This window comes from Streptomyces sp. NPDC002870 (assembly GCF_042888505.1).
GTDB lineage: Bacteria > Actinomycetota > Actinomycetes > Streptomycetales > Streptomycetaceae > Streptomyces.
In genome coordinates, this window is the sequence record NZ_JBIAPW010000004.1 from 222,700 (window position 1) to 279,236 (window position 56,537).

Genomic DNA, 56,537 nt, shown 5'->3' on the forward strand with positions numbered 1-56,537 from the left:
GGCGGCCATCACGGCGAGGACGGTGAGCGCTGCGGCGGAGGCGGCGAAGACGGGGAGGAGCCGGGCCACGAAGTAGATGCCGGCCGCGACCATCGTCGCGGCGTGGATCAGCGCGGAGACGGGGGTGGGGCCCGCCATCGCGTCGGGCAGCCAGGTGTGCAGCGGGAACTGCGCCGACTTGCCCGCCACGCCCGCGAGGAGGAGCAGTGCGATCAGTGTGGGGTGCTCGATCCCGCCGGCCGCGACGGAGCCGAGGATCCCGGTGATCCGGAACGTGCCGGCGTCGGCGGCGAGCGCGAACAGACCGAACAGAAAGGGGACATCGCCGAGCTTGGTGACCAGGAAGGCCTTGAGGGAGGCGGCGCGCGCCTCGGGCGTTTCCCAGTAGTGGCCGACGAGGAAGTACGAGCAGATGCCCATGATCTCCCAGCCGACCAGCAGCACCATCAGGTCGCCGGAGTAGACGACGAGCAGCATCGCGGAGGTGAAGAGGGAGACGAGAGCCGCGTACGAGGGGTAGCGCGGGTCGTCGCGCAGATAGCCCGTCGAGTAGGTCTGCACGCAGGTCGCGACGAAGCCGACCAGGACGGCGACGAGTACCGCGAAGCCGTCGAGGTGCAGGGCGAGTTCGATGGGGACCGACCCGGTGGGGGTCAGCTGGGTCGAGGAGTCGATCGCCTTCCCGCCGCCCTGGCGTACGGCGACGAGCACGGCGATGACGGCCGCGGCGAGAGTCGGCAGGACGGCAAGGGGCCGTACGAAACCGGGGGCGGTGCGGCCGAGCAGCAGTCCGGCCGCGGCGCCCAGAAACGGAAGGAGGGGAACGAGGACGGCGAGGGTCGTGGTGGTCACGCGGTGGCCTCGGCCTTCTGCGCCGGGGCGGTCGCGTCAGTGGCGTCGGGGATGCCGTCGGGACCCTCGGCGGTGTCACGGAGTCTGTCGACGTCCGAGGTTCCGCGGTTGCGGTAGACCATCAGGACGATCGCCAGGCCGATGCCGATCTCCGCGGCGGCGATGGCGATGGTGAAGAGAGTGAGCGCCTGGCCGGCGTGCAGGGTGTCGCGCAGCCAGATGTCGAAGGCTACGAGGTTGAGGTTGACCGCGTTGAGCATCAGCTCGACGGACATCAGGACCAGGATCGCGTTGCGGCGTGCGAGCACTCCGTACAGCCCGACGCAGAAAAGGAGGACGGCGAGCACGGCGGGATAGACGAGGTGCATCAGCTCTTCCCCTCGGGATCCTTGGCAGCGTTGGCGTCCTTGGCGTCCTTGGCAGCGTTGGTCGCCTTGACGTTCCTGGCGTCCTTGGCGTCCTCGGCGTCCTTGCGGGACAGGACGATCGCCCCGACCAGGGCGGCGAGCAGCAGTACGGACAGCGCCTCGAAAGGCAGCACCCAGTGCCGGAAGAGGATCTCGCCGGACACCTGTGTGGAGCCCTGGGCAGGTCCGTCCAGGTCGATCCAGGTCGTACGGAACGCGTCGACGACCACCCAGACCAGGGCTCCAGCGGCGGCGACGGCCACGGCGAGGGCGACCCAGCGGTTGCCGGAGTCGGCGTCCGGGGAGCGGCCGATGGGGGCCTTGGTGAGCATCAGCCCGAAGAGAAGGAGGACGACCACGGAACCGACGTAGATCAGGACCTGCACCCAGGCGATGAACTCGGCCGTCAGCAGGAGGTATTCGACGGCGAGGCCGCCGAGCGCCACGACCAGCCAGAGGGCGGCGTGCACCAGTTGCTTGGTCCTGACGGTTATGGCGGCCGCGCCGAGAGTGGCGATGCCGACGAGGAGGAAGGCGATCTCGACACCGGTCGGGGAGAGGAAGCCGTGCGCCTCGGCTGCGGCGAGCATCATGCCGGTCCTCCCTCGCCGGAGCGGGGCGTGGCGTCGTCTGCCGGACCCGCGGGCGGCGCGGCGGCGTCACCCGGGCCGGCCTGGCCCGCAGGGGGCTCCGTAGTGGCGTCCGCCTGCGCGGCCGCGAGCTTCTCGGCCGCCTTGCGGGCCGCGGCGAGTTCCTTCGGCTCCTCGGCGCCCGGGTCGAGCGCGGGCGGCGCGGGCACCGTCCACATCCATTCGCGGAGCTTGTCGCGCTCATGGGTGAGCTCGCGGATGTCCGTCTCCGCGTACTCGAACTCCGGCGACCAGAACAGCGCGTCGAAAGGACAGACCTCGATGCAGATACCGCAGTACATGCAGAGCGCGAAGTCGATGGCGAACCGGTCGAGAACGTTGCGGCTGCGCTCGCGGCCGCCGGGGGCGGGAGCCGGGACGGTCTCCTTGTGGGAGTCGATGTAGATGCACCAGTCGGGGCACTCACGGGCGCAGAGCATGCAGACCGTGCAGTTCTCCTCGAACAGGCCGATCACGCCGCGAGTGCGGGGCGGGAGTTCGGGCTGGGCGTCCGGGTACTGCTGAGTGACCGTCTTCTTCGTCATCGTCCGCAAGGTGACGGCGAGGCCCTTCGCGAGCCCGGAGCCGGGGATCGGAGGCATTACTGGATCACCACCTTCACGATGCCGGTGAGCGCGATCTGGGCGAGGGCGAGCGGGACGAGGGTCGTCCAGGCGAGCTTCTGCAGCTGGTCCTCGCGCATCCGCGGATACGTCACGCGCAGCCAGATGACGATGAAGGCGAGCACGGCCGTCTTGAGCAGGGTCCAGACCCAGCCGAGACCCTCGGCCCCGAACGGGCCGTGCCAGCCCCCCAGGAAGAGGACGGTGGTCAGACCGCACAGGACGACGATGCCCGCGTACTCGGCGAGCAGGAACAGCGCGAAACGCAGGCCGGTGTACTCGGTGTACGCGCCGAAGATGATCTCGGAGTCGGCGACCGGCATGTCGAAGGGCGGGCGCTGGAGTTCGGCGAGGCCCGCCACGAAGAAGACCAGGGCGCCGACGATCTGCCAGGGCAGCCACCACCACTCGAAGGCGTTCAGGATGCCGGGCAGCGAGACCGTCCCGGCCGCCATGGCGACGGAGGCGGCGGCGAGCAGCATCGGCAGCTCGTACGCGAGCAGCTGCGCGGCGGTGCGCAGACCGCCGAGGAGGGAGAACTTGTTGGCCGAAGCCCAGCCCGCCATGAGCGAGCCGAGCACCCCGACGGCCATCACGGCGAGTACGAAGAAGATGCCGGCGTCGACGACCTGGCCGACCGCGCTCTCGCTCGGGCCGATCGGGATCGCGACCAGCACGAGGAGGTACGGGAGGAGGGCCACGGCCGGGGCGAGCTGGAAGATACGGCGGTCGGCGCCCGCCGGAACCACGTCCTCCTTCTGCGCGAACTTCACGCCGTCCGCGACGAGCTGGGCCCAGCCGTGGAAGCCGCCCGCGTACATCGGGCCGAGGCGGCCCTGCATATGGGCCATCACCTTGTGCTCGGTCTGCCCGATGACGAGAGGGAGTACAAGGAATACGGCGAAGACGACGACCAGCCGGAAGGCGACGTCGAGAGCATCGTTCACGCGTCTCCTCCGGAGGATTCGGTCGGCTCGCCGTCGGGTCCTTCGGCGGGCCCGGTCTTCGGCCGAGGGGTGGTTGGTATGTCCGTGGGTGCGCCGTCGGGTGTATCGGCGTCGGCGTTCTTCTTGGTGTTCTTCTCAGTGTTCTTCTCGGTGTCCGTGTCCGTGTCGGTGTCGGCGTCGTCGAACGCCGGGCGCGCGTGGTGCCACGGAGCGTCGGCGCTACGGGTTCGCGCCGGCGAAGCCGGGGTTTCCGGGGCTTCCGGGGCTTCTTCGGTCTCCGTGGGCTCCTGCGCGGGAGGCTCAGCCGGGGCGTGGGCCTCCGGTCGTTGGCTCGCCGAGCCCGCGCCTGCGCTGCGGGAGCGCCGCGGCCCGGCCGGCCCGGACCCCTCCAGGGCCGATCCCTCCCGGGCCGATGCGTCCTGCGCCGGGGCTGATGCGTCCGGCACCGGGGCCGCCGGTGCCTCCGGCGCAGCGGCAGCCTCCTCGCGCTGCGTCGCGGAGCCCTCGGTCGCGCTACGCCCCCGCCCCGGCCGGGCCTCGCGAACCTCCGGTGCCTCGCGAACCTCCGGTGCCTCGGAAGCCTTCGGTGCCTCGGAAGCCTTCGGTGTCTCGGGCGTCGCCGCCCCCGCCACCGCACCCGGTGCCTCCGTCGCCTCAGTGGCCTGCGACGCCGAGCCTTCCGACACACTCCGAGCACGGCGCGGCGGGCGGTCGCCCGTCGCTCCGGCCGCGCCCCGGGCCGCCCTTGCCGGGCGGGCGGGGGCCGGGGGGAGCTGGCCCTTGAGGGGGCCCCATTCGTTCGGGTCGGGGACGCCGGGCGGGAGCATCTGGCGGCGCTTCGGGCCGCCGTGCTCCGACTCCCCCGGCTCCTTCGCGCCCGGCCAGGCCTTGACGACCCGGGCGGCAAGCACGAAGTCCTTGCGCAGCGGGTGGCCTTCGAAGCCGTCCGGCAGGAGCAGCGGGACGAGGTGCGGGTGATCGGTGAAGGTGACGCCGAACATCTCGTAGGTCTCGCGCTCGTGCCAGCCCGCGCCCGCGTAGATCTCGACGGCGGAGGGAAGTACGGGAGCCTCGTGGGGAACTGTCGTACGCACCAACAGCCGGCGGACCCGCCCCTGTCCCAGGGCGACCACGTGCGCGCAGACCCGGAAGCCTGTGCCCGGTTCGTCGACCGCGCTCAGCCAGTCGAAATAGGTGCAGCCCAGCTTGTCGCGGGCGGTCTCGAGCGCGGCGATCCAGGAGCCGACGGGGACGTCGACCGTGAGCAGGTCGTACGTCCGCTCGGCCGTGGCCTCCTCGCCGAAGATCTCGGCCGCGGCGTCCGGAAGACGGTCGTACGCGTTCATACGCCGCCCTCCCCCTGGGTCGGCGGCAGCACCAGGCCGCTCTGCAGTGCGGCTGCGGAGGGCGATGCGGAGTGCGGTGCCGAGTTCGAGTATCGCTCGCCGAGCGACTCCCGCGCGATCTTCTCCTGGAGCTTCAGAATGCCCTGGAGCAGCGCCTCGGGCCGCGGCGGGCAGCCCGGCACATACACATCGACGGGGATGATCTGGTCGACGCCCTTGGTCACGGAGTACGAGTCCCAGTACGGGCCGCCGCAGTTGGAGCAGGCGCCGAAGGAGATGACGTACTTGGGCTCGGGCATCTGCTCGTACAGGCGCTTCACCGCCGGGGCCATCTTGTCCGTCACCGTGCCGGAGACGACCATCAGGTCCGCCTGGCGCGGGCCGGGCGCGAAGGGGATCACGCCGAGGCGGATGAAGTCATGGCGTGCCATGGAGGCCGCGATGAACTCGATCGCGCAGCAGGCGAGCCCGAAATTGAAGACCCAGAGGCTGTAGCGGCGGCCCCAGTTGAGGACCACCTTCATCGGCTCCGGGGCCAGGCGCGACAGAACGCCCAGGCGCTTCGGCTCCGGCAGCAGCTGAGGCTGGGCCCCGGGCTGCGCCCCCGACTGCGCCCCGAGCTGTGCTCCGGACTGGGCCTCGGGCTGGGTCACGTCCATGTCAGGACGCCCTTCTTGTATGCGTAAAGCAGTCCCACGGCCAGGAAGCCGAGGAAGATGAACATCTCCACGAGCGTCGTCGCGCCGTACCCCGCGGCGGCGAAGACCGTCGCCCATGGGAAGAGGAAGATCGAGTCGACGGCGAAGATCACGTACAGGAACGCGTAGACGTAATAGCGGACCTGGGTGTGCGCCCAGCCCTCGCCGACGGGGTCCACTCCGCATTCGTACGTCAGCAGCTTCTCCGGCGTGGGCACCACGGGCCGCAGCAGCCGGCCTGCCCCGAAGGCGACGGCGACGAACAGCACGCCGATCACCGCAAGCAGTCCGACGACCGAATAACTCTCGAAATAGTCCGCCGCGAGCACGGCCACGGTCGGTTCCGGCACGTCCGCCCCTCGCTCCCTGACCTCGTTGTCGATAGGTCCGACCAGATGCGTCGCTTTGATCGCCGTGGTCGCCCGATCGCAGCGATCGAGGTGTTCGACCTGTTCGACGATCTATCTCTACGCACCGGAGTCTAGGCCCTGCTAAAGGGACGGTAAGCAGTCGCGTTGGATCAGGTGGGGTTATCCCTACTTCGCCCCACCCATGAACCCCATGGCGTACGGCGACCGGGCCCGGCAGGCTGTGCCCATGACCGCGAGCATCACCGCCCCCGACGCCGACCGCGACGACCGGCCACCGCGCCCACGCTTCGCCTTCGACCGCCACACGTGGAAGGAGATCGCGTACCTCCTCGGCAATCTGCCGGTCGCCCTCATCGGCTTTGTCTACGTGGCGTCCGCGATCTTCACCGGCGTGGGGCTGTCCTTTACGGTGATCGGTCTGCCGCTTCTCGCCTTGGGGCTGGCGGGCGCGCGTCTTCTCGGCCGGGCGGAGCGGGCCCGGGCACGGGCACTGCTCGGCGCACGGATCGACGAGCCGAGCCCACTGCACGGGGCGCACCGCGGCGAGGGGCTTGCCCCCAGGCTGTGGACGAGCCTGAAGGACCCGGTGGCCTGGCGGTCGGTGCTGTACTCCTTCATCCGACTGCCGTGGGGCGTGCTGACGTTCAGCGTGATGATGGTGAGCCTGTTCGTGCTCTGGCCCGTGCTTCCCTTCATTGCGCGCGGGCTGGCCAATGCCGACCGGGCGATGGCCCGGGGTCTGCTTTCGCCCTCCGACGAACTGGAGCGGCGCATCGCAGAGCTGGAGTCCGACCGGGGCGTGGTCGTCGACACGGCGGCCGCCGACCTGCGCCGCATCGAGCGCAATCTGCACGACGGAGCGCAGGCCCGGCTCGTGGCCCTCGCCATGGGGCTCGGTCTCGCCAAAGAGAAGCTGCTCGAAGATCCCGACACGGCGGCGGCGATGGTCGACGAGGCGCACGGCGAGGTGAAGCTCGCGCTTCAGGAGCTGCGCGATCTGGCCCGCGGCATCCACCCCGCCGTACTGACCGACCGCGGCCTGGACGCGGCCCTCTCCTCCGTCGCCTCCCGCTGCACGGCGCCGGTGAAGGTGACCGTCGACCTGGCCGAGCGACCGGCCGAAGCCATCGAGGGCATCGCCTACTTCACCGTCTCCGAGCTGCTGCAGAACGTCAGCAAACACGCACAGGCGAAGAGCGTGACCGTGGATGTGTGGCGGGCGAATGAACGGCTGCTGATCCAGGTCAGGGACGACGGGCGCGGCGGCGCGCGCTTGGACGGGGGCACGGGCATGGCCGGCCTCGCGGAGCGGCTGGACGCGGTGGACGGGCTGTTCGTCCTGGACTCGCCGGAGGGCGGGCCGACGACGGTCACGGCGGAGCTGCCCTGGCGTGAGCGCGCCAACCACTGAGCACTGCGGCGACGCTCCTCTCCCGTTCGGGGAAGGCGCGCCTCTCCCGTTCGGGGGACGGCCGTCCCGTTCCGGGTCCGCCCTTCCCTCGGGCCCACCTGTCCCGCATCCTCAAGCCCCGGACCCCACCCCGGCTCCGGTCGTGGTGGGGAAAACCCCCGGCCCAAGACGGTAACCGCCCCCATGGTGCGGGCCCCCGCCCCGCCGCAGTCTTGAGGCATGACAGCCCGCATCGCAGAACGGACTACTTCGATGGCCACGGATTACCGACCGGAGCGACCGGAGCGAGCGGAGCGACCGGAGCGAGCGCCGCGACCGCAGTGGCAGGAGCACCAAGCACACCAGGAGCACCAGGAGCACCAGCAGGGGCAGGACCTCCGGCGCCATCTCCTCCCCCCGGCTCTGCGCGCGCCGCTCGAGGGCCGGACCTGGCGCGAGTTCGGTTATCTGCTGCTGAGCCTGCCGATCAGCATCGTGTTCTTCACCTTCGCCGTCGCGACCATCTCCCTCGGCTCGGGTCTGCTCATCACCTTCCTCGGCATCCCGGTACTCGCCGCCGGGCTGGCCGGCTGCCGTGGCCTCGGCGCGCTGGAGCGGGCACGCGCCCGGGGGCTGCTGCGGCTGTCCGTCGGCGACCCCACTCCCGTACGCGCCCGGAAAAGCGGGCTGATGCCCTGGGTCGGCGCGGTCCTCAAGAGCGGCGCCTCCTGGCGGCATCTGCTCTACGCGATTCTGCATTTCCCCTGGGCGGTCTTCGCGTTCACCGTCTCGGTCACGTTCTGGGTCACCAGCTGGAGTCTGCTGCTCTACCCGCTGTGGCGGTGGACCTTCCCCCGTTATCTCGGCGAGCCCGGCATCGCGCTCTACGGCGGCACCGGCAGGAGCGAGTTCTACCTCGACACCCCCTTCGAGATCGGCTCGACCGCAGCCGTCGGCCTGGTGCTGGTACTCGCGACCCCCTGGCTGATCCGTGGCCTGGCCTCCGTCGACCGGCTCATGGTCACCGGGCTCCTCGGGCCCTCCACTCTCGCCACCCGCGTCGTCGAGCTGGAGTCGGACCGGGGCGTGGTCGTCGACACGGCGGCCGCCGACCTGCGCCGCATCGAGCGCAATCTGCACGACGGAGCGCAGGCACGCCTGGTCGCCCTCGCCATGGACCTGGGTCTCGCCAAGGAGAAGTTGCTCGAGGACCCGGAGGCGGCCGCCCGGATGGTGGACGAGGCGCACGGCGAGGTGAAGGTGGCTCTGCAGGAGCTGCGCGATCTGGCCCGCGGCATCCACCCCGCCGTACTCACCGACCGCGGCCTGGACGCGGCCCTCTCCTCCGTCGCGTCCCGCTGCGCGGTCCCGGTTTCGGTCGCGGTGGACCTGCCTTCCAGGCCCGCGCCCGCCATCGAGGGCATCGCGTACTTCACCGTCTCCGAGCTGCTGCAGAACGTGAGCAAGCACGCCCGGGCCGGCCGCGCATCGGTGGACGTATGGCGCTCCCAGGACCGGCTGATGCTGCAGGTCACGGACGACGGCCAAGGCGGCGCGGCGCTGCCTGTCAGCGGTTCCGCCGCGGACCCGGCGGGCAGTGGTCTCGCGGGTCTGGCCGAGCGGCTCGACGCCGTGGACGGGATCCTGGCCGTGGACTCGCCGCCCGGCGGCCCGACGACGGTGACGGCCGAGCTCCCCTGGCGCGGCTGACCCATCCCTGATCACCACGTCCCTGATCACCACGTCCCTGATCACCACACCGGTCACCCTTCACCGGTCACCCGGTCAACCGGTCATCGATCACCACACCGGTCATCACTCTCCGAACACCTGAACCCACCGGACGCCTAAACCCCCCGGCCCCCCAATCCCGTCGTTTCCCTAAGCCTGGGCGCGGTCCGGTCCGAATACTGGGATGCTGGAAGACGTAGGGGTGGGAAAACAAGATCGACATGGGGGCTTCAGGCTTGTGAACGACAGGGTGCGGGTGGTCATCGCCGAGGATTCAGTGCTGCTTCGGGAGGGCCTGACCCGGCTGCTGACCGACCGCGGGCACGACGTCGTGGCCGGTGTGGGAGACGCGGAAGCGCTGGTCAAGACGGTCGAGGACCTGGCCGCCCAGGAGGCGCTGCCGGATGTCGTGGTCGCCGACGTGCGGATGCCGCCCACTCATACGGACGAGGGCGTACGGGCGGCGGTGCGGCTGCGCCGGGACCACCCCGGGATCGGTGTGCTGGTCCTTTCGCAGTACGTAGAGGAGCAGTACGCCACCGAGCTGCTCGCGGGCAGCAGCCGCGGCGTGGGGTATCTGCTCAAGGACCGGGTAGCCGAAGTGCGTGAGTTCGTGGACGCCGTGGTCCGCGTGGCCCAGGGCGGCACCGCGCTGGACCCGGAGGTCGTCGCGCAGCTGCTCGGTCGCAGCCGTAAGCAGGATGTGCTGGCCGGTCTCACCCCGCGCGAACGGGAGGTCCTCGGTCTGATGGCCGAAGGGCGGACGAACTCAGCGATCGCCAGACAGCTGGTGGTGAGCGACGGCGCCGTGGAAAAGCATGTCAGCAACATCTTTCTCAAGCTTGGACTGTCCCCCAGCGACGGGGATCACCGGCGTGTCCTGGCAGTGTTGACCTACCTCAACTCGTAATTGACTGACACTCTGTCAGAAGTTGAGTCGGTCGGTAGTCCTAGAACCAAAGAATGAGCGGGGAGCGTCTTACCGGAAGGACCCAGGGGGCGAGCAAAGCATGGCAAACGAGGGCATGAGGGTGTCCCAAAAGGATGTCCGGAATATGAGCGGTCCAGGGAAGGCCACCCTTACCGACGTAGGGTGGCTAATGGGACGGCCGGTGGGCCGGCCGGGCCCGAGCAGCCGCCTCGAGGGAGGTCCAGTCCAGTGACCAGCCAGGTCAGTAGCCCAGCCGAGCAGGCCGACGAGGCCAATAACGAGGCCGTCGTCGGTGGACAGCGCAGACCCGCCGGAGACAAAGAGATCCGCCGACTGGACCGGGTGATCATCCGTTTCGCGGGTGACTCCGGTGACGGAATGCAGCTCACTGGTGACAGGTTCACCTCTGAGACCGCGTCGTTCGGAAACGACCTCTCCACCCTGCCGAACTTCCCCGCCGAGATCCGGGCGCCTGCCGGAACACTCCCGGGCGTCTCCAGCTTCCAGCTGCACTTCGCCGACCACGACATTCTCACCCCGGGCGACGCGCCGAACGTGCTTGTGGCGATGAACCCGGCCGCCCTCAAGGCGAACCTCGCCGATGTGCCACGCGGCGGCGAGATCATCGTCAACACCGACGAATTCGCCAAGCGCGCGATGGCCAAGGTCGGCTACGACGCCTCCCCGCTCGAGGACGGCTCGCTCGACGCCTACCACGTCCACCCCGTGCCGCTGACGACGCTGACCATCGAGGCGCTCAAGGAGTCCGGGCTCTCCCGCAAGGAGGCCGAGCGCTCCAAGAACATGTTCGCGCTCGGGCTGCTCAGCTGGATGTACCACCGGCCGACCGAGGGCACAGAGACCTTCCTGCGGACGAAGTTCGCCAAGAAGCCGGAGATCGCCGAGGCGAACATCACGGCGTTCCGGGCCGGCTGGAACTTCGGCGAGACGACCGAGGACTTCGCCGTCTCCTACGAGGTCGCGCCCGCCAGCCACGCGTTCCCCACCGGTACGTACCGGAACATCTCCGGGAACCTGGCCCTGTCCTACGGCCTGGTCGCCGCGAGCAAGCAGGCCGACCTGCCGCTCTACCTGGGCTCGTACCCCATCACCCCGGCCTCCGACATCCTGCACGAGCTCTCCAAGCACAAGAACTTCGGTGTACGGACCTTCCAGGCCGAGGACGAGATCGCCGCCATCGGCGCGGCTCTCGGAGCGGCCTTCGGCGGGGCGCTCTCCGTCACCACGACCTCGGGTCCCGGTGTGTCGCTGAAGTCGGAGACGATTGGACTCGCGGTCTCCCTCGAGCTGCCGCTGCTGGTGGTCGCCATCCAGCGCGGCGGCCCCTCCACCGGGCTGCCGACCAAGACCGAACAGGCCGACCTGCTCCAGGCCATGTACGGCAGGAACGGCGAGGCCCCCGTCCCGATCGTCGCCCCGCGCACGCCCGCCGACTGCTTCGAAGCCGCCATCGACGCGGCCCGCATCGCGCTCGCCTACCGCACCCCCGTCTTCCTCCTGAGCGACGGCTATCTGGCCAACGGCTCCGAGCCGTGGCGCATCCCGGACATCGACGAACTCCCGGATCTGCGCGTGCAGTTCGCAACCGGACCCAACCACGAGCTGGCCGACGGCACCGAGGTGTTCTGGCCCTACAAGCGCGACCCGCAGACCCTGGCCCGCCCCTGGGCCGTACCGGGCACGCCGGGTCTCGAACACCGCATCGGCGGCATCGAGAAGCAGGACGGCACCGGCAATATCTCCTACGACCCGGCCAACCACGACTTCATGGTCCGTGTCCGCCAGGCCAAGATCGACGGCATCGAGGTCCCGGACATCGAGGTCGACGATCCGAACGGCGCGACGACCCTGGTCCTGGGCTGGGGATCGACGTACGGGCCGATCACCGCCGCCGTACGCCGTCTGCGCAAGGCCGGTCTCCCCATCGCGCAGGCCCATCTGCGCAACCTCAACCCGTTCCCGAGGAATCTCGGGGAGGTTCTTGGGCGTTACGAGAAGGTAGTGGTACCCGAGATGAACCTCGGCCAGCTCGCCACCCTGATCAGGGCGAAGTATCTGATCGACGCGCAGAGCTACAACCAGGTCAACGGCATGCCGTTCAAGGCCGAGCAGCTGGCCACGGCCCTCAAGGAGGCCATCAATGACTGAGACGCTCTCGCTGGTGCCCAAGGCCGAAGCCAAGCAGTCCATGAAGGACTTCAAGTCCGATCAGGAAGTGCGCTGGTGCCCAGGCTGCGGTGACTACGCGATCCTCGCCGCCGTGCAGGGCTTCATGCCCGAGCTCGGTCTGGCGAAGGAGAACATCGTCTTCGTCTCCGGAATCGGCTGCTCCTCCCGCTTCCCGTACTACATGAACACGTACGGGATGCACTCCATCCACGGCCGCGCGCCCGCCATCGCAACCGGCCTCGCCTCCTCCCGCCGCGACCTGTCCGTCTGGGTCGTCACGGGTGACGGCGACGCGCTGTCCATCGGCGGAAACCACCTGATCCACGCGCTGCGCCGCAATGTGAACCTGAAGATCCTGCTCTTCAACAACCGGATCTACGGACTCACCAAGGGCCAGTACAGCCCGACCTCCGAGGTCGGCAAGATCACCAAGTCGACGCCGATGGGCTCGCTGGACGCGCCCTTCAACCCGGTGTCGCTGGCGATCGGCGCGGAGGCGTCCTTCGTGGCCCGCACCATCGACTCCGACCGCAAGCACCTCACAGGGGTGCTGCGCCAGGCCGCCGACCACCAGGGCACGGCGCTGGTGGAGATCTACCAGAACTGCAACATCTTCAACGACGGCGCTTTCGACGCGCTCAAGGACAAGCAGCAGGCTCAGGAGGCGGTCATCCGCCTCGAGCATGGGCAGCCGATCCGTTTCGGCACCGACAGCGACAAGGGTGTCGTACGCGACCCGGCGACCGGCGACCTGAAGGTCGTGCAGGTCACGGCCGAGAACGAGAGCCGGATCCTGGTCCACGACGCGCACAGCGCCAGCCCGACCACCGCCTTCGCGCTCTCCCGCCTCGCCGACCCCGACACTCTGCACAACACCCCCATCGGGGTACTGCGCAGTGTGGAGCGGCCGGTCTACGACACGATGATGTCCGACCAGCTCGACACCGCCATCGAGCAGAACGGCAAGGGCGACCTGGCCGCGCTGCTCGCGGGCAACGACACCTGGACCGTCGTCGGCTGAGCACCACGCACCGGCTCGGCTGAGCAACACCCACCGGCTGAGCACCACGCACCCGTCCGAGGCCCGGATCTCCCGTCAGGGGGTCCGGGCTTCGTCGTGGGCGGCGGCCCGCGCCTTCGCCTCGTCGTACCCGGCGCGCGCGGCGAACACCTCGTCCACCCGCTTCTCCGTCCAGCGGGCCAGCCCCCACACCTGCTCGGCGGCCTCCTGGCCGAGCGCAGTCAGGGAGTAGTCGACACGCGGCGGGATCACCGGCTTGGCGTCGCGGTGCACAAAGCCGTCGCGCTCCAGCGTCTGGAGGGTCTGGGCGAGCATCTTCTCGCTGACGCCGCCGATCTCCCGGCGCAGCTCGCTGAAGCGGTACGAGCGATCCAGCAGAGCGGCGAGAACGAGCACACCCCAGCGGCTGGTGACGTGCTCAAGGATCAGACGCGAGGGGCACATCGCCTGATTGACGTCGGGGTCTCTGCTTACGGCCATGCCAGTACCTTACTTCAAAGTGGGTACTTTCCCATGGTTAGTGCACGCCATAGGGTGAGCTCTGGAAACACAGCGAAGGCTTTCAAAAAGGAGAAATACCCCATGAGCATCGTCGTCACCGGAGCCACCGGAGCCCTCGGCCGTCTCGTCGTCGACGAGTTGCTCGCCACGGTCCCGGCAGAGCAGCTCACCGCCGTCGTCCGCGACAAGGAGAAGGCCGCGGACCTCGCGGCGCGCGGCGTCGAGCTGCGTATCGCCGACTACAACGTGCCCGAGACGCTGGCCGGGGCCTTCCGCGCCGGTGACCGCGTGCTGCTGATATCCGGCAGCGAGGTCGGGCAGCGGGTGTCGCAGCACAGCGCCGTGGTCGAGGCCGCGAAGGCGGCGGGCGTCGCGCAGCTGGCGTACACGGGCGTACTGGGCGGCCCCGACGCCGACTTCCAGCTGGCCGCCGAGCACAAGGCCACCGAGCGGGTGATCCTCGACTCGGACCTGCCGTACACCTTCCTGCGCAACGGCTGGTACACGGAGAACTTCACCGAGCACCTCGCCCCGGTCCTCGCGCACAACGCCGTCGTCGCGAGCGCCGGCGACGGCCGGATCGCCTCGGCCGCCCGCGCCGACTACGCCGCCGCGGCGGCTGCCGTGCTCACCGGCGAAGGACACCTGGGCCAGGCGTACGAACTGAGCGGCGACGCCGCCTGGTCCTTCGCGGAGTACGCCGCCGAGCTGTCCCGGCAGACCGGCCGGTCCATCGCGTACAGCAACGTCCCGGCCGAGGCGCACTTGGAAATCCTGACGGGCGCGGGCATGCCCGAGCCACTCGCCGAGATCTTCGTCGACGTCGACGCGGCGGTCGGACGCGGTCTCCTGGCCGGCACGACGGGTGACCTGGCGCGGCTGGCCGGCCGTCCCACGACGCCGCTGGCCGACTCGGTGGCGTCGGCGCTCGCCGCCGCCTGACCGCCTGACCGCCTGCCCCGGCCGACCGACCGACCCATCGACAAGATCCGTCATGACCGTATAGCGATACGGGCATGACAGCCCGGCTCCGTGCCGCGTACCTTCTTCGTGGCGATGCGCGCAGGGCGGGAGGGGCCAGTGAAGTCGGACGGTGAACAGCGGGCAGGACTGCTGTACGGGATCGGGGCCTACGGACTGTGGGGCCTGGTCCCCCTCTTCTGGCCGCTGCTGAAGCCGTCGGGAGCGACGGAGATCCTGGCCCACCGGATGGTCTGGTCGCTGGCCGTCGTCGGCATCGCGCTGCTGGCGCTGAGGCGGTGGAGCTGGGTACGGGAGTTGATACGGCAGCCCCGCAAGCTGGGGCTGATCTCGGTCGCCGCGGCGGTGATCACCGTCAACTGGGGCGTCTACATCTGGGCCGTGAACTCCGGCCATGTCGTCGAGGCCTCGCTCGGCTACTTCATCAACCCGCTGGTCACGATCGCGATGGGCGTGCTGCTACTGAAGGAGCGGCTGCGCCCGGCACAGTGGGCGGCGGTCGGTACCGGCTTCGCCGCGGTGCTGGTGCTGGCGATCGGGTACGGGCAGCCGCCGTGGATCTCGCTCGTGCTGGCCTTCTCGTTCGCGACGTACGGCCTGGTCAAGAAGAAGGTCAACATCGGCGGGCTCGAGTCGCTGGCCGCCGAGACCGCGATCCAGTTCCTCCCGGCGCTCGGCTTTCTGCTCTGGCTCGGCGCGGACGGGTCCGCCACCTTCGGGGCGCACGGCACGGGGCATGCGGCGCTGCTCGCCGCGACGGGAGTGGTGACCGCTGTGCCGCTGGTCTGCTTCGGCGCGGCGGCAATCCGGGTGCCGCTCTCGACGCTGGGGCTGCTGCAGTACCTGGCGCCGGTCTTCCAGTTCCTGCTGGGGATCCTGTACTTCCACGAGGAGATGCCGGCCGAGCGGTGGGCCGGCTTCGCGCTGGTGTGGCTGGCGCTTACCTGTCTGACCTGGGACGCGCTGCGCACGGCACGGCGAACGAAGGCGGAGGCGCTGCGGCTGGCCGCGGTCGCGGCGGCTGCACCGGCTCCCACTCCCGCCCCGGCTCCGGCTCTGGCTCCCGCTCTGGCTCTCGCTCCGACTCCGACTTCCGCTCCGACGCAGGCGCAGACGCAGACGCAGACGCAGGCGACGGGGGCGACGCCCGCACCCGCGGAGCCCACCGCCTGAGGCATCGGCCGCCGGGGAATTAACACTCGATCGGCTCACCTGCGGGGCTCGGCGCAGGCCCCCACCGCTCGACCGGTGCTACCCCGGTAGTAGAGGCCCCGATGTGCGCGGCCCCGGAGCGGAGTGAGTGCGTCATGTCGCAGCCCCTCGCCCAGCCCCTCGTCCCGCCCCTCGCGCTTGCAGTCGACTTCGGACAGGGGATCACCGACGCGTGGTCGGCAGTGGCCAGGTTCGTGCCGAAGTTCATCGGCTTCCTGGTCATCCTGCTCATCGGCTGGTTCGTGGCGAAGCTGGTGGCCCGGGTCGCCGACCGGCTCCTGCGCAGGGTCGGCTTCGAGAGGCTCGCGGAACGCAGCGGGGTCGCCAATACCCTGCGGGAGTCGGAGTACGACGCGACCGGGATCCTCGTCAAGATCCTCTACTACGGGATCCTGCTGATCGCGCTGCAGCTGGGCTTCGGGATCTTCGGACCGAACCCGGTCAGCGGCATGATCAACAGTGTGGTCGGGTGGCTGCCGAAGGCGATCGTCGCGTGTGTGATCGTCGTCGTGGCCCTGGCCATCGCGCGCGCGGTCCGCGACATCGTCCAGGGGGCGTTGGGCGAGACCCAGTACGGCAAGATCCTGTCCACGGCGGCCTGGGCGTCCATCGTGGCGCTCGGCGTGATCGCGGCGCTGGGCCAGGCGGAGATCGCGACCTCGGTGACCGGCCCGGTGCTCACGGCGGCGCTCGCCACGATCGCGGGCATCCTGATCGTGGGCGTCGGCGGCGGCCTGATCATCCCGATGAGCCACCGCTGGGAGCGGTGGCTGTCGGGAGCCGAACAGGAAACGGCCCGGACCCGCGGCACCAGCAGCGCGTACGAACGGGGCGAGCGGGAGAGCAAGGCGGGCCACCCGCCCACCGAGCGGCGCACCCGCCCGCCAGGACGGGTGAGTCCGGCGGACGAACCGGAGAACGTCGACCCGATGTGACTCACAGACCGCCGCCCACCCGCGAAAGCTCCTCCCCCGACTCCGCCGTACTCCCTGTCTCCCCCGTCTTCCCCGACTCCCCGGTCTTCCCTGTCTCCCCAGCCCCGGTCTCCCTGTGCTCCCCCGCCTTGCCCTCCCCTTCCGCCCGCCGGGCCCCGCCCCGCAGTCCGCCCAGCGTGATCGCCGCGCCCAGCACCACCATCACCAGCGGCACCACCAGCGCCGCCCGGAAGGCCTCCAAGGTCGACTCCGCGCCGGACCCGGCCCGGGCCAGGCCGTACACCGCCGTCACCGCCGAGATGCCGACCGCCGACCCGAACTGCGTCGACGTGTGCAGCAAACCGCCCGCCAGCCCCTGTTCGGCCTCCGCCACCCCGTCCGTCGCCGCGATAGCCAGCGGCCCGTACGCCAGCGCGAACGCCGTGCCGGTCAGCGCCAGGGTCGGCAGCATCGCCGCGTACGTCCAGTCCAGGCCCACCGGCAGGAACAGCGCATACGAAGCGATCGCGAGCAGGAACCCGCCGAGGATCACCCGGGCGTTGCCGAAGCGGTTCACCAGGCGCGGGGTGAGAGTCGGGGCGAGTACCGCGTCGGAGCCCATGATCAGCAGCGCGAGCGCCGTCTCCAGCGAGGACCAGCCGCGCAGCTCCTGGAGATAGAGGGTCACGACGAACTGGAACCCCATGAACGACCCCACGAACAGCAGCGCGCCCAGGTCCGCGCGGACCATCGACGCGCGGCGCAGGATCCCGAGCCGCACCAGCGGCGCTGCGGAGCGGCGCTCGATCACCGTGAACAGCCCCACCAGGAGCAGCCCGCCGCCCGCCGCCGCGACCGTCGTGCCCCAGCCCGCCAGGCCGTGTTCGAGGCGCACGATCCCGTACGTCATCAGCAGCATCGCGCCCGCCGCCGTCGCCGCACCCGCCAGATCGAAGCCCCCCTCGCGTACGGGCCGGGCTCCGGCCGGGACGAGACAGATCGCGGCGACCAGAATCGCCCCCGCCAGCAGCACCGGCGCGAAGAAGACCCAGCGCCAGCCGAGTTGGGTGAGCAGTCCGCCGATGACCAGGCCCAGCGAGAAGCCGCCGGCCGCGGTGCCTGCGAAGACCAGCAGCACCTTGTTGCGCTGCTGCCCCTCCTCGTACGAGGTCGTGATGATCGACATCGCGGCCGGCGTCATGAAGGCGGCAGCCACCCCGGTCACGAACGGTGCGACGATCAGCATCCAGCCCTCGCTCGCGAAGCCGCCCAGACCGGAGAAGACCAGGAACACGCTGAGCCAGGTCAGGAACATCCGGCGGCGGCCGAGCAGGTCGGCCGCCCGGCCGCCGAGCAGGGTGAAGCCCGCGTAACCGAGCACGTAGGCGCTCATCACCCAGGCCGCGGTGCCGGTCGACAACCCGAGATCGGATCTGATCGAGGGCACGGCGACGGCGAGCATGGCGACGTCGATGCCCTCCAGGAAGATCGTTCCGCAGAGTACGAGCAACAGGGCCCAGGCGCGTGCGGACATGGCTGTCTCCAGAAGTCAGGGGAGCGGGAAGGGAGTTACTCGACCGAGGGTCGGTTCCCTCTTGTAACCACTGGAATCCTGCGACAGCATTGCGTGCCATGGAAGAAGGCACTTCAAAGTCACCGAGTAACTGCGGAGGCACCGTCGCGGCCGGCACCGCACCGGCCGGCACCGTCCTGTCCGACAGCGGCGACCCGGACCCCTTCCAGTGGGACACCCGCGAGGACTGCGAGGTCCGCCAGATCCTCGACCGGGTCGCCGACAAGTGGTCGCTGCTGGTCATCGCGCTGCTCGACAGTCGCGTACTGCGCTTCACCGAGCTGCGCCGCGAGATCGACGGCATCAGCCAGCGGATGCTCACCGTGACCCTGCGTCAGCTGGAGCGGGACGGGCTCGTGAAGCGCACCGTTCATCCGGTCGTCCCGCCCCGCGTCGAGTACGAACTCACCCCGCTCGGCGGCACCTTGCACAACACCATCCGTTCCCTGGTCACCTGGACCGAGGAGCACCAGAACGAGATCGCGGCGGCCCGCGCCGCCTACGACGCCTCCTGACGAGGCACCCCGACCCCGAGGGCCCGTACGACATCGGCCATCACGGCCTTCCAGTGCGCCCGCTGCCGCTCACGCTCCTCCGCGTTCGCCAGATGCTCCTGATGGAAGCGGAGTACGGTCTTCTCCCCCGACGACGAGGGCGACCCCGTCACGGAGACCGCGACCTGGAGAGTGGTCGTGCCGTATTTCAGCCGGACCCGGTCCCCGGGCCGGTAGCTGCGCAGCTCGCCCGTGATGCCGTGCCCGGTTTCGTACGACTCCCCCTTTTCAGTGGGCAGTTGGGCGCCCCTGCCGAGCCAGAGGGCGACACCCTCGGGGCTCGCGATGAAGTCCCACACGGCGGAGACGGGGAGCGGCAGCGTCTTCGACACGCCGATCTCCCAACCAGCGTCCTGGGTCAGCCCCGTGGGCTGTTCTGCGGACTGTTCTGCGCGCCGTTCTGCGGGCCGTTCTGCGGGCCGTCCTGCGGGCCGTTCTGCGGTCATCGTCCGTCCCTTTCTGCGTGTTCCGCGTGGCGGACGCGGTGCGCCCGCACCTTGTTGCGATTGCCGCACCGTTCCATCGCGCACCAACGGCGGCGGCCCGGTCGTGAGGTGTCGACGAAGAGCAGGTAGCAGTCGTGCGAGCCGCATTCGCGGATGCGGTGTGCGTACGGCCCGGTGAACAGGTCCACCGCGTCACGCGCCACTGCCGAGAGCAGCTGCGTGCCGGTGGCCCCGGACACCCAGCCGCGCTCGCCGTCGGCGGTGATCCGGGGAGCGGGCGCGGCCTGCGCCGCGGCCTCGTTGACCACGGCCAGGTCGGCGGGGCGCAGCTCACGCCCGTGCGCCCGGTCGGCGGTCAGCCCCCACAGCGCGTCCCGCAGCGTGCGGGCCGCCGCCAGCTCCTCGACGCTGACGACCGGTTCCAGACCGGCGGGCAGCCGGCTCTCCGCCGCCCAGCGCACCAGGTCGGCGGGCTGGTGCAGCACCTCGTACCGCGCGAAGCCGCCCGGTCCACCGGTGGGCAGCAGCTCAAGGCTCAACGCCCCGGGATCGAAACGGTATGGACGGCCTTCCGGGGTGTGCAGGGTCAGTCCTATTGCGGGCTCGCTCATGTAACCAATATAACTGGTTACCATGACACTGCACTGGAAGCTCGTCATCGATACGTCCGACCCGCACGCGCAGGCCGACTTCTGGGCCGCGGCCCTGGGCTACGAACTCGAGGACCACAGCACGCTCATCGAGCGCCTGCGCGGATACGGGCAACTACCGGACGGATCGACGACCCAGTCGCACGGCCGGGACGCCTGGCTCGATTACGCCGCCGTCCGGCATCCGGACGACCCTTTCGACAAGGACAGCGGCATGGGGCTCGGGCGCAGGCTCCTCTTCCAGCGTGTACCGGAAGGGAAGACGACCAAGAACCGGCTCCATCTCGACCTGGACGTCGGCGACGAGCACCGGGAGGCGGAGGTCGCGCGGCTGGAGGGTCTGGGGGCGTCCGTTCTGTACCACGTGAACGAGCCGATCGGCGTCTGGACCACCATGTCGGACCCCGAAGGAAACGAGTTCTGCGTGGGGTAGTGACGTAGCCACGGAGGACGGGGAAGAGGCGGAAGAGCGCGAAGAGGGGAACAGGCGTCCGCTATGTGAACGCGACTGTCCGGTTCGCGCCCTTGACGGTAAGTCAAACTCTCGCTGAACTCACAGCACGCACTGCTTGCGCACCACCAGCTCCAACGCCCTGGGACCCGCCGTCCCAGGGCGTCTCGCACGTTCCGTCCTGTCCCCGTACGGAATCCGGAGCCCCCCACATGACCCCGCATATGACGCTCTCCGCCGCAAGACGGACCGCCGCTGCCGCCGCGCTCGCCCTCGCCGGGCTGCTCGCCTCTGCCGCCCCCGCCGCCCCCGCCGCGACCGCGGCCCCCGCCGCCCCGGCGCCCGCGCTCGCCGCCCCCGACATACCGCTCGCCAACGTCAAGGCGCATCTCACCGAACTCCAGTCGATCGCAACGGCCAACGGCGGCAACCGCGCGCACGGCCGGGCAGGCTACAAGGCATCCATCGACTATGTGAAGGCCAAGCTGGACGCGGCCGGATTCACCACATCCGTTCAGCAGTTCACCACCAGCGGCGCCACCGGCTACAACCTGATCGCCGACTGGCCCGGCGGCGACGTCAACTCCGTCGTCATGGCCGGCGCGCACCTGGACTCGGTCACCTCGGGGGCCGGCATCAACGACAACGGCTCGGGCTCCGCCGGCATACTCGAGACCGCCCTCGCCGTCTCCCGCGCCCAGCTCAAGCCGACGAAACACCTGCGGTTCGGCTGGTGGGGCGCCGAGGAGCTGGGCCTGATCGGGTCGAGGTACTACGTCAACAACCTGCCCACGGCCGAGCGTTCGAAGATCTCCGGCTATCTCAACTTCGACATGATCGGCTCCCCGAACCCCGGCTACTTCGTCTACGACGACGACCCGGCGATCGAGAAGACGTTCAAGGACTACTTCGCGGGCATCGGCGTCGCCACCGAGATCGAGACCGAGGGCGACGGCCGCTCCGACCACGCCTCGTTCAAGAACGTGGGCATACCGGTAGGCGGCCTGTTCACCGGCGCGAGCCGCACGAAGTCCAGCGCCCAGGCCCAGAAGTGGGGCGGCACGGCCGGCCAGGCCTTCGACCGCTGCTACCACTCGTCCTGCGACTCCAGCACGAACATCAACGACACCGCGCTGGACCGCAACAGCGACGCGATCGCCCATGCCGTCTGGGCCCTGTCCACCGAGCCGACCGTCCCGCCCGGCGACTTCTACGAGAACACCGCCGACGTCGCGGTCCCGGACAACGGCGCGGCCGTCACCTCCACCGTGACCGTCTCCGGCCGCACCGGCAACGCCCCGGCCGCCCTCAAGGTCGGCGTGGACATCAAGCACAGCTGGCGCGGCGACCTGGTCGTCGACCTCCTGGCGCCCGACGGGACGACGTACCGGCTGAAGAACTCCAGCGGCAGCGACTCGGCCGACAACGTCATCGCCACGTACACCGTCGACGCGTCGAGCGAGACGGCGAACGGGGCCTGGAAGCTTCGCGTCCAGGACGTCGCGGCACAGGACACCGGCTACATCGACAGCTGGAAGCTCACCTTCTGACCGCCCCTTCAGACCGGCCGTTCAGACCGCGCGTTCAGACCGGACCTTCTGACCGCCCCTTCAGACCGGCCGTTCCGCGCCATCACCTCCGACCGCCACCCCCCACAGGCTGCATGCGTGTGCACCCACTGCGCACGCATGCAGTCGGCTTCGGAGGGCTCGGTGGCTGAGTGCTCGAGTACGTGCGTACGCCGGCCGCTCCGGCTACGCCGTGATGTCCTTCGCCGTGAAGCGGGCCCAGGCCGCCGACCCGAACACCGCCACGTACGCCCCCTGCAGGCCGAGGTTCTTGACCACCTCGTCCCAGTAGACGGGCTCCCGCATGAGGTCCGAGAAAGACAGCCAGTAGTGCGGGAAGAGGTAGGGGTGGATCCCGTGCAGCTGCGGAATCGTGTCCAGGATCTGCACCGTGATCAGCAGTCCGACCGTCGTCGCCATCGCCGCGATGCCGCTGGCGGTGAGGGTCGATACGAACAGGCCGAGCGCCGCGATCCCGGTCAGCGAGGCCGCGACGACGACCGCGACCAGTGCGGCCCGCAGCAGCCCGTCCCCGAACGAGATCCGGGTGCCGGAGATCGTGACGACATCGCCCAGCGGGAACAGCAGCGCCCCGACCGCGAGCGCCGACGCCGCCACGACCAGCGTCGCGACCAGGCAGAACGCGCAGGCCGCGGCGTACTTGGCGAACAGCAGCCGGGTGCGTCCAGCCGGGGCGACCAGGAGATAGCGCAGGGTGCCGGAGTTCGCCTCGCCCGCGATCGCATCGCCCGCGACGACGCCGATGGCCATCGGGAGGAAGACGGGCAGAGTCGCGGCGAGCGCGGCGAAGACGAGGAACAGCCCGTTGTTGGTGATCTGGGTGATGAAGGCCGGGCCCTGCCCGCTGCCGTCACCGACCGCACCGCCGTCGCTCGTCTCGATCTTCACGGCGATGCCGATCAGTACCGGGACGGCGGCCAGCACCCCCAGCAACGCGAGCGTGCGCCAGCGCCGGAAGGTGGTGGTCAGCTCGGAGCGGAACAGCCCCAGGGTCCACAGCGGGCTGGGCCTGCGAAGCGTCCCGGCTGTGCCGGCCGTCGTGCCGGCCCTCAGGCCGGCCGTCGCCTCACCCGTCCTGCCTGCGGTCCTGCCAGCAGTCCTCTCAGCAGTCCTCTCAGCAGCCCTGTCAGCAGCCCTGTCAGCAGCCCCGTCGGCAGCCCCGTCGGCCCTCGCGTCAGCTGTCGCGTCAGCCGTCCCGACCGCCCCGGCCCCCTCTGTCTCCTCAGCCCGCGACATCGAATCCCTCCCCGGTCAGCGCGACGAATGCGTCCTCCAGCGAGACGCGCTCGATCCCGAACCCTCGTACCCGTACACCACCGTGCACCAGCGCGGCATTGAGCTCCGCCAGATCCACGTCCGCGGCCGGCAGCTCACCGGTCACCCGGTCCTCCTCGACGGTCAGCTCGGTGGCGCCCAGCTCCTTGAGCAGCCGGGCCGCGTCCCCCGGGTCGGGCGTGACGACGGCCAGCCTGCCCCGGGCGCCCGCCGCGAGATCGGCGACCGGCCCCTGGGTGAGCAGCCGTCCCTGAGCCATCACCGCGGCATGCGTGCAGACCTGCTCGATCTCGTCGAGGAGGTGGGACGAGAGAAAGACGGTGGTGCCGTCGGCCGCCAACTCCCGTACCAGGGAACGGATTTCCCGCATCCCCTGCGGATCGAGGCCGTTTGTCGGCTCATCGAGCACCAGAAGTCTGCGGGGTTGCAGCAACGCGGCGGCGAGCCCGAGCCGCTGCTTCATCCCGAGGGAGTACGCCTTGGCCTTCTTGCCCGCGGCCGACGTGAGCCCGACCCGGTCCAGCGCGGCGGCGACGCGGGATCTGCGGGTGCGCGGATCGGCGCTCGGGTCGGCGGAGTCGTACCGCAGCAGATTGTCCCGGCCGGTCAGGAACCCGTACAGCGCGGGCCCTTCGATCAGCGCGCCCACGTGCGGCAGCACCGTGCGCACGGCGCGTGGCATGGGCCTGCCGAGGACCGTCGCGCTGCCCGCGGTGGGCTCGATGAGTCCCATCAGCATCCGGATGGTGGTGGTCTTGCCCGACCCGTTGGGGCCGAGGAACCCGAAGACGCTGCCGGCGGGCACGGTGAGATCGAGCCCGTCGACGGCCAACTGCCCGCCCCGGTAACGCTTGGTGAGCCCCCGCGTCTCGATGACAGTCTCGATGCCGCTCGCGATGCGGCCCTCGTCGCCGCTCCTGTCGCCGCTCTTGTCACCGCTGTCGTCGACAGTCTCCGTGACGGCAGTCATTCCGGTCCCCCGTTCACTCGGGTCAGCGCTCCGCCCCACCGTACGGAGCGTACGGCGGGGCGGAGGTAAGGGCGCGTTATGTTCCTTGTGTTACTTGGCCTCGTTCGCGGCCTTCACGAGTGCGTCCTTGGTCACGGCGCCGACGTAGACAGTGCCGTCGTCCGTCATCAGGGCGTTGACCAGACGGGTCTTGAAGACCGTGCCCGAGCCGAACTTCCCGTCGACCTGGTCGCCCAGCGCGTTCAGGAACTTCTCGGCCTCCGGCGGGACCTCGCCGTCCTTCGGCGCGCTGGAGCCCGCGCCGCCCGGCCCCTCGATCTTGGCGATTGAGGTCCAGCCCTTGCCGATGATGTTCAGTCCCTGGAAGTCCTCCAGGCCCTTGAACTCCTCGTGGTTCTTCGCGCCGTGCTCCTGGCCCTTCTCCTTCTCCAGCTCGTCGGCCTCGGTCACCTTCGCACCCTTGGGCGGGGTGAAGTCGAAGGTGGACGCGGCCGGCTTGGAGAAGTCGACCTTGGTGAAGCCCGCGTCGATCGCGGCCTTGCCGCCACTGCTCGGAGTGAGCGTGAACTTCAGCGGCACGCCGTTCTTCGCGTCCACCGCGATCTTGATCGAGCCGATCGTCGAACCGCTCTGCTTCGGCTTGATGACCAGCTGGTACGCATCGCGGCCCGCCACCTGCGCGGTGCCGCCCACGGTCACCGACGTGGTCTCGTCCGCCGCCTTCAGCGCCTCGTCGGCCAGCTCCCTGGGCGTGGTGGGCAGGTCCTTCGGCGCGGCCTCGCGCTCCTTGCCTGCGTCCTTGCCGGAGCCGTCGTCCTTGGCGTGGAAGACCTCGTTCGACGCGCTGTCGTACGCCCAGACCTCGCCGTCGTTGTGGATCATGCTGTACTCGGCGGTGTCCTGAAGGATCGACACCTTCTGCCGGTCGGGGCCGTCGGCCGCGACCCGCAGGGTGTGCGAGCCGGAGGCCAGCTCCATCAGCTTGGTTTCCGGCGAGGCGGACGAGCCCGTCTCCCCGTCCTCGCCCTTGGGTGCGAAGGAACCGCCGCCCAGGTCGCCGAGGCCGGCCAGGGACGGAATGCCGAGGTCAGTGTTGATCTTCACCGTGCCGGAGAGCTGCTCGGTGTCCGACGCGGCCATCTTCTCGATGAGCTCCTGCGCGGTGATCTTCGGCAGATCGGGGTCACCGGAGGCAGCGAGCGCCGGGACGAGCCCGATGGTCGCCGCCGCCACCCCGGCCACCGCGACCGGGACGATGTAGCGCGCTGCCTTGCGGCGGCCCGCTGCGAGGTCCTTGGCCTCTTCGGTGGTCTGTGCGCTGTCGTTCGGTGCCATGATGTGCCCTACCTCCGTGGTTGGTCAGGCGTGGTGTATTCATCTGACCAAATGGGACCTGCAGAAGCGTCAGACCGCGGGAGCAACTTGGCGTACTGCTCTGGGATGACAGTAGGCCGCGGCGCCTCCCCCAACCAGTAGGGGAAGCGCCGCGAGCCCTGTTGCCGGAAGGGCTACTTCTGGATGAAGACGTAGTCCGCCCCGTAGGGGACGCCGACGATGGCCCCCTTCTCGCAGCTGCCGGCCGGGGCGATGCCGCCCACGGTGTTCAGCCGGAAGATCTCCTGGGTGTCGGCGAACAGCCCCCGCTTCTCGCCGGACTGGGTGGCCTGCAGGTCCAGCTCGGGGATGTTCTCGTCGCCGTTCGGGACCTTGCTGATCAGCTTGCCGGTGACGGCGCTGTGGTCCTGCGCGACCCACTGCGGCGTACCGGAGTTGGGGGCGATGAAGGAGTGGGCGATGTTCCCGCCGAGAACGGCGCGCACATCGCGCTGCTGGAAGGAGAGCTTGCCGTCGTCGCTCTTCTTGCACTCGTAGATCTGCTTGCCCTTGACCACGGAGGCCTGGAAGTTGTCGAGGGCGTCGGCGAAGTTGAAGGAGCCGGTCACCTTGTGGAACTGGCCGCGGACGGCGCCGCCCGGGAACTGCGCGGTGTGCAGGTTGGCGTAGAAGCCGTTCGGGTCGGTCTTGAAGGCGTCGAGCACCGCCTTGTCCTTGACCTGCACCGTGCCGGCGACCGCGCCGGTCCAGCCCTTGGACTTGGTCTTGCCCTTGCTGAGCAGCTCCGTGAAGTCGATCTTGATGCCGCCGTTGGTCCCCTTCGCGCCCTGGTGGATGTGGAGGGCGGTCGGCTTGTCGGTGCCGCGGAACTTCACGGCGACGGAGACCTTGTCCCCCTTGACCTTCACAAACTCCAGCGCGGCGCCGTCGCGGTCACCGACGGCGGGTCCGCCCTGCACCGGCACCTCGTTCACGCCGTTCAGGCTCGCCACGAAGAGGGAGGCGCCGCGATCCGAGCCGCTGCTGCCCGTGCCGCTCTGCACCGAGATGCTCGTGGCGCTGCCCCCGTGGCCCGAGCGACCGGCGGTGGAGCTCTTGCTGTCGGCGAAGGCCGGCAGAACAGCGAGGGTCACGCCCGCCGCGGCGGCGACGGCGGTGGTACCGATAAGGAGGGCCTTGTTCCGCTTCATTGTGAAATCTCCCCGTACTGATGCCTACGCCCGGTGCGTCGGCTTCCGGGCATGAGTACGGAGTGGATCCGAGGTTAGACTCAATCCAAGAATGTGACCTGCGTCACAAGCTCCGAGGTAATCCCGGAGCCGCCCGCAGCCGTGGTATTAGGCCTGGCAGCCGGGCGGCCTTCAGCTGGTCAGCCGGCCCGGTGGACCACCGCGTCGCAGAGCTCTTCCAGAGCGGCCTTCGCATAGCACTCGGGCAGCGGAGCGAGCATCGCCCGCGCCTCCTCCGCGTACCGCACGGTGTCCCGCCTGGCCCGCTCCAGCGCCGGGTGGACGCGCAGCAGCCGCAGCGCCTCTGCGTGCCGGTCGTCGTCCGTCAGATCCCCGTCGAGCAGGGCGACGAGCTCCACGTCCTCGGCCCGCCCGTGCGCCGCAGCCTGCGCACGCAGATGCAGCACCGGCAGCGTCGGGATGCCCTCGCGCAGATCCGTGCCGGGCGTCTTGCCCGACTCGTGCGCGTCGCTGGCGATGTCGAGCACGTCGTCGGCGAGCTGGAAAGCCACGCCGAGCCGCTCGCCGTACTGGGTGAGGATGTCCACGACACCCTCGTCCGCGCCCGACATCATCGCGCCGAACCGGCCCGAGACCGCGATCAGCGAGCCCGTCTTGCCCCCGATGACATCGAGGTAGTGCTCGACCGGGTCGCGGCCGTCGCGCGGCCCCGCCGTCTCCAGAATCTGGCCGGTGACCAGCCGCTCGAATGCCTCCGCCTGGATGCGGACGGCCTCCGGGCCGAGGTCGGCCAGTATGTGCGAGGCTCGCGCGAACAGAAAGTCGCCGGTCAGCACCGCCACCGAGTTGCCCCAGCGGGCGTTGGCGCTGTCCACGCCGCGCCGCACATCGGCCTCGTCCATCACGTCGTCGTGGTACAGCGTCGCCAGATGGGTGAGCTCGACGACCACGGCAGAAGGCACCACACCCGGCGCGTACGGGTCGCCGAACTGGGACGCGAGCATCACCAGGAGCGGCCGGAAGCGCTTGCCCCCGGCTCGTACAAGGTGCCGTGCGGCCTCCGTGATGAAGGGCACCTCGCTCTTGGTGGCATCGAGCAGCCCCGCCTCGACAGCCGCCAATCCGGTCTGGACATCGGCCTCAAGAGCCTGGTCCCGCACGCTCAGCCCGAACGGCCCGACGACGGTCACGAGGAGATCTCCTGTCTGCTGACGATCACACGGATTGTCGATGTGTCGCTGGATTCACTCAAGTCAGCGTATCCGGTCGCCTTTCGATCACCGTGGGCGGCTTCCCGCCTCCCCCGGTATGTTCGTGATCAGTCCGTACGACCATGAGTGGCCCCTTTGCCCGGAACATTCGCTGAGGTCATGCCATGCACATCCGCACCGATTTCCCGTACGAGACCGCCCACGAGGACATCCGTATCGCGATGCCGGACGGTACGAGGCTGTACGCGCGGATCTGGCGGCCGCTGACCGACGAGCCCGTCCCGGCCCTGCTCGAGTATCTGCCCTGCCGACTGACCGACTCGACCGCGCCGCGCGACTGGCAGCGCCACCCGTGGTACGCGGGCCACGGCTACGCCTCCGTACGCGTCGACGTGCGCGGACACGGCAACAGTGAGGGCCTGCCCGGCGACGAGTACGACGTGACCGAGCTGGCCGACGGTGTCGAGGTCGTCAACTGGCTGGCCCGTCAGCCCTGGTGCACCGGCCGGGTCGGCATGCTGGGGATCTCCTGGGGCGGCGTCAACTCGCTCCAGATCGCCGCTGTCGCACCCGAACCGCTCAAGGCCGTCGTCACCGTCTGCTCGACGGACGACCGCTACGACAATGACGCGCACTACATGGGCGGTTCGGTGCTCGCCTCCGCCATGCACGCCCGGGCCGCCACCATGCTCGCCTTCGTCTCCCGCCCGCCGGACCCGCTCTTCGTCGGCGACGAGTGGCGCGAGATGTGGCTGAAGCGGCTGGAGGCCGTCGGCCCCTTCATCCACAGCTGGCTCGGCCACCAGCTCCGCGACGACTACTGGAAGCGCGGCAGCGTCTGCGAGGACTACGGCGCCATCGACGCGGCGGTCCTGGCGGTGGGCGGCTGGCACGACCCGTCCCGGGACACCGTGCTGCGGCTCGTCGAGCGTCTGCCACCCGATCGGGTACGCGGCCTGATCGGCCCGTGGTCGCACCAGTACCCCGACCGGGGGCAGCCGCCGGGTCCGGCGATCGGTTTCCTCCAGGAGACGCTCCGATGGTGGGACCACTGGCTCAAAGACGCTGACACGGGCGTCATGGCCGAGCCCCTGCTGCGCTCCTGGATCAGCGAGTCGCATCCGCCCGCGACGAGCTACCCCGAGCTGCCGGGCCGCTGGGTCGGGGAGCCCGCCTGGCCGTCGCCGCACATCGCCACCGTCCCTTACCCGCTCCAGGGCGAACCGGTGATCGTCGACTCGCCCCAGCACACCGGAGTCGACGCCGGCCGTTTCGTCCCCCGCGGCAACGATGCCGACCTGCCGCCCGACCAGCGCGACGAGGACGCCCGCTCGGCCTGCTTCGAATTCCCGGTCACCGGCGACCCGGTCGAGATCCTGGGCCGCCCCCGCCTCACCCTGCGGCTGCGCCTGGACGTGCCCTACGGCCAGGCCATCGCCCGGATCTGCGACGTCGCTCCGGACGGCGCGTCCACCCTGGTCACCCGCGGGGTCCTCAACCTATCCGCGCGCCATGGCCGCGAACGCGCCAACGCCTGGCCGCCCGGCACGAGCGAGGACGTCTCCTTCGAGCTGAACGGCATCGGCCACACCTTCCCATCGGGCCACCGCATCCGGCTCGCCGTCTCCTCCGCGTACTGGCCGTGGATCTGGCCGCACACCGGCTCGGCCGGCTTCACCCTGGACCCGGCGGGCTCCCGCCTCGAACTCCCCGTACGCGAGACCGGTGGGAGCACAGCCGGTGAGAGCACAGCCGGTGACGGCACAGCGGACACGATCACCTTCGAGGAGCCCGAGCAGTCCGCGCTGCTGGGCGCCAGCTCCCCCGCCACGCTCGACGAGCAGCGCCCGGAGCGGCTGGTGGTCCGGGACGTCGCCAAGGGCGAATGGCGGCTGGAGGTCGACCCGCGCCACGACGGCACCCGCATCTACCCGGACGGCCTGGAATCCACCGAGGAGGCGCTGGAGACGTACACGATCCGCGAGGACGATCCGCACTCCGCGCGCGCCCGCTCGGACTGGACGATCCGGCTGCACCGGCCGGAGCTGGCCTGGGACGTACGGGTCGAGACGCGCTCCGAAATCAGCTGCGACGCGGCCGACTTCATCACGTCGAACGAGGTGGTGTGCAGGGACCACGACGAGGTCCTCTTCCACCACACCTGGGAGAAACGCATCCCGCGGATGGCCGGCTGACAGCTGGTCCGGACCGGCCCTCCAGGCCGCGCAGGCCGGACGCCCAGGCCAGTGCAGGCCCGTCGCCCAGGCCAGTGCAGGCCCGTCGCCCAGGCCACTGCAGTCGCCAAGGCCAGTGCAGGCCGGACCCCCAGACCGGCGCAGGCCAGTCGCCCAGGCCGCTCCAGCCCGGACGCCAGGCCGGCGCAGCCCGGACGCCAGGCCGCTCCCGTCCGGTCCAGGCAGATCCTCTAGGTCCAGGCCGGTCCAGGCAGATCCTCAAGGCCGCTCCAGCCCGGGCCTCCAAGCCCGTTCGGCCCCGTCCTCCCGGCCGGTCCAGGCGCAGTGCCGCGGCGGGGCGACGTCCACGTAACGTGTGTCCCACACCCGTGGAAAGCGAGGCAAGCACCGATGCCCGAGCAGAGCCCGCTCGATCTGGCCGAGGGCGATCCCTTCGGCCCGCACAACCTCCCGTACGGCGTCTTCACCACCGCCGACGAGCCCGACCGCCGACGGCTCGGCGTCCGCATCGGCAACCACGTGCTCGACGCCGGAGCGGCGGCCCACGCCCTCGGCTCCCCCTACGCCGCCCTGCTGGCCCGGCCGAGCCTCAACCCGCTGCTTGCGGCGGGCCGCACCGCCTGGCGCGACGTGCGCCGAGCGCTCACCGCTTGGCTCACCGTGCCCGCCCACCGGCCGGACGTGGAGCCGCTGCTGCACCCGCTCGACACGGTCACGCTGCACCTGCCGTACGAAGTCGCCGACTACGTCGACTTCTACGCGAGCGAGCACCACGCCACCAACGTCGGCAGGATCTTCCGACCCGACGGGGACGCGCTGACCCCCAACTGGAAGCACCTGCCCATCGGTTACCACGGCCGCTCCGGCACCGTCGTCGTCTCCGGCACGGACGTGGTGCGCCCCAGTGGGCAGCGCAAGACGCCCGCCGACGGTGCCCCCGTCTTCGGCCCGTCGACCAAACTCGACATCGAGGCGGAGGTCGCCTTTCTCGTCGGCGCCCCCTCCGAGCTGGGCAGGCCGGTCGCCCTCGCGGACTTCCGCGAGCATGTCTTCGGCGTCTCGCTGCTCAACGACTGGTCGGCACGCGACATCCAGGCCTGGGAGTACGTCCCGCTCGGCCCGTTCCTCGGCAAGTCGTTCGCCACCTCCGTCTCCGCCTGGGTGACCCCGCTGGAGGCCCTGGACGCGGCGCGGTCCGCCCCGCCCGCCCGCGACTTCGATCTGCTCCCCTACCTCGACGACTCCGCCGAGGAAGAGCCGGGCGGCTTCGACCTGCGCATCACGGTGGCGGTCAACGGCCATGTGATCGCCGAGCCGCCGTTTTCCACCATGTACTGGACGGCCGCCCAGCAGCTGGCTCATATGACGGTCAACGGCGCCTCGCTCCGTACGGGCGACCTCTACGGCTCCGGAACGGTCAGCGGCCCCGAGGTCCACCAGCGCGGCTCGCTGCTGGAGCTCACCTGGAACGGCCGGGACCCCTTCGAACTCCCGGAGGGCAAGCGGACGTTCCTGGAGGACGGCGACGTGGTGACGATGACCGCATGGGCGCCCGGTCCGGACGGCACCAGGGTGGGCCTGGGCGAAGTGACCGGCAGGATCGTACCGAGCGTCGTGCGATGACCGAACTCTCCCTGCCCGAGGAGCTGTTGCTGCTCGCCCTCGACCCGGTGACGGGCCGCCGGCACTGCAGCAGGCGCTATCTCCGGTACGGGCTGGCCGGTGCCGCCCTCGCCGAGCTGGAGCTCCAGGGCAGGATCACAGAGGCACGCGGCCGGGTGACGGTGATAAATCCCCTGCCGCCGCAGGACCCGCTGTCGGCGCAGATCCTGGCGAGCCTCCCGGCCCCGCGCCAGAGCCGGTTCAGCGACGGCGTACGTGCCCGGCCCTGGGTCAGGAGCACCGGGCGGAGCGTCGAAGAGCTGTGCCTGCACCAACTGGTGGGCCGCGGTGCGCTGCGGGTGGAGACCCGCCGCTTCCTGGGTCTCTTCCCGTACCGCCGGTACCCCGCGGCGGCCGACGACTGGTCGGCGCCGGTGCGTGGGCGCTACGCCACGTCGATGGCGGCCGGTTTCCCGGACCGCCGCAGCCGGCTGCTGGCCGCCTTCAGCACGGCGATCGGTCTTGCCCGGGTCCTGCATCCGGGCCGGACCTGGCGGGAGAGCGGCGCGCTGCGCATTCTCGTACGGGAGGAGTGGGCGCCGTACGCGGTGCACCGTGCCGTACAGCAGGACAAGCAGTCGGGGAGCGGTGACGGCGGTGGAGGCGACGGCGGAGGCGACGGTGGAGGCGGCGGCGACTGACGCCCCCGGGGTGGCAGATCTTCCGGCGGCTACCCCTGCCTGAGCTGCGGGAGCCCCATCGCATTGGGAATCGGCACCCCGCCCCGACGTTCCGCCGCGCGATCGGACGCAGACACGCGGCGAGCCGACACAGGTGGCGCGTCAACGGCACGTGATTCGTTCACACGTACGTGGAGGCCTTGTCCCGTTCCCTCCGGATACGCTGCTCAGACCCGCGAGACTCCGTCCCATGGGAGCACTGATGAGCGTCGAACCCCAGGCCTCGAAGCCCAGCTGGCCCGTCCCGCCCGTGGGTGGCTGGACGGCCGACGACCTGGACCGGCTTCCGAACCTGCCTCCGCACACGGAGCTGATCGACGGGAGCCTCGTCTTCGTGAGTCCGCAAACCGTCTTCCACATGCGCGCGGTCAGCTTCTTCGAATGGCAGCTGCAGTCGGTCGTTCCCGAGGACCTTGAGGTCTGCCGGGAGTTCACCATCGACATCGACCGGCAGAACAGGCCGGAGCCCGATGTGTTCGTGGTGCGCGGAGAGGCCATCGAGGAATCGGATCAGACCCGGTTCCCGGCCGAGTCCGTCATGCTGGCCATCGAGGTCGTCTCCACCGACTCCGTGACCCGGGATCGCGAGACCAAGCCGGTGAAGTACGCACGGGCCAAAATCCCGCACTACTGGCGGGTGGAGGACAACGAGGGTCAGGCCGTCGTCTATGTCTTCGAGCTGGAGCCGACCACGGGCGCGTACACCAGCACCGGAATCTTCCACGACCGGATGAAGGTCTCCGTCCCTTTCCCCGTCGACCTCGACCTCACCCAGATCAAGCCCCGCAGAAACAGCGCCGCAGAAGAGTAGCCGGTCTGTCGCGCGCGAAGACCCTGCAGTCTCACCGAGATGCCGGGTCCGACGTCATCCGCTTGCAGCCGGACCAGCTCGTGCCGACTGGGTCAGTGCTGGGACGTGTACGCACGAAGGTCGCCCACTGGGCTTCGGTGAACCGAGCCGAATGTGAGCGCGGGGGCCGGCGGCCGGTCGAAGATCGGCCGCCGGGCCGAAAAAGCGCTCGCCGCGGCGTCGGCGAAGACACCACGGCGAGCGCTCAGAAGCCGCCCACAGGCCGGGCTACCGCACAAACACTCCTGCCTGGCTCGCCAGGTCCAGGAAGTACTGCGGGGCCACACCCAGCACCAGCGTCACCGCCACACCCACGGCGATCGTCGTCATCGTCAGCGGCGAAGGCACCGCCACCGTGGGGCCCTCCGCCTTCGGCTCGCTGAAGAACATCAGCACGATGACCCGGATGTAGAAGAACGCGGCGATCGCCGACGAGATCACACCGACCACGACCAGCGCGCCCGCGCCGCCCTCCGCCGCCGCCTTGAAGACCGCGAACTTCCCGGAGAAGCCCGACGTCAGCGGAATGCCGGCGAAGGCCAGCAGGAACACCGCGAAGACCGCCGCCACCAGTGGCGAACGCCGCCCGAGCCCCGCCCACTTGGACAGATGCGTCGCCTCGCCGCCCGCGTCCCGCACCAGCGTGACCACCGCGAACGCGCCGATCGTCACGAAGGAGTACGCGGCGAGGTAGAAGAGGACGGACGAGATGCCGTCGGGCGTCGTCGCGATGACACCGGCCAGGATGAATCCGGCGTGCGCGATCGAGGAGTACGCAAGGAGCCGCTTGATGTCGGTCTGCGTGATCGCGACGATCGCACCGCCCAGCATGGTGACGATCGCGATCGCCCACATGACCGGCCGCCAGTCCCAGCGCAGCCCCGGCAGCACCACGTACAGCAGGCGCAGCAGCGCGCCGAACGCGGCCACCTTCGTCGCCGCGGCCATGAAGCCGGTGACCGGAGTCGGCGCGCCCTGGTAGACGTCCGGCGTCCACATGTGGAACGGCACCGCGCCGACCTTGAACAGCAGCCCCATAAGGATCATCGCGCCACCGATCAGCAGCAGCGCGTCGTTCCCCATGGTTTCGGCGAGCGCCGGGTCGATGATGCGCACGCTGCCGTCGACGACCTCCGCGATCCTCGCGTACGAAACCGAGCCCGCGTACCCGTACAGCAGGGCGATCCCGAACAGCAGGAACGCCGACGAGAAGGCTCCCAGCAGGAAGTACTTCACGGCCGCCTCCTGCGACATCAACCGCTTGCGGCGGGCGACGGCGCACAGGAGGTAGAGCGGGAGCGAGAAGACTTCCAGCGCGATGAAAAGCGTCAGCAGATCGTTGGCGGCCGGGAAGACCAGCATGCCGGTGATCGCGAAGAGCACCAGCGGGAAGACCTCGGTGGTGGTGAACCCGGCCTTGACCGCGGCCTTTTCGCTGTCGCTGCCGGGTACGGACGCGGCCTGCGCGGCGAACGAGTCGACGCGGTTGCCGTGCACCTCCGGGTCGAGGCGCCGCTCGGCGAAGGTGAAGACGGCGACCAGCGAGGCCAGCAGGATGGTGCCCTGCAGGAAGAGCGCCGGGCCGTCGACCGCGATCGCGCCCATCGCCGCGATCTTCGCCTTGGTGGTGCCGTATCCGCCGGCCGCGAGAGCGACGACCGCCGCGAAAGCGGCCAGGAGGGCGACGACGGTCAGGAACACCTGGACGTGGTAACGGGCCTTGCGTGGAACGAATGCCTCCACGAGCACACCCACGACGGCGGCGCCGACGACGATCAGCGCCGGTGCCAGTTGGGCGTACTCGACAGTCGGAGCCGGGATCTTGCCGATCGGCTCGGCTGCCGTTGTCCACAGGCTGTGGACAGCTGTAGCGCTCACTTGGCCGCCTCCACCTCGGGCTTGGGGTCCTTCTTCTGTACGTCGGACATCGTGTGCTCCACCGCCGGGTTGACGATGTCCGTCAGCGGCTTCGGGAAGACGCCGAGGAAGAGCAGCAGCGCGATCAGCGGAGCGACCACGGCCAGCTCACGGACCCTGAGGTCGGGCATCTCCCGCACCTCGGCCTTCACCGGGCCCGTCATCGTCCGCTGGTAGAGGACGAGGGTGTAGAGCGCGGCGAGCACAATGCCGAAGGTGGCGATGATTCCGGCCACCGGATAGCGCGCGTATGTGCCGACCAGGACCAGGAATTCACTCACGAAGGGCGCGAGACCCGGCAGCGAGAGCGTGGCCAGACCGCCGATCAGGAAGGTGCCCGCGAGTACCGGGGCGACCTTCTGCACCCCGCCGTAGTCCGCGATGAGCCGCGAGCCGCGCCGGGAGATCAGGAACCCGGCCACCAGCATCAGCGCGGCCGTCGAGATCCCGTGGTTGACCATGTAGAGCGTCGCGCCCGACTGCCCCTGGGACGTCATCGCGAAGATGCCCAGGATGATGAAGCCGAAGTGCGAGATCGAGGCGTACGCGACAAGGCGCTTGATGTCGCGCTGGCCGACCGCGAGCAGCGCGCCGTAGACGATGCTGATCAGCGCGAGCACCAGGATCACGGGCGTGGCCCACTTGGATGCCTCCGGGAAGAGCTGGAGGCAGAAGCGCAGCATCGCGAACGTGCCGACCTTGTCGACGACCGCGGTGATCAGCACGGCGACCGGCGCGGTCGCCTCACCCATGGCGTTGGGCAGCCAGGTGTGCAGCGGCCACAGCGGCGCCTTCACCGCGAAGGCGAAGAAGAAGCCGAGGAACAGCAGCCGCTCGGTGTTGGTCGCCATGTCGAGCGTCCCGGCCGCGCGTGCCTCGGCGATCTCGTCGAGCGAGAACGTGCCCGCGACGACGTAGAGCCCGATGACCGCGGCCAGCATGATCAGGCCGCCGGCCAGGTTGTAGAGCAGGAACTTCACGGCCGCGTACGAGCGTTGGGCCGCGGCGTTCTCGTCGCTGCCCGCATGGGCACGGTCCCCGAAGCCGCCGATGAGGAAGTACATCGGGATGAGCATGGCTTCGAACAGGATGTAGAAGAGGAAGACGTCGGTGGCCTCGAAGGAGAGGATCACCATCGCCTCGACGGCCAGGATCAGGGCGAAGAAGCCCTGCGTCGGCCGCCACCGCGACGACTTCGTCTCCAGCGGATCGGCGTCGTGCCAGCCGGCCAGGATCACGAACGGGATCAGCAGCGCGGTCAGCGCCAGCAGCGCCACCCCGATGCCGTCCACGCCCAGTTCGTACCGGACGCCGAAGTCCTTGATCCAGGCGTGCGACTCGGTCAGCTGATAGCGGTCGCCGCCGGGCTCGAACCGTACGAGCACGATCGCGGCCAGCACCAGCGTGCCGAGCGAGAACAGCAGCGCCAGCCACTTGGCCGCGGTGCGCCGCGCGGCCGGGACGGCGGCGGTGACGATCGCGCCGAGGGCCGGGAGCGCCGCCGTCACTGTAAGGAGAGGGAACGACATAACAGTTACACCGCCCTCATCAACAGGGTCGCGGCGATCAGCACCGCCGTACCTCCGAACATCGAGACCGCGTAGGTGCGGGCGTAGCCGTTCTGCAGCTTGCGCAGCCGGCCGGAGAGCCCGCCGACCGAGGCGGCCGTGCCGTTGACCACGCCGTCGACCAGGGTGTGGTCGACGTAGACCAGGGAGCGGGTGAGGTGCTCGCCGCCGCGGACCAGGACCACATGGTTGAAGTCGTCCTGGAGGAGATCGCGGCGGGCGGCCCGGGTGAGCAGACTCCCTCGCGGGGCGACCACGGGAACCGGGCGCCGTCCGTACTGGGCGTAGGCGATGCCCAGGCCGATGACGAGAGCGACGACCGTTGCCGAAGTGACCGCCGTCGCGCTGATGGGCGGATGCCCGTGCTCGAAGTCCGTGACGGGCTTGAGCCAGTTCACGAACGCGTCGTTGAGACTGAACAGGCCTCCGGCGAAGACGGACCCGAAGGCGAGCACCACCATGGGGATGGTCATCGACTTCGGCGACTCGTGCGGATGCGGCATCTCGCCGGGGTGCACCTCGATGCCGGGCTCGACACTCGGCGCCGTGTCCGGGTCGGGGGCGGGCTGCCAGCGCTTCTCGCCGAAGAACGTCAGCAGCATCACGCGGGTCATGTAGTACGCGGTGATCGCGGCGCCCAGCAGCGCCGTACAGCCGAGGATCCAGCCCTCCGTCCCGCCCTTGGCGAAGGCCGCCTCGATGATCTTGTCCTTGGAGAAGAAGCCGGACAGACCGGGGAAGCCGATGATCGCCAGATAGCCGAGCCCGAAGGTGACGAAGGTGATCGGCATGTACTTTCGCAGGCCGCCGTACTTGCGCATGTCGACTTCGTCGTTCATGCCGTGCATCACGGAGCCCGCACCGAGGAACAGCCCGGCCTTGAAGAAGCCGTGCGTCACCAGGTGCATGATCGCGAAGGCGTATCCGATCGGGCCGAGGCCGGCCGCGAGGATCATGTAGCCGATCTGCGACATCGTCGAACCGGCCAGCGCCTTCTTGATGTCGTCCTTCGCGCAACCGACGATGGCACCGAAGATCAGCGTCACCGCGCCGACGACCGTGACCGCCAACTGCGCGTCCGGGGCCGCGTTGAAGATCTCCCCGGACCGGGTGATGAGGTAGACGCCCGCGGTCACCATGGTCGCCGCGTGGATCAGGGCCGAGACCGGAGTCGGGCCCTCCATCGCGTCCCCGAGCCAGGACTGCAGCGGCACCTGTGCGGACTTGCCGCACGCCGCGAGGAGCAGCAGCAGCCCGATGGCCGTCAGCGTGCCCTCGCTCGTCTCACCGGTCGCCTCCAGCACAGGCCCGAAGGCGAATGTCCCGAAGGTGGTGAACATCAGCATGATCGCGATCGACAGACCCATGTCGCCGACGCGGTTGACCAGGAAGGCCTTCTTCGCCGCCGTCGCCGCGCTGGGCTTGTGCTGCCAGAAGCCGATCAGCAGGTACGAGGCGAGGCCCACGCCCTCCCAGCCGACGTACAGCAGGAGGTAGTTGTCCGCGAGGACCAGCAGCAGCATCGCCGCGAGGAAGAGGTTCAGATAGCCGAAGAAGCGGCGGCGGCGCTCGTCATGCTCCATGTACCCGATCGAGTACACATGGATCAGCGAGCCCACGCCCGTGATCAGCAGGACGAACGTCATCGACAGCTGGTCGAGCTGGAAGGCCACGTCGGCCTGGAAGCCCTCGACGGGAATCCAGCTGAACAGCCTCTGGTACAGGGCGCGTTCATCCGCGCCCTTGCCCAGCATGTCCACGAACAGAACCGCGCCGATCACAAAGGACACGGCCGCGAACAGCGTGCCGATCCAGTGGCCGCTGCGGTCGAGCCGCCGCCCCCCGCACAGCAGGACCGCCGCTCCGAGCAAAGGCGCCGCGACAAGCAGCGCAATCAAGTTCTCCACGATTCAGCGACCCCTTACAGCTTCATCAGGCTGGCGTCGTCGACCGAGGCCGAGTGGCGGGAACGGAACAGCGACACGATGATCGCGAGCCCGACCACGACTTCAGCGGCGGCGACGACCATCGTGAAGAAAGCGATGACCTGGCCGTCGAGATTGCCGTGCATCCGGGAGAAGGCGACGAACGCGAGGTTGCAGGCGTTGAGCATCAGCTCGATGCACATGAAGAGCACGATCGCGTTCCGCCGGATCAGCACCCCGGCCGCGCCGATGGTGAACAACAGCGCCGCGAGATACAGATAGTTGACGGGATTCACTTCGCGACCTCCTCGTCGTGCGAGTCGTGCGAGTTGTTTCGGTCGTGCGGCTCGTGCGACTCATTCGACTTGCGCGACTTGCCCGGCTCGTGCGACTCGGTCTCACGGCCGAGCCGCTCCTCCGAGCGCTGCTCCAGCGCCCGCAGGTCGTTCAGCGCCTCGCTCGACACATCGCGGATCTGGCCGCGCGCCCGCAGCGTCTTGCTGACGGTGAGCTCGGACGGCGTGCCGTCCGGCAGCAGACCGGCGATGTCCACGGCGTTGTGCCGGGCGTAGACACCGGGCGCGGGCAGCGGCGGAAGCTGCTTGCCTTCCCGTACACGCTGCTCGGCCAGCTCGCGCTGGGTCTTGGCCCGCTCGGTGCGCTCCCGGTGGGTGAGCACCATCGCGCCGACGGCCGCCGTGATCAGCAGCGCGCTGGTGATCTCGAAGGCGAAGACGTACTTGCTGAAGATGAGTCGGGCCAGGCCCTCGACATTGCCGCCGTGCGCGGTGTTGGCCGCGCCCAGGCCGTTGAACGTCTTCAGCGAGGCATGGCCGATGCCGGCGATCAGCAGCCCGCCGAAGCCGAGACCGCAGGCCGCCGCCAGCCAGCGCTGCCCCTTGAGCGTCTCCTTCAGGGAGTCGGCGGCGGTGACGCCGACCAGCATGACCACGAAGAGGAACAGCATCATGATCGCACCGGTGTAGACGATGATCTGGACGACACCGAGGAAGTACGCGCCGTTGGCGAGGTAGAAGACCGCCAGAACGATCATGGTCCCGGCGAGGCAGAGCGCACTGTGCACGGCCCGCCGCATCATGATCGTGCCGAGCGCCCCGACGACGGCGATCGTGCCGAGCACCCAGAACTGGACGGCCTCGCCCATGGAAGTGGTGGAAGCGGCCAGGGTGTTCATACGTCCACCTCCTCGCCCTTCTCCCCCTTGGAGACGGCGACCTGCTGGACCGTGCCGGGAGCGGCCTCGCTGACCAGCCCCCGGTAGTAGTCCTGCTCGTCCATGCCGGGGAAGATCGAGTGCGGGGAGTCGACCATGCCCTCCTCGAGACCGGCGAGCAGCTGCTCCTTCGTATAGATGAGGCTCTCGCGGGAGCTGTCGGCCAGCTCGAAGTCGTTCGTCATAGTCAGCGCCCGCGTCGGACAGGCCTCGATGCACAGCCCGCACAGAATGCAGCGGGCGTAGTTGATCTGGTAGACCCGGCCGTACCTCTCCCCCGGGGAGTAGCGCTCCTCCTCGGTGTTGTCCGCGCCCTCCACATAGATCGCGTCCGCCGGGCAGGCCCACGCGCACAGCTCGCATCCGATGCACTTCTCGAGCCCGTCCGGATGACGGTTGAGCTGGTGCCGGCCGTGGAAGCGCGGCGCCGTGACCTTCTGCTGTTCCGGGTACTGCTCGGTCAGCCGCTTCTTGAACATGGCCTTGAAGGTCACGCCGAAGCCGGCGACCGGATTCTGGAACTTGTTCTCGGATTCCTCAGACACCGTCAGCCTCCTTTCCGTCACTAGGACCGTCACTCGCTCCGGGGGTTGGGGGCTCGCCCCCGGAAACGTCGTTGCCGGGTGCACCACTGACAATCAACTCGCGCTCACGGCGCGGCCGCCTGCGCGGCACGGGCGGCAACTCCTGCCCCGGCAGCGGCGGTACGGGGAATCCGCCCGCCATCGGGTCGAAGGCGGCCGCCTCCGCCTCTGCGGCTTCGGCCTCCGCCTCCTTCTCCTTCCTGCCGCGGAAGATGTCGGCCACGAAGGAGAGCAGCAGCACAGCGATGACCGCGCCTCCGACGTACAGCACAATCTGCTGGAAGTCGTAGTTCTCGTTCCGCAGCGCCCGTACGGTCGCCACCAGCATCAGCCAGACCACCGATACCGGGATCAGCACCTTCCAGCCGAGCTTCATCAGCTGGTCGTAGCGGACGCGGGGCAGGGTGCCGCGCAGCCAGATGAAGAAGAACAGCAGCAGCTGGACCTTGATGACGAACCAGAGCATCGGCCACCAGCCGTGGTTCGCGCCCTCCCAGAACGTCGAGATGGGGTACGGGGCCCGCCAGCCGCCCAGGAAGAGGGTGGCCGAGACGGCGGAGACGGTGACCATGTTGACGTACTCGGCCAGCATGAACATCGCGAACTTGATCGAGCTGTACTCGGTGTTGAAGCCGCCGACCAGGTCGCCTTCGGACTCCGGCATGTCGAACGGAGCACGGTTGGTCTCGCCGACCATCGTGACGACGTAGATGATGAAGGAGACCGGCAGCAGGATGATGAACCAGCGGTCCGCCTGCGCTTCGACGATCGCCGAGGTCGACATCGACCCGGAGTAGAGGAAGACGGAGGCGAAGGCCGCGCCCATCGCGATCTCGTACGAGATCATCTGCGCGCAGGACCTCAGGCCGCCCAGCAGCGGATACGTCGACCCCGACGACCAGCCGGCCAGCACGATGCCGTAGATCCCGACCGAGGCGACCGCGAGGATGTAGAGCATCGCGATCGGCAGGTCGGTGAGCTGCATCGAGGTGCGGTGGCCGAAGATCGAGACCTCGTTGCCGGCCGGCCCGAAGGGGATCACGGCGATCGCCATGAAGGCCGGGATCGCGGCGATGATCGGCGCGAGGACATAGACGACCTTGTCCGCACGCTTGACGATCACGTCTTCCTTCAGCATCAGCTTCATGCCGTCGGCGAGCGACTGGAGCATGCCCCAGGGGCCGTGCCGGTTGGGGCCGATGCGCAGCTGCATCCAGGCGACGACCTTGCGCTCCCACACGATGGAGAAGAGCACGGTGATCATCAGGAAGGCGAAGCAGAACACGGCCTTGATGGCGACGAGCCACCAGGGGTCGCTTCCGAACATCGAAAGATCCTCAGCGGCGAGCACGCTCCGCTGGGCCTCCGTGACAGTTGCGAGAGTCGGGCTCACGCTCGCACCTCCGGTACGTCAGGGGTGGCGGTCTTCGCCGCCGCCGGGCCGATGCGGACCAGCTGCCCGGGTACGGCACCGGTGTCCGAAACAACGCCGCCGCCGGCCGAGTTCAGCGGGAGCCACACCACCCGGTCGGGCATCTCGCTCACCTGGAGCGGGAAACTGACCGAGCCGGCGGGTCCGGTGACGGCGAGGACGTCGCCGTCCTTGACGCCCGTCTCGGCCGCCGTCGCCGCGGAGAGCCGGGCGACCGCCGCGTGGCGGGTGCCCGCCAGCGCCTCGTCGCCCTGCTGGAGCAGGCCCTGGTCGAGCAGGAGCCGGTGGCCGGCGAGAACCGCCTCGCCCTCGCCCGGGCGGGGCAGGGACTGGGCGGGCTCATTGGGCTCGGTGGCCCGCGGTCCGTCCCACGTGCCCAGCCGGTCCAGCTCGCTGCGTACGGACTTGAGATCCGGCATCCCGAAGTTGACGTCGAGCGCGTCCGCCAGCATGTGCAGCACCCGCGCGTCCGTCGGCGCCAGGCGGCGCGTCATGTGCTCGGGCTTCAGCGCGGCCTCGAACAGCCTCGCCCTGCCCTCCCAGTTGAGGAACGTGCCCGGCTTCTCGGCGACGGCCGCGACCGGGAAGACCACGTCCGCCCGCTCGGTGACCTCGCTGGGCCGCAGCTCCAGGGAGACCAGGAAGCCGACCGCGTCGAGCGCCTCACGCGCCCGCGCCGGGTCGGGCAGGTCCGCGAGCTCGACGCCCGCCACCAGCAGCGCGCCCAGCTCGCCGGTGGCCGCGGCCTCGACGATCTGGCCGGTGTCGCGGCCGTAGCGGTGCGGGAGTTCGCGTACGCGCCAGGCCGCCGCGGTCTCCTCACGGGCCCGCGGGTCGGTGGCCGGGCGGCCGCCGGGCAGCAGCGAGGGGATCGCGCCCGCCTCGAGCGCGCCGCGCTCGCCCGCCCTGCGCGGGATCCACACCAGTTGCGCGCCGGTCGCGGTCGCGGCCCGTACCGCGGCGGTCAGCCCGCCGGGCACGGCGGCGAGCCGCTCGCCGACGACGATGACCGCGCCGTCGGAGCGCAGCGCCTCTGCCGCCTTCGCGCCGTCGCCGTCCAGATCCGCGCCACCGCTCAGCGCGTCCAGCCACTCGGTCTCGGTGCCGGGGGCGGCGGGGAGCAGTGTGCCGCCCGCCTTCGTCAGTCCGCGGGTGGCGTGCGTGGCCAGCGCGAAGGTGCGCTGCCCGTGCTTGCGCCGGGCCTTGCGCAGTCGCAGGAAGACGCCGGGGGCTTCCTCCTCGGACTCGAACCCGACCAGCAGGACCGCGGGGGCCTTCTCCAGGGAGGTGTAGGTGACCCCGACGCCGTCCAGGTCCCGGCCGCGCCCCGCGACGTGGGCGGCCAAGAAGTCGGCCTCCTCGCTGCTGTGCACGCGTGCGCGGAAGTCGACGTCGTTGGTGTCGAGGGCGACCCGGGCGAACTTGCCGTACGCGTACGAGTCCTCGACGGTCAGCCGGCCGCCCACCAGGACACCGGCCCGGCCGCGCGCCGCGCTCAGACCGCGGGCAGCCGCCTCCAGCGCTTCCGGCCAGCTCGCCGGCTCCAGCTCACCCTGGTCGTTGCGTACGAGAGGAGTCGTGAGCCGGTCCCGCTTCTGCGCGTAGCGGAAGCCGAAGCGCCCCTTGTCGCAGATCCACTCCTCGTTGACCTCGGGGTCGTCCGCCGCGAGCCGTCGCATGACCTTGCCGCGGCGGTGGTCCGTACGCGTCGCACAGCCGCCCGCGCAGTGCTCGCACACCGAAGGCGACGACACCAGGTCGAAGGGGCGGGAGCGGAAGCGGTACGCGGCCGATGTCAGCGCGCCCACCGGGCAGATCTGGATGGTGTTCCCGGAGAAGTACGACTCGAACGGGTCGCCCTCGCCGGTGCCGACCTGCTGCAGCGCACCCCGCTCGAGCAGCTCGATCATCGGGTCGCCCGCGACCTGGTTGGAGAACCGGGTGCAGCGGGCGCACAGCACGCACCGCTCACGGTCGAGGAGCACCTGTGTGGAGATCGGCACGGGCTTGGCGAATGTGCGCTTCTTTCCCTCGAAGCGAGTGTCCGGGTCGCCGACCTGCATGGCCTGGTTCTGCAGGGGGCATTCGCCGCCCTTGTCGCAGACCGGGCAGTCCAGCGGGTGGTTGATCAGCAGCAGTTCCATCACACCGCGCTGGGCCTTGTCGGCGACCGGCGAGGTGAGCTGCGACTTGACGACCATGCCGTCGGTGCAGGTGATGGTGCAGGACGCCATCGGCTTGCGCTGGCCCTCGACCTCGACGATGCACTGGCGGCAGGCGCCGACCGGGTCGAGGAGGGGGTGGTCGCAGAACCGCGGGATCTCGATGCCGAGCAGCTCGGCGGCCCGGATGACCAGAGTGCCCTTGGGCACGCTGATCTCGATGCCGTCGATCGTCAGCGACACGAGATCTTCCGGCGGAAGCGCCGCGCTGCCGCCTCCGGCGGGGTTGGACGTCGTGACGGTCATGCCCGTACCTCCGCACGAGGTGAGTCGGACTGCGGTGCTCGGCCCGCAGGGCGGTCTGCGGCGAAGCCGCGGCCGGGGCTCGGCGCATAAGCCACAGTCATGCGGTCACCTCCAGGTGCTTGTCGGCCCAGGCGGTCGACCTCGCGGGGTCGAAGGGGCAGCCCTTGCCGGTGATGTGCTGCTCGTACTCCTCACGGAAGTACTTGAGCGAGGAGAAGATCGGGGACGCGGCGCCGTCGCCCAGCGCGCAGAAGGACTTGCCGTTGATGTTGTCGGCGATGTCGTTCAGCTTGTCGAGGTCGGACATGACGCCCTTGCCGGCCTCGATGTCGCGCAGCAACTGCACCAGCCAGTACGTGCCCTCGCGGCACGGCGTGCACTTGCCGCAGGACTCATGGGCGTAGAACTCGGTCCACCGCGTCACGGCCCGCACCACGCAGGTCGTCTCGTCGAAACACTGCAGCGCCTTGGTGCCGAGCATCGAACCGGCCGCGCCCACGCCCTCGTAGTCCAGCGGCACATCGAGGTGCTCGTCGGTGAACATCGGGGTCGAGGAGCCGCCCGGAGTCCAGAACTTGAGGCGGTGGCCCTTGCGCATGCCGCCGCTCATGTCGAGCAGCTGGCGCAGTGTGATGCCGAGCGGGGCCTCGTACTGGCCGGGGTTGGTGACATGGCCGCTTAGCGAGTAGAGCGTGAAGCCCGGGGACTTCTCGCTGCCCATCGACTTGAACCAGTCCTTGCCGCGATGAAGGATCGCGGGAACGGAGGCGATGGACTCGACGTTGTTCACCACAGTGGGGCACGCGTATAGACCGGCGACCGCGGGGAAGGGGGGACGCAGCCGGGGCTGACCGCGACGGCCTTCCAGGGAGTCCAGCAGCGCGGTCTCCTCACCGCAGATGTACGCGCCCGCGCCCGCGTGCACGGTGAGTTCGAGGTCGAGTCCGGACCCCAGGATGTTCTTGCCGAGGAAGCCCGCCTCGTACGCCTCGCGTACGGCTTCGTGCAGCCGCCGCAGTACGGGGACGACTTCACCGCGCAGATAGATGAACGCGTGATTCGACCGGATCGCGTAGCAGGCGATCACGATTCCCTCGATGAGGGAGTGCGGGTTGGCGAACAGGAGCGGGATGTCCTTGCAGGTCCCGGGCTCCGATTCGTCGGCGTTGACAACGAGATAGTGCGGCTTGCCGTCGCCCTGCGGAATGAACTGCCACTTCATCCCGGTGGGGAAGCCCGCGCCGCCGCGGCCGCGCAGCCCGGAGTCCTTGACGTACGCGATGAGGTCGTCCGGCGACATGGCCAGCGCCTTGCGCAGTCCCTCGTACCCCTCGTGGCGCCGGTAGGTGTCCAGCGTCCAGGACTCCGCCTCGTCCCAGAAGGCGGAGAGGACGGGCACGAGAAGCTTCTCGGGACTCGTCTCTCCCCCGGCCTCCGGTCGGGCGGTGCCCCCAAACTCGGTGGACAAGCTCATCACTCCCCCTCCTCGGCTGCGGGTCCGGCCGGGTGGTCGGGGTCGGAGGCCGAGGTCTGCTGCGGTGCGTCGTGCGAGCTGAGGTGCTCGGAACCGGGCTGGGGCGGTGCCTCGTGCGCTGCTTCGTGCGGTGCCTCGTGCGCTGCTTCGTGTGGTGTCTCGTGCGGTGCTTCGCCTCGCGGGGAGACCACGCGCGGCGTCGGACTCTCGCCCCTGGCCAGGCGCAGGCCGATCAGCGAGGCGGGTCCCGCGCCGCCGCTCGCCCCGACCGCGCCCGGGCGCTCGTCGGGGAAGCCCGCGAGGATCCGCGCGGTCTCCTTGTACGTACACAGCGGAGCGCCGCGGGTCGGCTCGACGGGCCGCCCCGCACGCAGGTCGTCGACGAGGCGCTTGGCGGTCTCGGGCGTCTGATTGTCGAAGAACTCCCAGTTGACCATCACCACGGGGGCGAAGTCGCAGGCCGCGTTGCACTCGATGTGCTCGAGGGTGACCTTGCCGTCCTCGGTCGTCTCGCTGTTGCCGACGCCGAGGTGCTGCTTGAGCTCGTCGAAGATGGCGTCGCCGCCCATCACCGCGCACAGCGTGTTGGTGCAGACGCCGACCTGGTAGTCGCCGGAGGGCACCCGCCGGTACATCGAGTAGAAGGTGGAGACCGCGGTGACCTCCGCGGTGGTCAGGTCCAGCAGTTCGGCGCAGAAGCGGACGCCGGTGCGGGTGACGTACCCCTCCTCGGACTGCACGAGGTGCAGCAGGGGCAGCAGGGCGGACCGGCTGTCGGGGTAGCGGGCGATGAGCACCTTCGCGTCCGCTTCGAGCCGGGCGCGCACATCGGCCGGGTAGTCGGGGGCGGGGAGCTGGGGCATGCCCAGGCTCACCTCTTGATTAGCTGGTGTGGCTGTCACCGGTCGACGCCTCCCATCACGGGGTCGATGGACGCGACGGCGACGATGACGTCGGCGACCTGGCCGCCCTCGCACATCGCCGCCATGGCCTGCAGATTGGTGAAGGACGGGTCGCGGAAGTGGACCCGGTAGGGGCGGGTGCCGCCGTCGGAGACGACATGGACGCCGAGCTCGCCCTTGGGCGACTCGACGGCCGCGTACGTCTGTCCGGGCGGCACCCGGAAGCCCTCGGTCACCAGCTTGAAGTGGTGGATCAGGGCCTCCATCGAGGTGCCCATGATCTTCTTGATGTGGTCGAGGGAGTTGCCGAGACCGTCGGGGCCGAGCGCGAGCTGCGCGGGCCAGGCGATCTTCTTGTCGGCGACCATGACCGGTCCCGGCTCGAGCCGGTCCAGGCACTGCTCGACGATGCGCAGCGACTGCCGCATCTCCTCCAGGCGGACGAGGAAGCGGCCGTACGCGTCGCAGCTGTCGGCGGTCGGGACGTCGAACTCGTACGTCTCGTAACCGCAGTAGGGGTCGGTCTTGCGCAGATCGTGGGCGAGGCCCGCGGCGCGCAGGATCGGCCCGGTGGCGCCCAGTGCCATGCAGCCGGTCAGATCGAGATGGCCGACGTCCTGCATACGGGCCTTGAAGATGGGGTTGCCGGTGGCGAGCTTGTCGTACTCCGGCAGGTTCTTGGTCATCTTCTTGACGAACTCGCGTACCGCGTCGACCGCGCCGGGGGGCAGATCCTGGGCGAGTCCACCGGGCCGGATGAACGCGTGGTTCATCCGCAGGCCGGTGATCAGTTCGTACAGGTCCAGGATCATTTCGCGGTCCCGGAACCCGTAGATCATGATCGTGGTGGCGCCGAGCTCCATGCCGCCGGTGGCGATGGCCACCAGGTGGGAGGAGAGCCGGTTGAGCTCCATCAGCAGTACGCGGACGATGCTGGCCCGGTCCGGGATCTGGTCCGTGATGCCGAGCAGCTTCTCCACGCCCAGGCAGTACGCCGTCTCGTTGTAGAACGAGGTGAGGTAGTCCATGCGCGTGACGAAGGTGGTGCCCTGCGTCCAGGTCCGGAATTCGAGGTTCTTCTCGATGCCGGTGTGGAGGTAGCCGATGCCGCAGCGCGCCTCGGTGACCGTCTCTCCGTCGATCTCCAGGATCAGCCGGAGCACACCGTGCGTGGAGGGGTGCTGCGGGCCCATGTTGACGACGATCCGCTCGTCGTCGGCCTTGGCCGCGGACTGGACGACCTCGTCCCAGTCACCGCCGGTGACTGTATATACAGTCCCCTCGGTGGTCTCGCGGGCAGAAGCGTGAGAAGTAGACATCAGCTGTACGACCTCCGCTGGTCCGGAGCCGGGATCTGAGCGCCCTTGTACTCGATGGCGATGCCGCCGAGCGGATAGTCCTTGCGCTGCGGGAAGCCCTGCCAGTCGTCCGGCATCATGATCCGCGTCAGGGCGGGGTGGCCGTCGAAAACGAGCCCGAAGAAGTCGTACGTCTCGCGCTCGTGCCAGTCGTTGGTCGGATAGACCGCGACCAGTGACGGGACGTGCGGGTCGCTGTCCGGAGCGGAGACCTCGAGGCGGATCAGCCGGCCGTGGGTGATCGAGCGCAGGTGGTAGACGGCGTGCAGCTCGCGGCCCTTCTCCTCGGGGAAGTGGACGCCGCTGACGCCCGTGCAGAGCTCGAAACGGAGCGCCGGGTCGTCGCGCAGGGTGCGCGCCACCTGAAGGAGGTGCTCGCGGGCGATGTGGAAGGTGACCTCGCCGCGGTCGACGACCGTCTTCTCGATGGCGTTCTCGGGGACGAGTCCCTGTTCTTCCAGGGCGCCTTCCAGCTCGTCGGCCACCTCGTCGAGGTACCCGCCGTAGGGGCGGCTCGCGGGCCCCGGGAGGCGTACGGAGCGGATGAGCCCGCCGTAGCCGGAGGTGTCGCCGCCGTTGTTCGCACCGAACATGCCGCGCTGGACGCGGATCTCCTCGCCGTGCTCGCCACGCTGCCCGGGCAGGTTCTGCGCGCCGACTTCCTTGTCGGGGTTCGGCTCACTGGTCTCGTTCACCGGAGCAGCCCCTTCATCTCAATGGTGGGGAGCGCCTTGAGAGCCGCTTCCTCCGCCTCGCGGGCCGCCTCTTCCGCGTTCACGCCGAGCTTGGAGGTCTGGATCTTCTGGTGGAGCTTGAGGATCGCGTCCATCAGCATCTCCGGACGCGGCGGGCAGCCGGGCAAATAGATGTCAACAGGAACAATGTGGTCAACGCCCTGCACAATCGCGTAATTGTTGAACATTCCGCCCGACGATGCGCAAACGCCCATGGAAATAACCCACTTGGGGTTGGGCATCTGGTCGTAGACCTGCCGCAGGACGGGCGCCATCTTCTGGCTGACCCGCCCCGCCACGATCATCAGGTCGGCCTGGCGCGGCGAGCCGCGGAAGACCTCCATGCCGAAGCGGGCCAGGTCGTAGCGGCCGGCGCCGGTCGTCATCATCTCGATGGCGCAGCAGGCCAGGCCGAAGGTCGCCGGGAAGACGGATGACTTGCGCACCCAGCCCGAGGCCTGTTCGACGGTGGTCAGCAGGAAACCGCTCGGCAGCTTCTCTTCGATTCCCATTGGTGTGCTCCTCAGCCCCTCAGTCCCATTCCAGGCCGCCCCGCCGCCACACATACGCGTAGGCGACGAAGACGGTGAGCACGAAGAGCAGCATCTCCACGAGCCCGAAAAGCCCCAGGGCGTCGAAGGTGACCGCCCAGGGGTAGAGGAAGACGATCTCGATGTCGAAGACGATGAAGAGCATCGCCGTCAGGTAGTACTTGATGGGAAAGCGGCCGCCTCCGGCCGGCGTGGGAGTCGGCTCGATGCCGCACTCGTACGCCTCCAGTTTTGCCCGGTTGTACCGCTTGGGGCCGATAAGCGTGGCCATGACCACGGAGAAGATCGCAAACCCTGCCCCGAGGGCGCCGAGCACAAGGATGGGCGCGTAAGCATTCACCCTCCTCGCTCCTTCCAGTCGTCCTTGACCGTTGGACCGCGCCGGGCATCCGCCTCGCCGCCCCAGCGAAGATCGTGCACATGTGAGGCAGTTCACAAGCCCGACTGCTCCGCATCCTATGCCTGCCGGTCTGTGATCTGCGACACGGGGTGCGACAACGCCTTTGTGATCTCCACCACCCAGCGAACGATCATGAAGTCGGATGGGCGGTGATCTCCATACGCGAAGTGTCCGATTGATCACCAGACGTGACATCCGTAGGTGTTACCGCTGGTCGGAGGCTATGCGCCCTACCAAGCGGTGGCTCGTACCGGCAAATTGGCGATGGACCCCAACGGGTGATAGTGGACACCGCCCCACCCGGGCGGGGGCATGGGTGGACCGAGGTGGACAACGTGCCCCCATTCACGAGCCCCCGACCACCCCGACGTTGACCTTTCTGTGACCTGCGCCACCCGCTTGCGACTTCAACAAAAGCGGGCTTGGCCAACGGCGTGAAGGGGTGGTAAGCGGCAGGCAATTCGGACCTTTTACGGAAAGTCAATGATCAAGGCCGTGATCACGCATGCCCGTATTGCCCGTTACGGCGTCAATAAGGGTCCGGGGGGAGCGGATTCAGAGGTTCCGGTCGTAACTGTGGTGCAACACACGTTTCTTGAAGGGAACCGTGAGCCCCTGATAGCGGTTGTACTCATGTCCCACACCGCTCACATACCCAGCCACCGGAAGCCCCGCCGTAGCGCCTCGAAACTCGCGCTGAGGGCCGGAGTTGCCGGTGGCGTCCTCAGCACCATGGCAGTGGCCGGAGCTGCCGGGCCGGCGAACGCCGAGCCGGTGACCGAGACCATCGAGATGCCGACGCTCACCGCCGACGCCGTCCTCTCCGCCGCCGTCTCGCAGTCCGCGGAGGCCACTCAGCAGGTCGCCCTCGACCTCGAGTTGCAGGCCCAGGAGGACGCCGCCGCCGCCAAGGCCGCGAAGTCCGCCAAGCTGGCCAAGGCTGAGGCCGAGCGCAAGGCCGAGGCCAAGGAGAAGGCCGAGGCGAAGAAGCGCGCCGAGGCCGAGGCCAAGGAGCGCGCCTCCCGCGACTCCGAGCGCACCACGCTCTCCGCCTCCAGCAACACCTCCGCGACGGGCTCCGCAGCGACCGTCGTCGCCTTCCTCAAGGCGCAGCTCGGCGACGCCTACGTCATGGGCGCATCCGGCCCCAACTCGTGGGACTGCTCCAGCCTCGTCCAGGCCGCGTTCCGGACGGTCGGCGTCGACCTCCCGCGCGTCTCGCAGGACCAGTCGGTGGCCGGCACCCAGGTGGGCACCAGCAACCTCCAGGTCGGCGACATCCTCTACTGGGGCGGCGCCGGCAGCGCGTACCACACCGGTGTCTACATCGGCGACGGCAAGTACCTCGACGCCGCCAACCCCGGCAAGGGCGTCGTGATCCAGGACCTGTCGGGCTACCCAGCGAGCGGCGCGGTCCGGGTACTCTGAGCGCAGATACCGCACATACGAACACAAAGGGCCGCGGCTCCCCCGCTCGGGGGTGGAGCCGCGGCCCTTCGCCGTGCCGGACCTCTCAGGCCTTCGGGGCCACCTTGCTCAGACCGTTGATGATCCGGTCCATCGCGTCGCCGCCCGTCGGGTCGGTGAGGTTCGCCAGCATCTTCAGCGTGAACTTCATCAGCAGCGGATGCGTCAGACCGCGCTGGGTCGCGATCTTCATGACCTTCGGGTTGCCGATGAGCTTCACGAACGCGCGGCCCAGCGTGTAGTAGCCGCCGTAGGTGTCCTTGAGGACCTTCGGGTAGCGGTGCAGCGCCAGTTCCCGCTGCGCCGGGGTCTGCCGGGCGTGCGCCTGGACGATCACATCGGCGGCGATCTGCCCGGACTCCATGGCGTACGCGATGCCCTCGCCGTTGAACGGGTTGACCAGCCCGCCCGCGTCGCCGACCAGCAGCAGGCCCTTGGTGTAGTGCGGCTGGCGGTTGAAGGCCATCGGGAGCGCGGCGCCGCGGATCGGCATCGTCATGTTCTCCTCGGTGTACCCCCAGTCCTCCGGCATCGAGGCGCACCAGGCCTTGAGCACCTCGCGCCAGTCCAGCTCCTTGAAGGAGCCGGAGGTGTTGAGCACGCCCAGGCCGACGTTGGAGGTGCCGTCTCCCATGCCGAAGATCCAGCCGTAGCCGGGCAGCAGCCGGTCCTCGCCCGGGCCGCGGCGGTCCCACAGCTCCAGCCAGGACTCCAGGTAGTCGTCGTCGTGGCGGGGTGAGGTGAAGTACGTCCGTACGGCCACGCCCATCGGCCGGTCCTCACGCCGGTGCAGCCCCATGGCGAGGGAGATCCGCGAGGAGTTGCCGTCGGCGGCGACGACGAGCGGGGCGTGGAAGGCGACGGGAGTCTTCTCCTCGCCCAGCTTGGCGTTCACGCCGGTGATGCGGCCGGTGCGGTCGTCGATGATCGGAGCCCCGACATTGCACCGCTCGTACAGCCGCGCGCCCGCCTTCTGCGCCTGCCGGGCCAGCTGCTCGTCGAAGTCGTCGCGCTTGCGGACGAGTCCGTAGTCCGGGTACGAGGCGAGATCCGGCCAGTCGAGCTGCAGCCGCACCCCGCCGCCGATGATCCGCAGGCCCTTGTTCCGCAGCCAGCCGGCTTCCTCGGAGATGTCGATGCCCATCGCGACCAGCTGCTTGGTGGCGCGGGGGGTGAGGCCGTCGCCGCACACCTTCTCGCGCGGGAAGGCGGTCTTCTCCAGGAGCAGGACGTCGAGTCCGGCCTTGGCGAGGTAGTACGCGGTTGTGGAGCCGGCCGGGCCTGCCCCGACGACGATCACATCGGCGGTGTGTTCGGAGAGGGGCTCGGTCACGGCGGGTTCTCCCGAAGACTCGATATTGCGTACCGATTGGCACAGGACATGTGCAGTCTATGGGGGCGTACTGATCCACAAACTGAAGGGTTCCCTCCTATGAGCAGCAGCCCGCTCCCCGCCGTACAGCTGCGCGTGCCCACCGATGAGGACGCCCTGGCCTGGCACCGGATCTTCAACGACCCGGACGTCATGGAGTTCCACGGCGGGAAGTCGGCCGAGCTGTCGGTCTACGAGGAGCTGACCGCCCGGCAGCGCAGACACGACGCCGAACGCGGCTTCTGCTTCTGGACCATGCTCGACGAGGACGGCGAAGTCATCGGCTTCACCGGGGCACAGCCCTGGCCGCATGAGGGCTTCGGCCCGGTCGGCGAGATCGAGATCGGGTGGCGGCTGGCGCGGTCCGCGTGGGGCAAGGGATACGCGACGGCCGCCGCCCGCACCACTCTGGAGCGGGTGCGGGCGGCGGGCGTCGAGCGGGTGGTGGCGATGGTGAACGCCCGCAACGAGCGCTCGATCGCGGTGATCCGGCGGCTGGGGATGGAGCTGGCCGAGACGTTCACGACGCCGGTGTCCCAGCAGAAGGGGTACTGCTTCCGGCTGGAGCTCAGTTCGTTTTGAAGGTGTTGAGCGCGGTGGAGAACACCACATCCCTGTTCGCGTCCCAGAGGTCGGCACGCCCCGCGGCGAGGATCGCGTACTCCGTGCCGTCCGCGGCCACGAACGCCTGGTCGATGACGTGCCGCCGCACGCTGCCCTCGTCCGGCTCGGGGATGTGGGTGAACTCCCAGAGCGCGCCCGGCCGTCCCTGGTACGTGTTCTGCGCCAGCTGAGCGCGCTGGTAGTCGGTCTCGGGGGTCTCCAGGTGTTTCTTCTCCAGCCCGAGGAAGTTCTCGTACGAGGTCATGGGGGTGTTCTTGACGATCCCGATCTGGATGTACGAACCGCCCGTCGGGGCCTCGTAGAAGATCTGGCTGCCCGCCTGCCGGCGCTTCCAGCCGTCCATCACGCCGACGGTGAACCCGGCGGGGTCCCGCTTCAGCACAAAGCCGGCGGGGAGCGCCGGGGCGCCCGGGGACGGGGGCTGGGAGGGGGCGGTGGACGGGGCGGCGGACGCGGAAGCTGAGGCGGAGGGCGAGGCAGCGGACGAGGCAGATGGCGAGGCGGATGGCGAGGCGGCCGCCGACGGGTCCTGCTTGGGGGAGGGCGACTGCGAGGCGGCGGGAGGCTTGTTCTGTGCCTGGTCGGACTCGTCGTTGTTCTTCTTGAGGAGCAGCGCCCCGGCCGTCGCGCCGCCGCCGATGACGAACGCGGCGGTGAGGGTGGCCGTCCAGACAAGGACCTTGCGCTTGCGCTCGGCCGCGGCCGCAGTGGCTGCCGTGGCGGCTGGATCGTGAGCAACACCCGGCGCGGCGGCGAGGTGCACGGTGTGGGGGTCAGCCACATAGGGAGTGGCAGGAGCCGTGGCGGGCGCAGCCGGAGTGGGGGGAGCCGCCGGAGTAGCGGGCGCAGCCGGAGTGGCGGGCGCAGCCGGAGTCACCGGGGCGGCCGGCGGGGCCGCTGCGGGGCCGTACGCCGACAGAGGCGGGACCGGCCCAAGCGGTGGGACCGGCAGGACGGGCGGAACTGCCGCCTGCTGCCCCACCATCCGCAGCACATACGGGCCCAGGAACGTCGCCGCCCCCACCCACAGCAACCCGAACAGCAGCGCGTCCGGAACGCTCGGCGCGAACTCCGAGGTGCCCTGACCGCCCCAGTCCGCGAGGCCGCCCGCAAGTTCGGCCGAGACCCCGCTGACGCCCGTGAACAGCAGCACGAGCCCCAGCGAGAAGCCACCGGCCAGCAGCTGCTCGCGGCGGTCCGCCGAGCGGCGCGCCGCCCAGACGCCGAGCGTGAGCGCGCAGACCACACCGAGGGCCAGCGCCCCGGCGACCGCCCCGCCGCCCCACACATCGTTGATCTCCGGGAGTCCGAAGCTGCCATGCTCCGTGCTGGATCCGATCGTGCTGTACCGGCCCTGGACGTCGTACTCCACCGGCACGCCCCAGCTCAGCCCGAGCACCGCGAAGCCGATGTTGGGCAGGATCGGCAGGGCGACCAGCAGGGCCGAGGCGTCCGCCTCGTCCGCATTGGCGTAGGCGTAGGCGTACGCGAAGAAGCCGACCAGCGAGCAGAGCGCCAGCACCGCGCCGAGCGCGCGCAACGACGTCCCAAGCGCGCGTACCGTCGAGCGGGCCGCGGGCCGCTGCGACAGCCACACCGCGAGGTCGTCGCGCTGCAGCACCCCGCAGGTCACCGCGAGCGAGATCGCCAGGGCGCCGAGCGCCGCGAGCAGCGGGGACGAGGAGACCGCCACACCCACGACCTCAGGCTGCGCGAACAGGCCGAGCACCAGCACCACACCGGTGACCAGCAGCGAGAGCCGTACGGCGGCTTCCAGCCCGGCCCCTCGCGTACGCAGCATCCGTGCGCCCAGGTACAGCGCGCCGATCCACAGCAGCGTCACCGTCAGCGGCACCAGGGAGAGCGAGGCCGCGCCCATCGCGTCAATGCCCGGGTCGCCGTAGTCCGAGGGCCCCCCACCCGAGGTGCCGGGGAATCCTCCGCCGTCGCCGAAGATCCCGCCCGAGGAATCGGAGTCGGAGCCGGAACCCGAACTGGAGCCGGAGCCGGAGTCGGAGCCAGAGCCGGAACCCGAATCCGAACCCGAATCCGAACCCGGGCCGAATGGCGACGAGCCGCCCGCCGCCTTCACCTCGAAGCCGCCTCCGACCCCTTGCAGCAGCATTGCGAGCGCGATCCGCAGCCGGTCGCTCCAGCCGACGACGACCTCCTCGTCCTGCCCGTACGAGGGGATGGCGAGCGCCACCGCCAGCGCCAGCAGCAGTCCGGTCGGCCAGGCCGCGGCCTTCGCCGATGCCAGCCAGTCTCCGCGGAACACCCGCCCGAAGAAGGCCCCGACGGGCGAGGGCTGGGCGGGCTGCCCAGCCACAGGAGCGGGCGGAGCCGGAAGCATCGGGGGTGCGGCCGGAAGCATCGCGGGCGGAGCCGGAAGCATCGCGGGTGGGGCCGAAGTGTCCGGCAGCCTCTCCCGTCCGCACTTGATGCAGAAGCGAGCCTCATCCGGAGATGGATTGCCACAGTGCGGGCAGTACGACGCCATGGGGAGACTCCGAGGTGACCAGTGGGGACGGACGGGGAGATAAGAAAGTCGTAAACAATTGACTCATCTTCCCCGCCCACCGGTTCCCGTCGACGTCCGGCTCAGTTGGGCCGATTCAGGCCAGATTCAAGGCAGTTCACGAAACTTCACGGACCTTCACGGCAGCAGTCTCGGCCGCCGCCTCCCCTACACCCTCGGTGCCGCGTCCCAACTGGCCGAATTAACCCCGGAGAAGGGCACCGGCGGTCCTCCCCATGTGGTCGGCGGCCCTGCCCGCGGCCGGGAGTGCGCTGACGGCGCCAACCGGGGCCTTCGCACCAGCCCCTCGGGCTAGAACACCGAAAGCCCGGTCAGCGTCGTGAAGCGGTCCAACGCCGCCACTCCCGCGACCGAGTTGCCGCGCGCGTCCAGGCCCGGGCTCCAGACGCACAAGGTGCAGCGCCCCGGCACCACCGCGACGATCCCGCCGCCCACGCCGCTCTTGCCCGGCAGTCCGACCCGGTAGGCGAACTCACCGGCCGCGTCGTACGTACCGCAGGTGAGCATCACGGCGTTGATCTCCTTGGCCTCGCTGCGGGTCAGCAGGCGGGAATCGTCGACGCGCAGCCCGTGGCGGGCCAGGAAGCGGGCCGCCAGGGTCAGATCGGCGCAG

51 protein-coding genes and 1 pseudogene (2 of these 52 only partly in view) are annotated in these 56,537 nt (G+C 69.6%); 17 read left to right on the plus strand and 35 right to left on the minus strand.

What is annotated here, in order from left to right; genetic code table 11:
• The 8 genes in view from ACFYWY_RS07700 to ACFYWY_RS07735 are tightly spaced (each overlapping or abutting the next) and all read right to left on the minus strand, a layout consistent with a single transcriptional unit that may run on beyond the window.
• On the minus strand, positions 1-852 hold the 5' end (the start) of the coding sequence (locus ACFYWY_RS07700) for an NADH-quinone oxidoreductase subunit L (protein WP_389181229.1). 1,155 nt of this gene lie to the left of the window's left edge; 852 of the gene's 2,007 nt are visible here — the first part of the coding sequence; its start codon is at positions 850-852; its stop codon lies off the left edge, out of view.
• A complete protein-coding gene (gene nuoK, locus ACFYWY_RS07705) occupies positions 849-1,220 on the minus strand; it encodes an NADH-quinone oxidoreductase subunit NuoK (RefSeq protein WP_389181231.1) in 372 nt (123 codons plus the stop codon). Before nuoK (ACFYWY_RS07705) ends, ACFYWY_RS07700 begins: the two co-directional genes overlap by 4 nt.
• Positions 1,220-1,852, minus strand: a complete 633-nt coding sequence (locus ACFYWY_RS07710) for an NADH-quinone oxidoreductase subunit J (protein WP_389181234.1) — start codon at positions 1,850-1,852, stop codon at positions 1,220-1,222. Before ACFYWY_RS07710 ends, nuoK (ACFYWY_RS07705) begins: the two co-directional genes overlap by 1 nt.
• Complete coding sequence (locus ACFYWY_RS07715) at positions 1,849-2,490, minus strand: NuoI/complex I 23 kDa subunit family protein (RefSeq protein WP_389181237.1); 642 nt, start codon at positions 2,488-2,490, stop codon at positions 1,849-1,851. The genes ACFYWY_RS07710 and ACFYWY_RS07715 overlap by 4 nt, the downstream gene beginning before the upstream one ends.
• Positions 2,490-3,458, minus strand: a complete 969-nt coding sequence (locus ACFYWY_RS07720; RefSeq protein ID WP_389181240.1) for an NADH-quinone oxidoreductase subunit H — start codon at positions 3,456-3,458, stop codon at positions 2,490-2,492. Before ACFYWY_RS07720 ends, ACFYWY_RS07715 begins: the two co-directional genes overlap by 1 nt.
• Positions 3,455-4,804 carry an NADH-quinone oxidoreductase subunit C gene (locus ACFYWY_RS07725; protein ID WP_389181243.1) on the minus strand — a complete coding sequence of 450 codons (1,350 nt, stop codon included), beginning with the start codon at positions 4,802-4,804 and terminating at the stop codon, positions 3,455-3,457. The genes ACFYWY_RS07720 and ACFYWY_RS07725 overlap by 4 nt, the downstream gene beginning before the upstream one ends.
• A complete protein-coding gene (locus ACFYWY_RS07730) occupies positions 4,801-5,463 on the minus strand; it encodes an NADH-quinone oxidoreductase subunit B (RefSeq protein WP_389181246.1) in 663 nt (220 codons plus the stop codon). Before ACFYWY_RS07730 ends, ACFYWY_RS07725 begins: the two co-directional genes overlap by 4 nt.
• Positions 5,454-5,852, minus strand: coding sequence for an NADH-quinone oxidoreductase subunit A (locus tag ACFYWY_RS07735; RefSeq protein ID WP_389181249.1), 399 nt, complete (start codon positions 5,850-5,852; stop codon positions 5,454-5,456). Before ACFYWY_RS07735 ends, ACFYWY_RS07730 begins: the two co-directional genes overlap by 10 nt.
• Positions 5,853-6,099: 247 nt before the next feature.
• Here ACFYWY_RS07735 and ACFYWY_RS07740 point away from each other — a divergent pair, with 247 nt between their 5' ends.
• The 5 genes from ACFYWY_RS07740 to ACFYWY_RS07760 all read left to right on the plus strand — a co-directional run bounded on the left by ACFYWY_RS07740 (position 6,100) and on the right by ACFYWY_RS07760 (position 13,136).
• Entirely contained in the window at positions 6,100-7,284 is a 1,185-nt protein-coding gene (locus ACFYWY_RS07740; protein ID WP_389181252.1) for a sensor histidine kinase, read from the plus strand.
• Between the two features lie 252 nt (positions 7,285-7,536).
• The gene (locus ACFYWY_RS07745; protein ID WP_389181255.1) at positions 7,537-8,973 is read left to right on the plus strand and encodes a sensor histidine kinase; all 1,437 of its coding nucleotides are present in this window, start codon (positions 7,537-7,539) and stop codon (positions 8,971-8,973) included.
• 271 nt (positions 8,974-9,244) lie between these two features.
• Entirely contained in the window at positions 9,245-9,904 is a 660-nt protein-coding gene (locus ACFYWY_RS07750; protein WP_389181534.1) for a LuxR C-terminal-related transcriptional regulator, read from the plus strand.
• A 249-nt stretch (positions 9,905-10,153) separates the two neighbouring features.
• On the plus strand, positions 10,154-12,094 hold the full coding sequence (locus tag ACFYWY_RS07755; RefSeq protein ID WP_389181258.1) for a 2-oxoacid:acceptor oxidoreductase subunit alpha: 1,941 nt from the start codon (positions 10,154-10,156) through the stop codon (positions 12,092-12,094).
• A complete protein-coding gene (locus ACFYWY_RS07760; RefSeq protein ID WP_389181261.1) occupies positions 12,087-13,136 on the plus strand; it encodes a 2-oxoacid:ferredoxin oxidoreductase subunit beta in 1,050 nt (349 codons plus the stop codon). The genes ACFYWY_RS07755 and ACFYWY_RS07760 overlap by 8 nt, the downstream gene beginning before the upstream one ends.
• Before the next feature lie 75 nt (positions 13,137-13,211).
• Here ACFYWY_RS07760 and ACFYWY_RS07765 read toward each other — a convergent pair whose 3' ends face one another.
• On the minus strand, positions 13,212-13,616 hold the full coding sequence (locus tag ACFYWY_RS07765; RefSeq protein ID WP_389181264.1) for a winged helix-turn-helix transcriptional regulator: 405 nt from the start codon (positions 13,614-13,616) through the stop codon (positions 13,212-13,214).
• A 102-nt stretch (positions 13,617-13,718) separates the two neighbouring features.
• Here ACFYWY_RS07765 and ACFYWY_RS07770 point away from each other — a divergent pair, with 102 nt between their 5' ends.
• The 3 genes from ACFYWY_RS07770 to ACFYWY_RS07780 all read left to right on the plus strand — a co-directional run bounded on the left by ACFYWY_RS07770 (position 13,719) and on the right by ACFYWY_RS07780 (position 16,765).
• Positions 13,719-14,579: an SDR family oxidoreductase gene (locus ACFYWY_RS07770; protein ID WP_389181267.1), complete on the plus strand. Its 861-nt coding sequence runs from the start codon at positions 13,719-13,721 to the stop codon at positions 14,577-14,579.
• Between the two features lie 138 nt (positions 14,580-14,717).
• Complete coding sequence (gene rarD / locus ACFYWY_RS07775) at positions 14,718-15,791, plus strand: EamA family transporter RarD (protein ID WP_389181270.1); 1,074 nt, start codon at positions 14,718-14,720, stop codon at positions 15,789-15,791.
• A 134-nt stretch (positions 15,792-15,925) separates the two neighbouring features.
• Positions 15,926-16,765, plus strand: a complete 840-nt coding sequence (locus ACFYWY_RS07780; RefSeq protein ID WP_389181272.1) for a hypothetical protein — start codon at positions 15,926-15,928, stop codon at positions 16,763-16,765.
• Position 16,766: 1 nt separating this feature from the next.
• Here the strand turns inward: ACFYWY_RS07780 and ACFYWY_RS07785 are convergent, their stop codons facing one another.
• Positions 16,767-18,278 (minus strand): MFS transporter, encoded by a 1,512-nt coding sequence (locus ACFYWY_RS07785; RefSeq protein ID WP_389181275.1) that lies wholly within the window; start codon positions 18,276-18,278, stop codon positions 16,767-16,769.
• Between the two features lie 98 nt (positions 18,279-18,376).
• On the opposite strand from ACFYWY_RS07785, the gene ACFYWY_RS07790 reads away from it, so the two are divergent.
• Positions 18,377-18,832 carry a winged helix-turn-helix transcriptional regulator gene (locus ACFYWY_RS07790; protein ID WP_389181278.1) on the plus strand — a complete coding sequence of 152 codons (456 nt, stop codon included), beginning with the start codon at positions 18,377-18,379 and terminating at the stop codon, positions 18,830-18,832.
• On the opposite strand, the gene ACFYWY_RS07795 is transcribed toward ACFYWY_RS07790, so the two are convergent.
• Together ACFYWY_RS07795 and ACFYWY_RS07800 are read right to left on the minus strand one after the other, a co-directional pair.
• A complete protein-coding gene (locus ACFYWY_RS07795; protein ID WP_389181281.1) occupies positions 18,817-19,317 on the minus strand; it encodes an SRPBCC domain-containing protein in 501 nt (166 codons plus the stop codon). The two genes, ACFYWY_RS07790 and ACFYWY_RS07795, sit on opposite strands and share 16 nt — an antisense overlap.
• Entirely contained in the window at positions 19,314-19,928 is a 615-nt protein-coding gene (locus ACFYWY_RS07800) for a CGNR zinc finger domain-containing protein (protein ID WP_389181284.1), read from the minus strand. The genes ACFYWY_RS07795 and ACFYWY_RS07800 overlap by 4 nt, the downstream gene beginning before the upstream one ends.
• A gap of 22 nt (positions 19,929-19,950) precedes the next feature.
• Between ACFYWY_RS07800 and ACFYWY_RS07805 the strand changes: the two genes are divergently transcribed.
• Together ACFYWY_RS07805 and ACFYWY_RS07810 are read left to right on the plus strand one after the other, a co-directional pair.
• Positions 19,951-20,400: a VOC family protein gene (locus tag ACFYWY_RS07805; protein WP_389181287.1), complete on the plus strand. Its 450-nt coding sequence runs from the start codon at positions 19,951-19,953 to the stop codon at positions 20,398-20,400.
• Between the two features lie 242 nt (positions 20,401-20,642).
• Positions 20,643-21,968 carry a M28 family metallopeptidase gene (locus ACFYWY_RS07810; protein WP_389181537.1) on the plus strand — a complete coding sequence of 442 codons (1,326 nt, stop codon included), beginning with the start codon at positions 20,643-20,645 and terminating at the stop codon, positions 21,966-21,968.
• Between the two features lie 204 nt (positions 21,969-22,172).
• Here the strand turns inward: ACFYWY_RS07810 and ACFYWY_RS07815 are convergent, their stop codons facing one another.
• The 5 genes from ACFYWY_RS07815 to ACFYWY_RS07835 all read right to left on the minus strand — a co-directional run bounded on the left by ACFYWY_RS07815 (position 22,173) and on the right by ACFYWY_RS07835 (position 27,967).
• Positions 22,173-23,243, minus strand: coding sequence for an ABC transporter permease (locus ACFYWY_RS07815; RefSeq protein WP_389181290.1), 1,071 nt, complete (start codon positions 23,241-23,243; stop codon positions 22,173-22,175).
• Entirely contained in the window at positions 23,230-24,252 is a 1,023-nt protein-coding gene (locus ACFYWY_RS07820) for an ABC transporter ATP-binding protein (protein WP_389181293.1), read from the minus strand. The genes ACFYWY_RS07815 and ACFYWY_RS07820 overlap by 14 nt, the downstream gene beginning before the upstream one ends.
• Before the next feature lie 90 nt (positions 24,253-24,342).
• Complete coding sequence (locus ACFYWY_RS07825; protein WP_389181296.1) at positions 24,343-25,587, minus strand: outer membrane lipoprotein carrier protein LolA; 1,245 nt, start codon at positions 25,585-25,587, stop codon at positions 24,343-24,345.
• 173 nt (positions 25,588-25,760) lie between these two features.
• Entirely contained in the window at positions 25,761-26,777 is a 1,017-nt protein-coding gene (locus ACFYWY_RS07830) for a CHRD domain-containing protein (RefSeq protein WP_389181298.1), read from the minus strand.
• Between the two features lie 179 nt (positions 26,778-26,956).
• Positions 26,957-27,967 carry a polyprenyl synthetase family protein gene (locus tag ACFYWY_RS07835; RefSeq protein WP_389181301.1) on the minus strand — a complete coding sequence of 337 codons (1,011 nt, stop codon included), beginning with the start codon at positions 27,965-27,967 and terminating at the stop codon, positions 26,957-26,959.
• A 185-nt stretch (positions 27,968-28,152) separates the two neighbouring features.
• Between ACFYWY_RS07835 and ACFYWY_RS07840 the strand changes: the two genes are divergently transcribed.
• The 4 genes from ACFYWY_RS07840 to ACFYWY_RS07855 all read left to right on the plus strand — a co-directional run bounded on the left by ACFYWY_RS07840 (position 28,153) and on the right by ACFYWY_RS07855 (position 33,336).
• A complete protein-coding gene (locus tag ACFYWY_RS07840) occupies positions 28,153-30,183 on the plus strand; it encodes a CocE/NonD family hydrolase (RefSeq protein WP_389181304.1) in 2,031 nt (676 codons plus the stop codon).
• A 390-nt stretch (positions 30,184-30,573) separates the two neighbouring features.
• Entirely contained in the window at positions 30,574-31,806 is a 1,233-nt protein-coding gene (gene fahA / locus ACFYWY_RS07845) for a fumarylacetoacetase (protein ID WP_389181307.1), read from the plus strand.
• Positions 31,803-32,486 carry a GPP34 family phosphoprotein gene (locus tag ACFYWY_RS07850; protein WP_389181310.1) on the plus strand — a complete coding sequence of 228 codons (684 nt, stop codon included), beginning with the start codon at positions 31,803-31,805 and terminating at the stop codon, positions 32,484-32,486. Before fahA ends, ACFYWY_RS07850 begins: the two co-directional genes overlap by 4 nt.
• A 241-nt stretch (positions 32,487-32,727) precedes the next feature.
• The gene (locus ACFYWY_RS07855; protein WP_389181313.1) at positions 32,728-33,336 is read left to right on the plus strand and encodes a Uma2 family endonuclease; all 609 of its coding nucleotides are present in this window, start codon (positions 32,728-32,730) and stop codon (positions 33,334-33,336) included.
• Between the two features lie 267 nt (positions 33,337-33,603).
• Here the strand turns inward: ACFYWY_RS07855 and nuoN are convergent, their stop codons facing one another.
• The 14 genes from nuoN to ACFYWY_RS07925 form a co-directional block, all read right to left on the minus strand.
• The gene (gene nuoN, locus ACFYWY_RS07860) at positions 33,604-35,253 is read right to left on the minus strand and encodes an NADH-quinone oxidoreductase subunit NuoN (RefSeq protein ID WP_389181316.1); all 1,650 of its coding nucleotides are present in this window, start codon (positions 35,251-35,253) and stop codon (positions 33,604-33,606) included.
• Positions 35,250-36,821, minus strand: a complete 1,572-nt coding sequence (locus tag ACFYWY_RS07865) for an NADH-quinone oxidoreductase subunit M (RefSeq protein WP_389181319.1) — start codon at positions 36,819-36,821, stop codon at positions 35,250-35,252. The genes nuoN and ACFYWY_RS07865 overlap by 4 nt, the downstream gene beginning before the upstream one ends.
• A 5-nt stretch (positions 36,822-36,826) precedes the next feature.
• Positions 36,827-38,767 (minus strand): NADH-quinone oxidoreductase subunit L, encoded by a 1,941-nt coding sequence (nuoL, locus tag ACFYWY_RS07870; protein ID WP_389181322.1) that lies wholly within the window; start codon positions 38,765-38,767, stop codon positions 36,827-36,829.
• Between the two features lie 14 nt (positions 38,768-38,781).
• The gene (nuoK, locus tag ACFYWY_RS07875; protein WP_389181325.1) at positions 38,782-39,081 is read right to left on the minus strand and encodes an NADH-quinone oxidoreductase subunit NuoK; all 300 of its coding nucleotides are present in this window, start codon (positions 39,079-39,081) and stop codon (positions 38,782-38,784) included.
• The gene (locus tag ACFYWY_RS07880) at positions 39,078-39,980 is read right to left on the minus strand and encodes an NADH-quinone oxidoreductase subunit J (protein WP_389181328.1); all 903 of its coding nucleotides are present in this window, start codon (positions 39,978-39,980) and stop codon (positions 39,078-39,080) included. Before ACFYWY_RS07880 ends, nuoK (ACFYWY_RS07875) begins: the two co-directional genes overlap by 4 nt.
• Positions 39,977-40,564, minus strand: a complete 588-nt coding sequence (gene nuoI / locus ACFYWY_RS07885; RefSeq protein ID WP_389181331.1) for an NADH-quinone oxidoreductase subunit NuoI — start codon at positions 40,562-40,564, stop codon at positions 39,977-39,979. Before nuoI ends, ACFYWY_RS07880 begins: the two co-directional genes overlap by 4 nt.
• Positions 40,557-41,930, minus strand: coding sequence for an NADH-quinone oxidoreductase subunit NuoH (nuoH, locus tag ACFYWY_RS07890; protein WP_389181540.1), 1,374 nt, complete (start codon positions 41,928-41,930; stop codon positions 40,557-40,559). Before nuoH ends, nuoI begins: the two co-directional genes overlap by 8 nt.
• Positions 41,931-41,992: 62 nt before the next feature.
• On the minus strand, positions 41,993-44,503 hold the full coding sequence (locus tag ACFYWY_RS07895) for an NADH-quinone oxidoreductase subunit G (RefSeq protein ID WP_389181334.1): 2,511 nt from the start codon (positions 44,501-44,503) through the stop codon (positions 41,993-41,995).
• Between the two features lie 97 nt (positions 44,504-44,600).
• Positions 44,601-45,977, minus strand: a complete 1,377-nt coding sequence (gene nuoF, locus ACFYWY_RS07900; RefSeq protein ID WP_389181337.1) for an NADH-quinone oxidoreductase subunit NuoF — start codon at positions 45,975-45,977, stop codon at positions 44,601-44,603.
• Positions 45,977-46,840 carry an NADH-quinone oxidoreductase subunit NuoE gene (gene nuoE, locus ACFYWY_RS07905; RefSeq protein ID WP_389181340.1) on the minus strand — a complete coding sequence of 288 codons (864 nt, stop codon included), beginning with the start codon at positions 46,838-46,840 and terminating at the stop codon, positions 45,977-45,979. The genes nuoF and nuoE overlap by 1 nt, the downstream gene beginning before the upstream one ends.
• 35 nt (positions 46,841-46,875) lie before the next feature.
• Positions 46,876-48,198 carry an NADH-quinone oxidoreductase subunit D gene (locus tag ACFYWY_RS07910; protein ID WP_389181342.1) on the minus strand — a complete coding sequence of 441 codons (1,323 nt, stop codon included), beginning with the start codon at positions 48,196-48,198 and terminating at the stop codon, positions 46,876-46,878.
• Positions 48,198-48,932: an NADH-quinone oxidoreductase subunit C gene (locus ACFYWY_RS07915; protein WP_389181345.1), complete on the minus strand. Its 735-nt coding sequence runs from the start codon at positions 48,930-48,932 to the stop codon at positions 48,198-48,200. Before ACFYWY_RS07915 ends, ACFYWY_RS07910 begins: the two co-directional genes overlap by 1 nt.
• The gene (locus ACFYWY_RS07920) at positions 48,929-49,483 is read right to left on the minus strand and encodes an NADH-quinone oxidoreductase subunit B family protein (protein WP_266533888.1); all 555 of its coding nucleotides are present in this window, start codon (positions 49,481-49,483) and stop codon (positions 48,929-48,931) included. The genes ACFYWY_RS07915 and ACFYWY_RS07920 overlap by 4 nt, the downstream gene beginning before the upstream one ends.
• A 19-nt stretch (positions 49,484-49,502) precedes the next feature.
• The gene (locus ACFYWY_RS07925) at positions 49,503-49,862 is read right to left on the minus strand and encodes an NADH-quinone oxidoreductase subunit A (protein WP_030494815.1); all 360 of its coding nucleotides are present in this window, start codon (positions 49,860-49,862) and stop codon (positions 49,503-49,505) included.
• 693 nt (positions 49,863-50,555) lie between these two features.
• On the opposite strand from ACFYWY_RS07925, the gene ACFYWY_RS07930 reads away from it, so the two are divergent.
• Positions 50,556-51,350, plus strand: coding sequence for a C40 family peptidase (locus tag ACFYWY_RS07930; RefSeq protein WP_389181350.1), 795 nt, complete (start codon positions 50,556-50,558; stop codon positions 51,348-51,350).
• Between the two features lie 85 nt (positions 51,351-51,435).
• Here the strand turns inward: ACFYWY_RS07930 and ACFYWY_RS07935 are convergent, their stop codons facing one another.
• Entirely contained in the window at positions 51,436-52,722 is a 1,287-nt protein-coding gene (locus ACFYWY_RS07935) for a geranylgeranyl reductase family protein (protein ID WP_389181353.1), read from the minus strand.
• A 99-nt stretch (positions 52,723-52,821) separates the two neighbouring features.
• Between ACFYWY_RS07935 and ACFYWY_RS07940 the strand changes: the two genes are divergently transcribed.
• Complete coding sequence (locus ACFYWY_RS07940; RefSeq protein ID WP_389181356.1) at positions 52,822-53,343, plus strand: GNAT family N-acetyltransferase; 522 nt, start codon at positions 52,822-52,824, stop codon at positions 53,341-53,343.
• On the opposite strand, the gene ACFYWY_RS07945 is transcribed toward ACFYWY_RS07940, so the two are convergent.
• From ACFYWY_RS07945 to ACFYWY_RS07955, 3 genes and pseudogenes are all read right to left on the minus strand, one after another.
• Positions 53,330-55,714 carry a hypothetical protein gene (locus ACFYWY_RS07945; protein WP_389181557.1) on the minus strand — a complete coding sequence of 795 codons (2,385 nt, stop codon included), beginning with the start codon at positions 55,712-55,714 and terminating at the stop codon, positions 53,330-53,332. The two genes, ACFYWY_RS07940 and ACFYWY_RS07945, sit on opposite strands and share 14 nt — an antisense overlap.
• Before the next feature lie 102 nt (positions 55,715-55,816).
• Positions 55,817-55,885: pseudogene (locus ACFYWY_RS07950) on the minus strand (zinc-ribbon domain-containing protein); the annotation flags it as partial.
• Between the two features lie 330 nt (positions 55,886-56,215).
• Positions 56,216-56,537 carry the final stretch of a glutaminase gene (locus ACFYWY_RS07955; RefSeq protein WP_389181359.1) on the minus strand. The gene runs 590 nt beyond the window's last position, so the window shows 322 of its 912 coding nt (coding positions 591-912); its start codon lies off the right edge, out of view; the stop codon is at positions 56,216-56,218.

Bases quoted from the DNA above. Each gene is read 5' to 3' on its own strand.
- nuoK (WP_389181231.1), bottom strand. From the start codon at position 1,220: ATGCACCTCGTCTATCCCGCCGTGCTCGCCGTCCTCCTTTTCTGCGTC.
- ACFYWY_RS07710 (WP_389181234.1), bottom strand. From the start codon at position 1,852: ATGATGCTCGCCGCAGCCGAGGCGCACGGCTTCCTCTCCCCGACCGGT.
- ACFYWY_RS07715 (WP_389181237.1), bottom strand. From the start codon at position 2,490: ATGCCTCCGATCCCCGGCTCCGGGCTCGCGAAGGGCCTCGCCGTCACC.
- ACFYWY_RS07725 (WP_389181243.1), bottom strand. From the start codon at position 4,804: ATGAACGCGTACGACCGTCTTCCGGACGCCGCGGCCGAGATCTTCGGC.
- ACFYWY_RS07730 (WP_389181246.1), bottom strand. From the start codon at position 5,463: ATGGACGTGACCCAGCCCGAGGCCCAGTCCGGAGCACAGCTCGGGGCG.
- ACFYWY_RS07740 (WP_389181252.1), top strand. From the start codon at position 6,100: ATGACCGCGAGCATCACCGCCCCCGACGCCGACCGCGACGACCGGCCA.
- ACFYWY_RS07745 (WP_389181255.1), top strand. From the start codon at position 7,537: ATGGCCACGGATTACCGACCGGAGCGACCGGAGCGAGCGGAGCGACCG.
- ACFYWY_RS07760 (WP_389181261.1), top strand. From the start codon at position 12,087: ATGACTGAGACGCTCTCGCTGGTGCCCAAGGCCGAAGCCAAGCAGTCC.
- ACFYWY_RS07765 (WP_389181264.1), bottom strand. From the start codon at position 13,616: ATGGCCGTAAGCAGAGACCCCGACGTCAATCAGGCGATGTGCCCCTCG.
- ACFYWY_RS07770 (WP_389181267.1), top strand. From the start codon at position 13,719: ATGAGCATCGTCGTCACCGGAGCCACCGGAGCCCTCGGCCGTCTCGTC.
- ACFYWY_RS07780 (WP_389181272.1), top strand. From the start codon at position 15,926: ATGTCGCAGCCCCTCGCCCAGCCCCTCGTCCCGCCCCTCGCGCTTGCA.
- ACFYWY_RS07785 (WP_389181275.1), bottom strand. From the start codon at position 18,278: ATGTCCGCACGCGCCTGGGCCCTGTTGCTCGTACTCTGCGGAACGATC.
- ACFYWY_RS07790 (WP_389181278.1), top strand. From the start codon at position 18,377: ATGGAAGAAGGCACTTCAAAGTCACCGAGTAACTGCGGAGGCACCGTC.
- ACFYWY_RS07795 (WP_389181281.1), bottom strand. From the start codon at position 19,317: ATGACCGCAGAACGGCCCGCAGGACGGCCCGCAGAACGGCCCGCAGAA.
- ACFYWY_RS07800 (WP_389181284.1), bottom strand. From the start codon at position 19,928: ATGAGCGAGCCCGCAATAGGACTGACCCTGCACACCCCGGAAGGCCGT.
- ACFYWY_RS07805 (WP_389181287.1), top strand. From the start codon at position 19,951: ATGACACTGCACTGGAAGCTCGTCATCGATACGTCCGACCCGCACGCG.
- ACFYWY_RS07810 (WP_389181537.1), top strand. From the start codon at position 20,643: ATGACGCTCTCCGCCGCAAGACGGACCGCCGCTGCCGCCGCGCTCGCC.
- ACFYWY_RS07815 (WP_389181290.1), bottom strand. From the start codon at position 23,243: ATGTCGCGGGCTGAGGAGACAGAGGGGGCCGGGGCGGTCGGGACGGCT.
- ACFYWY_RS07820 (WP_389181293.1), bottom strand. From the start codon at position 24,252: ATGACTGCCGTCACGGAGACTGTCGACGACAGCGGTGACAAGAGCGGC.
- ACFYWY_RS07825 (WP_389181296.1), bottom strand. From the start codon at position 25,587: ATGGCACCGAACGACAGCGCACAGACCACCGAAGAGGCCAAGGACCTC.
- ACFYWY_RS07830 (WP_389181298.1), bottom strand. From the start codon at position 26,777: ATGAAGCGGAACAAGGCCCTCCTTATCGGTACCACCGCCGTCGCCGCC.
- ACFYWY_RS07840 (WP_389181304.1), top strand. From the start codon at position 28,153: ATGCACATCCGCACCGATTTCCCGTACGAGACCGCCCACGAGGACATC.
- fahA (WP_389181307.1), top strand. From the start codon at position 30,574: ATGCCCGAGCAGAGCCCGCTCGATCTGGCCGAGGGCGATCCCTTCGGC.
- ACFYWY_RS07850 (WP_389181310.1), top strand. From the start codon at position 31,803: ATGACCGAACTCTCCCTGCCCGAGGAGCTGTTGCTGCTCGCCCTCGAC.
- ACFYWY_RS07855 (WP_389181313.1), top strand. From the start codon at position 32,728: ATGAGCGTCGAACCCCAGGCCTCGAAGCCCAGCTGGCCCGTCCCGCCC.
- ACFYWY_RS07865 (WP_389181319.1), bottom strand. From the start codon at position 36,821: ATGTCGTTCCCTCTCCTTACAGTGACGGCGGCGCTCCCGGCCCTCGGC.
- ACFYWY_RS07880 (WP_389181328.1), bottom strand. From the start codon at position 39,980: ATGAACACCCTGGCCGCTTCCACCACTTCCATGGGCGAGGCCGTCCAG.
- nuoH (WP_389181540.1), bottom strand. From the start codon at position 41,930: ATGTTCGGAAGCGACCCCTGGTGGCTCGTCGCCATCAAGGCCGTGTTC.
- ACFYWY_RS07895 (WP_389181334.1), bottom strand. From the start codon at position 44,503: ATGACCGTCACGACGTCCAACCCCGCCGGAGGCGGCAGCGCGGCGCTT.
- nuoF (WP_389181337.1), bottom strand. From the start codon at position 45,977: ATGAGCTTGTCCACCGAGTTTGGGGGCACCGCCCGACCGGAGGCCGGG.
- nuoE (WP_389181340.1), bottom strand. From the start codon at position 46,840: ATGCCCCAGCTCCCCGCCCCCGACTACCCGGCCGATGTGCGCGCCCGG.
- ACFYWY_RS07910 (WP_389181342.1), bottom strand. From the start codon at position 48,198: ATGTCTACTTCTCACGCTTCTGCCCGCGAGACCACCGAGGGGACTGTA.
- ACFYWY_RS07920 (WP_266533888.1), bottom strand. From the start codon at position 49,483: ATGGGAATCGAAGAGAAGCTGCCGAGCGGTTTCCTGCTGACCACCGTC.
- ACFYWY_RS07930 (WP_389181350.1), top strand. From the start codon at position 50,556: ATGTCCCACACCGCTCACATACCCAGCCACCGGAAGCCCCGCCGTAGC.
- ACFYWY_RS07940 (WP_389181356.1), top strand. From the start codon at position 52,822: ATGAGCAGCAGCCCGCTCCCCGCCGTACAGCTGCGCGTGCCCACCGAT.